This window comes from Brevibacterium sp. R8603A2, assembly GCF_023072605.1.
Lineage (GTDB): Bacteria > Actinomycetota > Actinomycetes > Actinomycetales > Brevibacteriaceae > Brevibacterium > Brevibacterium pityocampae.
Genome location: NZ_JALLGN010000002.1, coordinates 171,984 through 229,223, shown reverse-complemented (window position 1 = coordinate 229,223; position 57,240 = coordinate 171,984). Strand labels below are relative to the sequence as shown.

Annotated in this window: 51 protein-coding genes and 2 tRNA genes (2 of these 53 running past the window's edge); 37 read left to right on the top strand and 16 right to left on the bottom strand. The window is 71.4% G+C overall.

The window, feature by feature from the left end; all coding sequences use genetic code 11:
- From gatA to MTQ12_RS03385, 3 genes are all read left to right on the top strand, one after another.
- Positions 1–650, top strand: partial view of an Asp-tRNA(Asn)/Glu-tRNA(Gln) amidotransferase subunit GatA gene (gatA, locus tag MTQ12_RS03395; protein ID WP_247423921.1) — the 3' portion only. 946 nt of this gene lie to the left of the window's left edge; the window shows 650 of its 1,596 coding nt (coding positions 947–1,596); the start codon falls outside the window, past its left edge; it ends in the stop codon at positions 648–650.
- Positions 651–658: 8 nt separating this feature from the next.
- Entirely contained in the window at positions 659–2,140 is a 1,482-nt protein-coding gene (gatB, locus tag MTQ12_RS03390; protein ID WP_247423919.1) for an Asp-tRNA(Asn)/Glu-tRNA(Gln) amidotransferase subunit GatB, read from the top strand.
- A gap of 330 nt (positions 2,141–2,470) precedes the next feature.
- The gene (locus tag MTQ12_RS03385; RefSeq protein ID WP_247423916.1) at positions 2,471–3,778 is read left to right on the top strand and encodes a hypothetical protein; all 1,308 of its coding nucleotides are present in this window, start codon (positions 2,471–2,473) and stop codon (positions 3,776–3,778) included.
- Between the two features lie 100 nt (positions 3,779–3,878).
- Here the strand turns inward: MTQ12_RS03385 and def are convergent, their stop codons facing one another.
- Positions 3,879–4,454 carry a peptide deformylase gene (gene def, locus MTQ12_RS03380; protein WP_137320228.1) on the bottom strand — a complete coding sequence of 192 codons (576 nt, stop codon included), beginning with the start codon at positions 4,452–4,454 and terminating at the stop codon, positions 3,879–3,881.
- 260 nt (positions 4,455–4,714) lie between these two features.
- On the opposite strand from def, the gene cysK reads away from it, so the two are divergent.
- The 7 genes from cysK (at position 4,715) to MTQ12_RS03345 (ending at position 10,651) form a co-directional block, all read left to right on the top strand.
- Positions 4,715–5,644 (top strand): cysteine synthase A, encoded by a 930-nt coding sequence (cysK, locus tag MTQ12_RS03375; RefSeq protein WP_137320227.1) that lies wholly within the window; start codon positions 4,715–4,717, stop codon positions 5,642–5,644.
- A gap of 23 nt (positions 5,645–5,667) precedes the next feature.
- The gene (gene cysE, locus MTQ12_RS03370; protein WP_247423993.1) at positions 5,668–6,297 is read left to right on the top strand and encodes a serine O-acetyltransferase; all 630 of its coding nucleotides are present in this window, start codon (positions 5,668–5,670) and stop codon (positions 6,295–6,297) included.
- 26 nt (positions 6,298–6,323) lie between these two features.
- The gene (locus MTQ12_RS03365; protein WP_247423915.1) at positions 6,324–7,166 is read left to right on the top strand and encodes a class I SAM-dependent methyltransferase; all 843 of its coding nucleotides are present in this window, start codon (positions 6,324–6,326) and stop codon (positions 7,164–7,166) included.
- Between the two features lie 160 nt (positions 7,167–7,326).
- Positions 7,327–8,532 carry an LLM class flavin-dependent oxidoreductase gene (locus MTQ12_RS03360; RefSeq protein ID WP_247423912.1) on the top strand — a complete coding sequence of 402 codons (1,206 nt, stop codon included), beginning with the start codon at positions 7,327–7,329 and terminating at the stop codon, positions 8,530–8,532.
- Entirely contained in the window at positions 8,529–9,149 is a 621-nt protein-coding gene (locus tag MTQ12_RS03355; RefSeq protein WP_247423910.1) for a CE1759 family FMN reductase, read from the top strand. The genes MTQ12_RS03360 and MTQ12_RS03355 overlap by 4 nt, the downstream gene beginning before the upstream one ends.
- Positions 9,142–9,663: a MarR family transcriptional regulator gene (locus tag MTQ12_RS03350; RefSeq protein ID WP_247423908.1), complete on the top strand. Its 522-nt coding sequence runs from the start codon at positions 9,142–9,144 to the stop codon at positions 9,661–9,663. The genes MTQ12_RS03355 and MTQ12_RS03350 overlap by 8 nt, the downstream gene beginning before the upstream one ends.
- A 34-nt stretch (positions 9,664–9,697) precedes the next feature.
- Positions 9,698–10,651 (top strand): 2-hydroxyacid dehydrogenase, encoded by a 954-nt coding sequence (locus MTQ12_RS03345; RefSeq protein WP_247423906.1) that lies wholly within the window; start codon positions 9,698–9,700, stop codon positions 10,649–10,651.
- Positions 10,652–10,753: 102 nt separating this feature from the next.
- Here MTQ12_RS03345 and MTQ12_RS03340 read toward each other — a convergent pair whose 3' ends face one another.
- Both MTQ12_RS03340 and MTQ12_RS03335 read right to left on the bottom strand, forming a co-directional pair.
- Positions 10,754–11,803, bottom strand: coding sequence for a hemolysin family protein (locus MTQ12_RS03340; RefSeq protein ID WP_247423904.1), 1,050 nt, complete (start codon positions 11,801–11,803; stop codon positions 10,754–10,756).
- Positions 11,800–13,278 (bottom strand): hemolysin family protein, encoded by a 1,479-nt coding sequence (locus tag MTQ12_RS03335; RefSeq protein ID WP_247423901.1) that lies wholly within the window; start codon positions 13,276–13,278, stop codon positions 11,800–11,802. The genes MTQ12_RS03340 and MTQ12_RS03335 overlap by 4 nt, the downstream gene beginning before the upstream one ends.
- Positions 13,279–13,438: 160 nt before the next feature.
- On the opposite strand from MTQ12_RS03335, the gene ilvD reads away from it, so the two are divergent.
- Together ilvD and MTQ12_RS03325 are read left to right on the top strand one after the other, a co-directional pair.
- Complete coding sequence (gene ilvD / locus MTQ12_RS03330; RefSeq protein WP_137320218.1) at positions 13,439–15,157, top strand: dihydroxy-acid dehydratase; 1,719 nt, start codon at positions 13,439–13,441, stop codon at positions 15,155–15,157.
- 64 nt (positions 15,158–15,221) lie between these two features.
- On the top strand, positions 15,222–16,319 hold the full coding sequence (locus MTQ12_RS03325; protein WP_247423899.1) for a C39 family peptidase: 1,098 nt from the start codon (positions 15,222–15,224) through the stop codon (positions 16,317–16,319).
- Between the two features lie 20 nt (positions 16,320–16,339).
- Here the strand turns inward: MTQ12_RS03325 and MTQ12_RS03320 are convergent, their stop codons facing one another.
- A complete protein-coding gene (locus MTQ12_RS03320; protein ID WP_247423897.1) occupies positions 16,340–16,894 on the bottom strand; it encodes a hypothetical protein in 555 nt (184 codons plus the stop codon).
- Entirely contained in the window at positions 16,891–17,115 is a 225-nt protein-coding gene (locus MTQ12_RS03315) for a helix-turn-helix transcriptional regulator (RefSeq protein ID WP_137320214.1), read from the bottom strand. The genes MTQ12_RS03320 and MTQ12_RS03315 overlap by 4 nt, the downstream gene beginning before the upstream one ends.
- Before the next feature lie 339 nt (positions 17,116–17,454).
- Here MTQ12_RS03315 and MTQ12_RS03310 point away from each other — a divergent pair, with 339 nt between their 5' ends.
- On the top strand, positions 17,455–18,654 hold the full coding sequence (locus tag MTQ12_RS03310; RefSeq protein ID WP_247423895.1) for an alpha/beta fold hydrolase: 1,200 nt from the start codon (positions 17,455–17,457) through the stop codon (positions 18,652–18,654).
- A gap of 63 nt (positions 18,655–18,717) precedes the next feature.
- Here the strand turns inward: MTQ12_RS03310 and MTQ12_RS03305 are convergent, their stop codons facing one another.
- Positions 18,718–20,535: an ABC transporter ATP-binding protein gene (locus MTQ12_RS03305; RefSeq protein ID WP_247423893.1), complete on the bottom strand. Its 1,818-nt coding sequence runs from the start codon at positions 20,533–20,535 to the stop codon at positions 18,718–18,720.
- Entirely contained in the window at positions 20,532–22,280 is a 1,749-nt protein-coding gene (locus MTQ12_RS03300) for an ABC transporter ATP-binding protein (protein ID WP_247423890.1), read from the bottom strand. The genes MTQ12_RS03305 and MTQ12_RS03300 overlap by 4 nt, the downstream gene beginning before the upstream one ends.
- A gap of 317 nt (positions 22,281–22,597) precedes the next feature.
- On the opposite strand from MTQ12_RS03300, the gene MTQ12_RS03295 reads away from it, so the two are divergent.
- The 7 genes from MTQ12_RS03295 (at position 22,598) to serA (ending at position 30,608) form a co-directional block, all read left to right on the top strand.
- On the top strand, positions 22,598–24,520 hold the full coding sequence (locus MTQ12_RS03295; protein WP_247423888.1) for an acetolactate synthase large subunit: 1,923 nt from the start codon (positions 22,598–22,600) through the stop codon (positions 24,518–24,520).
- A complete protein-coding gene (gene ilvN, locus MTQ12_RS03290; RefSeq protein ID WP_137320197.1) occupies positions 24,520–25,032 on the top strand; it encodes an acetolactate synthase small subunit in 513 nt (170 codons plus the stop codon). Before MTQ12_RS03295 ends, ilvN begins: the two co-directional genes overlap by 1 nt.
- Positions 25,033–25,125: 93 nt before the next feature.
- Positions 25,126–26,154 (top strand): ketol-acid reductoisomerase, encoded by a 1,029-nt coding sequence (ilvC, locus tag MTQ12_RS03285; protein WP_137320196.1) that lies wholly within the window; start codon positions 25,126–25,128, stop codon positions 26,152–26,154.
- Between the two features lie 208 nt (positions 26,155–26,362).
- Positions 26,363–27,208: a hypothetical protein gene (locus MTQ12_RS03280; RefSeq protein WP_137320195.1), complete on the top strand. Its 846-nt coding sequence runs from the start codon at positions 26,363–26,365 to the stop codon at positions 27,206–27,208.
- A gap of 41 nt (positions 27,209–27,249) precedes the next feature.
- Entirely contained in the window at positions 27,250–28,536 is a 1,287-nt protein-coding gene (locus MTQ12_RS03275) for a GNAT family N-acetyltransferase (RefSeq protein ID WP_137320194.1), read from the top strand.
- 65 nt (positions 28,537–28,601) lie between these two features.
- Positions 28,602–28,808, top strand: coding sequence for a hypothetical protein (locus tag MTQ12_RS03270; protein WP_175406991.1), 207 nt, complete (start codon positions 28,602–28,604; stop codon positions 28,806–28,808).
- Positions 28,809–29,015: 207 nt separating this feature from the next.
- Positions 29,016–30,608 carry a phosphoglycerate dehydrogenase gene (gene serA / locus MTQ12_RS03265; RefSeq protein WP_247423886.1) on the top strand — a complete coding sequence of 531 codons (1,593 nt, stop codon included), beginning with the start codon at positions 29,016–29,018 and terminating at the stop codon, positions 30,606–30,608.
- A gap of 48 nt (positions 30,609–30,656) precedes the next feature.
- On the opposite strand, the gene MTQ12_RS03260 is transcribed toward serA, so the two are convergent.
- On the bottom strand, positions 30,657–31,634 hold the full coding sequence (locus tag MTQ12_RS03260) for a CoA ester lyase (protein WP_137320191.1): 978 nt from the start codon (positions 31,632–31,634) through the stop codon (positions 30,657–30,659).
- A 156-nt stretch (positions 31,635–31,790) separates the two neighbouring features.
- Between MTQ12_RS03260 and MTQ12_RS03255 the strand changes: the two genes are divergently transcribed.
- The 5 genes from MTQ12_RS03255 to thyX all read left to right on the top strand — a co-directional run bounded on the left by MTQ12_RS03255 (position 31,791) and on the right by thyX (position 37,924).
- Positions 31,791–32,831 carry a 3-isopropylmalate dehydrogenase gene (locus MTQ12_RS03255; protein ID WP_137320190.1) on the top strand — a complete coding sequence of 347 codons (1,041 nt, stop codon included), beginning with the start codon at positions 31,791–31,793 and terminating at the stop codon, positions 32,829–32,831.
- Positions 32,832–33,050: 219 nt separating this feature from the next.
- On the top strand, positions 33,051–34,142 hold the full coding sequence (locus tag MTQ12_RS03250) for a branched-chain amino acid aminotransferase (RefSeq protein WP_137320189.1): 1,092 nt from the start codon (positions 33,051–33,053) through the stop codon (positions 34,140–34,142).
- 183 nt (positions 34,143–34,325) lie between these two features.
- On the top strand, positions 34,326–35,801 hold the full coding sequence (locus MTQ12_RS03245) for an MFS transporter (protein WP_137320188.1): 1,476 nt from the start codon (positions 34,326–34,328) through the stop codon (positions 35,799–35,801).
- Between the two features lie 45 nt (positions 35,802–35,846).
- Positions 35,847–36,920 carry a biotin/lipoate A/B protein ligase family protein gene (locus MTQ12_RS03240; protein WP_247423884.1) on the top strand — a complete coding sequence of 358 codons (1,074 nt, stop codon included), beginning with the start codon at positions 35,847–35,849 and terminating at the stop codon, positions 36,918–36,920.
- A gap of 218 nt (positions 36,921–37,138) precedes the next feature.
- Positions 37,139–37,924 carry an FAD-dependent thymidylate synthase gene (gene thyX / locus MTQ12_RS03235; protein WP_137320186.1) on the top strand — a complete coding sequence of 262 codons (786 nt, stop codon included), beginning with the start codon at positions 37,139–37,141 and terminating at the stop codon, positions 37,922–37,924.
- 105 nt (positions 37,925–38,029) lie between these two features.
- On the opposite strand, the gene MTQ12_RS03230 is transcribed toward thyX, so the two are convergent.
- Positions 38,030–38,182: a hypothetical protein gene (locus tag MTQ12_RS03230; RefSeq protein WP_247423882.1), complete on the bottom strand. Its 153-nt coding sequence runs from the start codon at positions 38,180–38,182 to the stop codon at positions 38,030–38,032.
- 9 nt (positions 38,183–38,191) lie between these two features.
- Between MTQ12_RS03230 and MTQ12_RS03225 the strand changes: the two genes are divergently transcribed.
- Positions 38,192–38,710 carry a hypothetical protein gene (locus MTQ12_RS03225; protein WP_247423880.1) on the top strand — a complete coding sequence of 173 codons (519 nt, stop codon included), beginning with the start codon at positions 38,192–38,194 and terminating at the stop codon, positions 38,708–38,710.
- 72 nt (positions 38,711–38,782) lie between these two features.
- Here the strand turns inward: MTQ12_RS03225 and MTQ12_RS03220 are convergent, their stop codons facing one another.
- The 5 genes from MTQ12_RS03220 to MTQ12_RS03200 form a co-directional block, all read right to left on the bottom strand.
- On the bottom strand, positions 38,783–39,010 hold the full coding sequence (locus MTQ12_RS03220; RefSeq protein WP_247423878.1) for a hypothetical protein: 228 nt from the start codon (positions 39,008–39,010) through the stop codon (positions 38,783–38,785).
- Between the two features lie 90 nt (positions 39,011–39,100).
- Positions 39,101–39,985: a hypothetical protein gene (locus MTQ12_RS03215; RefSeq protein WP_247423876.1), complete on the bottom strand. Its 885-nt coding sequence runs from the start codon at positions 39,983–39,985 to the stop codon at positions 39,101–39,103.
- Between the two features lie 165 nt (positions 39,986–40,150).
- Positions 40,151–41,185 (bottom strand): alcohol dehydrogenase catalytic domain-containing protein, encoded by a 1,035-nt coding sequence (locus MTQ12_RS03210; protein WP_137320183.1) that lies wholly within the window; start codon positions 41,183–41,185, stop codon positions 40,151–40,153.
- A gap of 57 nt (positions 41,186–41,242) precedes the next feature.
- The gene (locus MTQ12_RS03205) at positions 41,243–42,217 is read right to left on the bottom strand and encodes a 3-methyladenine DNA glycosylase (RefSeq protein ID WP_247423875.1); all 975 of its coding nucleotides are present in this window, start codon (positions 42,215–42,217) and stop codon (positions 41,243–41,245) included.
- 74 nt (positions 42,218–42,291) lie between these two features.
- Complete coding sequence (locus tag MTQ12_RS03200) at positions 42,292–45,006, bottom strand: ATP-dependent helicase C-terminal domain-containing protein (protein WP_247423873.1); 2,715 nt, start codon at positions 45,004–45,006, stop codon at positions 42,292–42,294.
- A 72-nt stretch (positions 45,007–45,078) separates the two neighbouring features.
- Between MTQ12_RS03200 and MTQ12_RS03195 the strand changes: the two genes are divergently transcribed.
- From MTQ12_RS03195 to MTQ12_RS03180, 4 genes are all read left to right on the top strand, one after another.
- On the top strand, positions 45,079–45,888 hold the full coding sequence (locus MTQ12_RS03195; RefSeq protein ID WP_137320181.1) for a fumarylacetoacetate hydrolase family protein: 810 nt from the start codon (positions 45,079–45,081) through the stop codon (positions 45,886–45,888).
- Between the two features lie 79 nt (positions 45,889–45,967).
- Positions 45,968–47,440 carry a glutamate--tRNA ligase gene (gltX, locus tag MTQ12_RS03190; protein WP_137320180.1) on the top strand — a complete coding sequence of 491 codons (1,473 nt, stop codon included), beginning with the start codon at positions 45,968–45,970 and terminating at the stop codon, positions 47,438–47,440.
- Complete coding sequence (locus MTQ12_RS03185; protein ID WP_247423871.1) at positions 47,437–48,783, top strand: alpha/beta fold hydrolase; 1,347 nt, start codon at positions 47,437–47,439, stop codon at positions 48,781–48,783. The genes gltX and MTQ12_RS03185 overlap by 4 nt, the downstream gene beginning before the upstream one ends.
- A gap of 166 nt (positions 48,784–48,949) precedes the next feature.
- Positions 48,950–50,326 (top strand): NAD-dependent succinate-semialdehyde dehydrogenase, encoded by a 1,377-nt coding sequence (locus MTQ12_RS03180; RefSeq protein ID WP_247423869.1) that lies wholly within the window; start codon positions 48,950–48,952, stop codon positions 50,324–50,326.
- Between the two features lie 112 nt (positions 50,327–50,438).
- On the opposite strand, the gene MTQ12_RS03175 is transcribed toward MTQ12_RS03180, so the two are convergent.
- Positions 50,439–51,167, bottom strand: a complete 729-nt coding sequence (locus tag MTQ12_RS03175) for an SDR family oxidoreductase (RefSeq protein ID WP_137320178.1) — start codon at positions 51,165–51,167, stop codon at positions 50,439–50,441.
- Positions 51,168–51,249: 82 nt separating this feature from the next.
- Between MTQ12_RS03175 and MTQ12_RS03170 the strand changes: the two genes are divergently transcribed.
- Together MTQ12_RS03170 and MTQ12_RS03165 are read left to right on the top strand one after the other, a co-directional pair.
- Positions 51,250–51,321, top strand: a tRNA-Gln gene (locus MTQ12_RS03170).
- A gap of 22 nt (positions 51,322–51,343) precedes the next feature.
- A tRNA-Glu gene (locus tag MTQ12_RS03165) sits at positions 51,344–51,416 on the top strand.
- Between the two features lie 189 nt (positions 51,417–51,605).
- Here MTQ12_RS03165 and MTQ12_RS03160 read toward each other — a convergent pair.
- Entirely contained in the window at positions 51,606–52,325 is a 720-nt protein-coding gene (locus tag MTQ12_RS03160) for an IclR family transcriptional regulator (RefSeq protein WP_137320177.1), read from the bottom strand.
- A 93-nt stretch (positions 52,326–52,418) separates the two neighbouring features.
- Between MTQ12_RS03160 and leuC the strand changes: the two genes are divergently transcribed.
- The 5 genes from leuC to MTQ12_RS03135 all read left to right on the top strand — a co-directional run.
- Positions 52,419–53,822: a 3-isopropylmalate dehydratase large subunit gene (gene leuC / locus MTQ12_RS03155; protein ID WP_247423867.1), complete on the top strand. Its 1,404-nt coding sequence runs from the start codon at positions 52,419–52,421 to the stop codon at positions 53,820–53,822.
- 27 nt (positions 53,823–53,849) lie between these two features.
- Positions 53,850–54,449 (top strand): 3-isopropylmalate dehydratase small subunit, encoded by a 600-nt coding sequence (leuD, locus tag MTQ12_RS03150; RefSeq protein WP_247423865.1) that lies wholly within the window; start codon positions 53,850–53,852, stop codon positions 54,447–54,449.
- Between the two features lie 63 nt (positions 54,450–54,512).
- Positions 54,513–55,832: a UDP-N-acetylglucosamine 1-carboxyvinyltransferase gene (murA, locus tag MTQ12_RS03145; protein WP_247423862.1), complete on the top strand. Its 1,320-nt coding sequence runs from the start codon at positions 54,513–54,515 to the stop codon at positions 55,830–55,832.
- Entirely contained in the window at positions 55,829–56,638 is an 810-nt protein-coding gene (locus MTQ12_RS03140) for a lysophospholipid acyltransferase family protein (RefSeq protein WP_247423860.1), read from the top strand. The genes murA and MTQ12_RS03140 overlap by 4 nt, the downstream gene beginning before the upstream one ends.
- A protein-coding gene (locus MTQ12_RS03135) for an NAD(P)H-dependent glycerol-3-phosphate dehydrogenase (RefSeq protein ID WP_137320172.1) crosses the window boundary here: on the top strand, positions 56,635–57,240 show its 5' portion. It continues 402 nt past the right edge of the window; 606 of the gene's 1,008 nt are visible here — the first part of the coding sequence; the start codon lies at positions 56,635–56,637; the stop codon falls past the right edge of the window. Before MTQ12_RS03140 ends, MTQ12_RS03135 begins: the two co-directional genes overlap by 4 nt.

Here is a 57,240-nt window from a genome sequence, read left to right as displayed (position 1 = left end):
TCCGCTCCGCTCTCGACCTCGCGGCCGCCCAGGGCGCGGAGATCGTCGAGGTCGACTGCCCGTCGCTCGGCTACGCGCTCGACGCGTACTACCTCATCATGCCCTCCGAGGTGTCCTCGAACCTCGCACGCTACGACGGCATGCGGTTCGGCCTGCGGGTCGAACCGGAGGACGGTCCCGTCACCGCGGAGACCGTCATGGCCGCCACCCGCGCCGCCGGCTTCGGCGCCGAGGTCAAGCGCCGCATCATCCTCGGCACCTACGCGCTGTCGGCCGGCTACTACGACGCCTACTACGGCTCGGCGCAGAAGGTCCGCACCCTCGTGCAGCGCGACTTCGCCGCCGCCTTCGAACAGGCCGACGTCCTGGTCTCGCCCACCGCGCCCACCACGGCGTTCGGGTTCGGCGCGGAGAAGAGCTCCGACCCGATGGCGCTCTACCTGGGCGACGTCGCCACGATCCCGGCCAACCTCGCCGGCATCCCCGGGATGTCGCTGCCCGCCGGACTGTCTGAGGGCCTGCCCGTGGGCTTCCAGCTGCTCGCCCCGGCCCATGAGGACGCGCGCCTCTATCGGATCGGCGCCGGCCTCGAATCCGCACTCGACTCCGCCCGCGGCCACTCGCTGCTCGCGCAGGCACCGGAACTGTGAGGAACACGATGAAGTACGAAGACGCAATCGCGAAATACGATCCGGTCATCGGCATCGAGGTGCACGTCGAGCTCGGCACCGCCACGAAGATGTTCGACGCCGCGCCCAACACCTTCGGCGGCGGTCCGAACACCAACGTCACCCCGGTCTCGCTCGGACTCCCCGGGGCGCTGCCGGCCGTCAACGGGAAGGCCGTGGAATATGCGGTGAAGATCGGTCTCGCACTCGGCTGCGAGATCGCCGAATCCTGCCGCTTCGCCCGGAAGCACTACTTCTACCCGGACGTGCCGAAGAACTTCCAGACATCCCAGTACGATGAGCCGATCGCCTTCGACGGCTCCGTCGAGGTCGAGCTCGCGGACGGCGAGATCGTCACCGTCCCGATCGAGCGCGCCCACATGGAGGAGGACGCCGGCAAGAACACTCACGTGGGAGGCTCGGATGGGCGCATCCACGGCGCCCAGCACTCGCTCGTCGACTACAACCGGGCCGGCGTGCCGCTCGTCGAGATCGTCACCCACCCGATCGTCGGCACCGGGGAGCGCGCTCCCGAGGTGGCCTCCGCCTACGTCCGCACGCTCCGGGACATCTTCAAGGCCCTCGACGTGTCGGAGGCGCGCATGGAGCAGGGCAACGTCCGCGCCGACATCAACGTCTCCCTGCGCACCTCGCCCGAGGCGCCGCTGGGCACCCGCACGGAGACGAAGAACGTCAACTCCTTCCGCTCGATCGAGCGCGCCGTCCGCTTCGAGATCAGCCGCCAGGCCGCGATCCTCGAAGCAGGTGGGTCGGTCCTGCAGGAGACCCGCCACTTCCACGAGGACACGGGGGAGACCTCGTCCGGGCGTGTGAAGTCCGACGCCGACGACTACCGGTACTTCCCCGAGCCCGACCTCGTTCCGGTCGAGCCCGCCCGCGCCTGGGTCGAGGAGATCCGCAGCACTCTGCCGGAGCTCCCCGCCCAGCGCCGCCGCCGGCTGCTCGGCGAATGGGGCTTCTCCGAGCTCGAGATGCGCGATGTCATCAATGCCGGCCTGCTCGACCCGATCGAGGAGACCGTCACCCTGGGCGCCTCGCCGGCCGCCGCGCGCAAGTGGTGGACCGGGGAGATTGCCCGTCTGGCCAAACAGGACGAGGTCGAGCCGGCGCAGCTCGCCACCCCGGCGCAGGTCGCCGAGCTCGCTGGCCTCGTCGAGGCCGGGAAGCTCAACGACAAGCTCGCCCGGAAGGTGCTCGCCGGCGTCGCCGCGGGCGAGGGCTCCCCGAGCGACGTCATGTCCGCGCGCGGACTCGAGATCGTCGAGGACACCGGCGCGCTCGAGGCCGCTGTGGACCAGGCGCTCGCCGACAACCCGGATGTGGTCGAGAAGATCAAGGGCGGCAAGATGCAGGCGATCGGCGCGCTCATGGGGCCGATCATGAAGGCCACCCGCGGTCAGGCCGACGCAGGCAAGGCGCGCGAGATGATCATGACGAAGATCGGCGGCTGACACCGCTGGTCGGCCGACACCGCCGATCGGCTGCCGCCCTGTCGGCGGACAGTCGGGGCCGCGGAACGGCGGTTGGTCGCGCATCGGATCGCCCGCCGGTCGCACCGCGCACACGGCTCCCGGGACGAGGTGGGGAAAACCCCCGACTTCATCCCGGGAGCCGTCTGCATCCCCGGATACACAGCGATGTGTCAGTTCCCGGTCCTACACTGGAGGCCACGATCCGGTGCCGCCGCCATGCCTGCGGGTGGTTTCCTGCCGCGCGACGCGGCCGCGCCGGACAGCAGTGGTGAGACCCGGACAGCAGTGGCGAGACGCGGAAGGTGGACGGTGAGCAGAACCTGGAAATCGCTGTGGCGCGAGGAGTGCGGTGCGACCCCGCCGGTGTACCGGATCCTCGTCCCCGACAGCGTGCCCTCGAGCGTCGTGAGCACCTGGCTGGCCCGCGGATACCGCGTCTCGGTCGGCTCCCCGGCCCCGACCTTCGCCTCCCCGGCGATGAGTCGCAATCTTATCCGCTCGAACTTCATCTACCGCACGACCGCCGGCGCCGGACTCACCGCGACCGGGCTCGCCGCGCTCCCCACCGCCGTTATCGCGCTCGCCGGTGACATCGTCGCCGCCGGGGTCGTCACCACGGGAGTGTTCGGCGCGATCACCGCGGTGACCGCGGGCTGGACCGGGCTCAAGTACCGCCGCGACCCCAAGCGCCTGTCGAAGAAGGACAAGGAGGCCGCGGCCGCCGCCCGCTGGATCACCCCCACCGACCTCGGTTGGATTCCCGGGCTCACCTCCGGCCAGGACACCGACGAGCAGCGCCTCTTCCACCTCGCTGTCACCACCGCCCGCCGGATCGCGCAGACGCGGGCGTGGACCCACCCGATCCTGCAGGACCACGTGGCCCGCGTCGACCTCGACCACGCCGTCGCCTCGATCGGCACCCGCCTGCAGGAGCTCGTCGAGCTCCGCAGCGAGCTCGAATCGGTGCGCGAACCGCAGACGAGCGCCCGCATCGACACCTACCTGACCAAGCTCGCGACCGCATTCCGCTCGATGGCCGACCGGGTGGTCGCGATGCACGAGTACTACGAGCACCTCCTCGATCTCGACCGCCAGCTCACCGTCCTCGCCCACACCGAGCAGTCCAAGGTGCTCGGCGACCGGGTGCTCGACGTGCTCTCCCGCACCGCCGACGACGAATCCGCCGACTGGCGCTTCCGCGAGCTCAACATCGAGGCCGAATCCCACGCCGACGTCATCAAGGGACTGCTGTCCGAGCTCGAGGAGACCGCCGAGGAGTTCGACGACCTCGACGACCTCGACCGCCGGCTCGCCCAGGCGCAGCAGGCCGGGGCGCAGAAGTCCGAGGCGGCCCCGGCCGGCGCCGGATCGGCGCGGGGGATCGGGTCGTCCACCGCCGAGGCGCGGGCCGCCGATCGGGACCACGCCGACCGGGACCACACCGACCGTGGCACCACCGCCGGGGTCGACGTCGGCCGGCATCACTCTGTCCAGCACACCGCCGATCGCTCCGACCGCGGCCCGGCCGCGCTCGAACCGGGTGCGGAACCGGTGTTCGATCTCAGTGCCGAGCTGCGCCGCCAGGCCGGCGACCTCCACCGGGCGCCGCGCGACTGAGGTCGGCGTCCGCGCGGCCGGCGCGGACGCCCGATCGGCCGCGGAGACCGGCTCCGGCCCGGCTGCTCGCCCCGGGTTTCGATCGGGGCTCAGCGGGTGATCAGTGCCCGAAGGGGTCCGGGTCGGTGCCCGGCATCCAGGAGATGCCCGGCTCGTCGTAGCCGCATTCCTCCTGGGCCCGCTTCCACTTCTTCGACCAGCGCTTGTCGAGCTTGTCGACGTAGAGCGTGCCCTGCAGGTGGTCGAACTCGTGCTGCATGATGCGCGCGAACCAGCCCTCGACGGTGAGGCTGATCGGCTGCCCGTCTGCGTCCTTCCCGCTCACGGTCACCCGGTGGGCGCGCTTGATCGGGAAGTCGAGACCCGGCACGGACAGGCAGCCCTCCGACTCGGTGTCCGGATCGGGCCTGACGTCCTCGATCTTTGAGGCGACGAGCACGGGATTGACGAACACGCCGCGCCGGCGCACCTCGGCGACCTCGTCGTCGGCGTCGTAGACGAAGATCTGCTGCCCGACGCCGATCTGCGGCGCGGCGAGACCGACGCCCTTCGATGCGGCGAGGGTCTCGAACATGTCGTCGATGAGGGTGTGCAGGGCGGAGTCGAACTCGGCGACGGGCTCGGCCCGGCGGTGGAGGACCGGCTCGCCGTACACGACGATGGGATGGATGGTCATGCCCAGGAGTCTAATCGAGCCGGCGTTCCCGGAGGTCGGACCGGGTGCGCGCACCCCGCGGCGGTTTGGAATAATGTCCTCACGACTGTCGTTGAACGAGACATCGTGATACCCGTGCGGCCGCTGCGGCAGCGCCGGGTACCAGCAGCTGAAGCCATTGGCTGGTGTGTGGGCGAAGAGCACGGCCCTCCCATACCCCAGGTCCGAGCTCTTCGTGCAGCGGACCCCCGTCTCCCTGTGTACGAATGGAAGGACACACTGTGAAGATCTACAACAACGTCTCCGAGCTCGTCGGCCGGACGCCGCTGGTCAAGCTGGGCCGTGCGAGCGAGCGCACCGGCGCGGAGATCGTCGGCAAGCTCGAGTTCTACAACCCGGCCAACTCGGTCAAGGACCGGATCGGCGTGGCGATGATCGACGCCGCCGAGGCCTCCGGCGAGCTCAAGCCCGGCGGCACCATCGTCGAGGCGACCTCGGGCAACACCGGTATCGCGCTGGCGATGATCGGCGCCTCGCGCGGCTACAGGGTCGTCCTCACCATGCCGGAGTCGATGTCGAAGGAGCGCCGGGCGCTGCTCCGCGCGTTCGGCGCCGAACTCCTCCTCACCCCCAAGGCCGAGGGCATGAAGGGCGCGGTCGCGAAGGCCGAGGAGATCGGCGCGCAGGACGACGCCGTCCTCGTCCGCCAGTTCTCCAACGCCGCGAACCCGCAGGTCCACCGAGAGACCACCGGTGAGGAGATCCTCGCCGACACCGACGGCCAGGTCGACGTGTTCGTCGCCGGGATCGGCACCGGCGGCACCATCACCGGTGCCGGCCGCCTCCTCAAGGAGAAGAACCCGGGCGTCCACATCGTCGCCGTCGAGCCCGAGGCATCCGCCCTGCTCAGCACCGGCGAGGCCGGCCCGCACATGATCCAGGGCATCGGCGCGAACTTCGTCCCCGACATCCTCGACACGGACGTCTACGACGAGGTCGTCGCGGTGTCGAACGACGACTCCTTCGCCAAGGCGCGGCAGGTCGCCACCGAGGAGGGCCTGCTCGTGGGCATCTCCTCGGGTGCCGCGATCACCGCAGCGGAGAAGGTCGCCGCGCGGCCGGAGTTCCAGGGCAAGCGCGTCGTCGTCATCATCCCGAGCTTCGGCGAGCGCTACCTCACCACGCCCCTGTTCGCCGAGTACATGGACTGATCGAGTTGGCCCTCCTCACCCGAATCGCCGCCGGGACCGCCGTCGCGGCCGCAGCCTTCGTCGCGACCCGGCCGGCGGTGCGCGCCGCGGTGCGCGAGGACCTCGAGACCGCCCGCCGCCGCGATCCCGCGGTGCACAGCGACCTCGTCACTCTCGTCAGCTATCCGGGACTGCACGCGATCTGGGCGCACCGCGGGCTGCACAAGCTGTGGCAGCGCCCGTCCGGGAAGGTGCCCGCACGGCTGCTGTCCCAGATCGTGCGGACGCTCACCGGGGTGGAGATCCACCCGGGGGCGACGATCGGCCGCCGCTTCTTCATCGATCACGCCAACGGCATCGTCGTCGGTGAGACCGCGGAGATCGGCGACGACGTCATGCTCTACCAGCAGGTCACCCTCGGCGGCACCTCGATGGAGCAGGAGAAGCGCCACCCCACGATCGGCAACGACGTGCTCATCGGCGCCGGCGCCAAGGTCATCGGCCCGGTGACGGTGGGGGACGGCGCCTCGGTCGGGGCGAACGCGGTCGTCGTCAAGGACGTGCCGCCGGACTCGATCGCGGTCGGCGTGCCCGCGACGATCAAGCGCCCCGCCGGGGTGGCTCACCCGCACGGCGGGGAGTACGAGCTCGTCGACCCCGCGATCTGGATCTGAGGGATCCGCCGAGCACGGGGCGCGCGATGAGCCGCAACTGGTTCGAGGCCGGAGCCGAGGGATACTCTCGGTTCCGGCCTTCGTACCCTCCCGCCCTCGCCGCCCACCTCGCTGAGGCGACCCGCCGTTCCGTCGCCGCCGCAGGCGCCACGTCCGCAGGTTCCGCAGGTGCCGCGTCCGCAGGTTCCGCAGGCGCGGGGGAGCACAGTGCGGGCTCCGCCGACACCCGTGGGCTCTGCGCGCTCGACGTCGGCTGCGGGACCGGCCAGCTCACCGTCGCCCTCGCCGCGCACCTGCCGCGCGTCATCGGTGCGGACCCGAGCGCCGATCAGCTCTCCCGGGCCGCAGCCCACCCGCGCATCGACTACGTGCAGACGCCTGCCGAGCGGCTCCCGGCCGCGGACGCCTCCGTCCACCTCGTCACCGCCGCCCAGGCCGCCCACTGGTTCGACCTCCCGGCCTTCTACGCCGAGGTGCGCCGCATCGCCGCGCCCGGGGCGCTGCTCGCGCTCATCACCTACGGCGTCATCGAGACCGATCCGGACATCGCCGCCCGGGTCGACCGCTTCTACTCCGCGGAGATCGGCCCCTTCTGGCCGCCGGAGCGGCACCACGTCGACGCCGGCTACCGGACCCTGGACTTCCCCTTCGCCGAGGTGCCCCTGCCGCCGCTCGCGATCACCGGCGAGCTCACCTGCGCGGAGCTGCTCGGCTACGTGTCGACGTGGTCAGCGGTGCGCGCCGCGCACGAGGCCGGCCGCGAGGCGCTCCTCCGCGACTTCGCCGCAGACCTGCGTGCGCTCTGGGGCGACCCGGCACGCACCCGCACCGTGCGCTGGCCGATCAGCGGCCGCCTCGGGACCGTCTGAATTCCTCCACCTCTCCTGCGCGTCCGGCCCCTCCCAACGGCGTGCCCTCCCAGCGCGGCTGCGCCGACCGTCCGCACCTCTCACCGCACCGGGAGTACCTGCACCGGGGGTATGTTAAAGTTTTAACCAAGTAGTTGAGCCTTCAATGAGAAGAGGCATCATGGAGATCGGAATCTTCACGATCGGCGACGTCACCACCGATCCGACCACCGGCACCACCCCGACCGAGCACGAGCGCATCAAGTCCACCCTGCGGATCGCGCAGAAGGCCGAAGAGGTCGGCTTCGACGTGTTCGCCACCGGCGAGCACCACAACCCGCCCTTCGTCGCCCCCGCCGACCCGCCGGTCCTGCTCTCGCACATCGCGGCGACCACCGAGCGCCTGCGCCTGTCGACGGCGACCACTCTCATCACGACGAACGACCCGGTGCGGATCGCGGAGGACTACAGCTACCTCCAGCACCTGTCCGACGGCCGCGTGTCGCTCATGATGGGCCGCGGCAACACCGGCCCGGTCTACCCGTGGTTCGGCAAGGACATCCGCCAGGGCATCCCGCTCGCGATCGAGAACTACAACCTCCTCCACCGCCTGTGGCGGGAGAAGAACATCGACTGGGAAGGCAATCTGCGGACCCCGCTCAACGGGTTCACCGTCACCCCCTTCCCGCTCGACGAGGTGCCCCCGTTCGTGTGGCACGGCTCGATCCGCAGCCCCGAGATCGCCGAGCAGGCCGCCTACTACGGCGACGGCTTCTTCCACAACAACATCTTCTGGCCGGCCTCCCACACCGCGCGGATGGTCAAGCTCTACCGCCAGCGCTACGAGTACTACGGCCACGGCCGCGCCGACCAGGCCTTCGTGGGCCTCGGCGGGCAGGTATTCATGGCGAAGAACTCGCAGGACGCCGTCAAGCAGTTCCGCCCGTACTTCGACAACGCCCCGGTCTACGGCCACGGGCCGAGCCTCGAGGACTTCACCGCGCAGACGCCGCTCACCGTCGGCAGCCCGCAACAGGTCATCGAACGCTACCTGTCGATGCGCGACTGGGCCGGTGACTACCAGCGGCTGATGTTCCTCATCGACCACGCCGGACTGCCCACCGACACCGTGCTCGAGCAGATGGATATCTTCGGTGCCGAGGTGCTGCCCGTCCTCCGCAAGGAGATGGACGTCCTCCGCCCGGCCGATGTGCCCGACGCCCCCACCCACGAGTGGCTCGTCGAGCGCCACCGTGCCGGACTCGACCCGGTGGCCGGGGGCAGCCCGGAGTCCCGCGCCTTCCAGGACCGGGCCGCGCGCGCCGAGCGGGAGTCCGCGGAGAGCGCGTCCACCGGCGCCGCAAGCAGTGCAGGAGGTGCGCGATGACCTACCGCATCATCGCCGTCTCCGGCGGCACCGGCGACCCGTCGAACTCGACCGCGCTCGCCGAGCGCATCCTCGCCGCCGCGCGCGAACAGCTGCGGCTCGGCGGCGTGGACGCCGAGGTCGAGGTGATCGAGCTCCGCCCGCTCGCCCACGACCTCGTCGACATGACGCTCACCGGCATCGCGTCCGAGGCACTCGAGACGGCATTCGACCGGATCCGCACCTCGCACGGGCTCGTCGTCGTCACCCCGGTGTACAACGCCGCGCCGCTCGGCCTCGTGTCCCTGTTCTGGCAGCTGTTCCCCGACGCCGGCCTGCGCGGCATCCCCGTCGCGCTCGCCGCCACCGGCGGCACCTCCCGGCACTCGCTCGTCGTCGACCAGCAGCTCCGTCCGCTCATCACCTACCTCAAGGGCCTCGTCACCCCGACCTCGGTGTTCGCCGCGACCGACGACTGGGGTGCGCCGGAGGCGATGACCGGCTTCGGCACGCGCGTGCGCTCCGTGGCCGAGGAGCTCGCCGAGCTCGTCGCCGCCCAGCCGGCGGAGACCCGCAGCGTCTTCGACGACCTCGACCCGGAGGCGGTGACCCCCTTTGACCAGCTCCTCGGTGCCTGAGCCCGGCGCGCCTCCCGGCGCGCCCGCCGGCGGCGCCCCACCCGCCGGTGAGGTCCCCGGGGCGGGGCCGAGCCTGCTCGCGGAGGCCGGGGTACTCGACGCCTGGCGCAGCTACCTCGAGACCTCGCAGCGGCTCATCGGCCACCTCGACACCGAGCTCCGCTCCGCCACCGGGCTCGGGCTCAGCGACTACAACCTCCTGCTCCTTCTCGTCGAAGCGCCCGCCCGCACCCTGCGGATGAGCGTCCTCGCCGAGCGCCTCGTGTTCTCCGCCCCCCGGCTCAACTACCGGATCGGGGTGCTCGAGAAGAAGGGGTGGGTGGTCAAGAGCGCCTGCCCGCAGGACGGCCGTGCGCACCTCATCACCCTGACCGATGCCGGCTGGGACGAGTTCCGGGCCGCCGGCCGGGTGCACCGCGCCCACATCGGCGAGGTGTTCGAGGACGCTCTCGCCCCCGGCGATGCGGCGGTCCTCCTCCGGATCACCCGCGCGATCGCGGACCGGCTGCCCTGAGACCGGGCGCCGGGGCATCTGCCAGAATGAGGGCATGACGACTCTCGACATCCGCACCATCGCCTTTCCCGACGCCGAGCTGCGCGACCGCGTCGACTCCCGGATCCCCAACCACCAGCGCGCCGATCTCAAGCTCGTCGTGTGGTCCGCGGAGGACCAGGAGGCCGGGGTGAGCCGCGAATCGATCGACGCGATCGTCCTGCCCTACATCGACGCCGGACCGACCGTGGAGCTCCTCGACGAGCTCCCGGACCTCAAGCTCATCCAGCTCCAGACCACCGGCTACGACATCGTCGCCGACCGGGTCGGCACCGACGTCGCCATCGCCACGGCCTCCGGGGTGCATGCCGCGGCCACCGCGGAGATGGCGATCGCGCTCACCCTCGGCAGCCTGCGCGGCATCGACGACGCCGCCCGGGACATGGTGTCGCGGACGTGGAACCACCGTCGCCGGCGCTCGCTCGCCGACCGGCGGGTGCTCGTCGTCGGCGTCGGCGGGATCGGCGCGGAGATCTGCCGGCGCCTGGCCCCGTTCGAGGTCGAGATCACCCGGGTCGGCACCCGGGCCCGGACCGACGAGTTCGGGCAGGTGCACGCCACCGAGGAGCTGCCGAAGCTCCTCCCGCACGCCGAGGTCGTCATCCTCATCACGCCGCTGACCGAATCGACCCACCACCTCGTCGACGCGGAGTTCCTCGCCCAGCTGCCCGACAACGCCCTCGTCGTCAACGTCGCGCGCGGGCCGGTCGTCGACACCGCGGCCCTCGTCGAGGAGCTGCGCTCCGGTCGCCTCCACGCCGCCCTCGACGTCGTCGACCCCGAGCCGCTGCCGGAGAACCACCCGCTGTGGGGCACCCCGAACACGCTGCTGACGCCGCACGTCGGCGGGGACACGACGGCATTCGTGCCGCGCATCGAAGTGCTGCTCGCCGAGCAGCTGCGCCACATCCAGGCCGGCGAGACGCCCGCCAATATCATCACCGAATGACCGCCGCTTCCGGGTGACTTCCGTCCCCGGATGACCGCTGCCCCGGGTGGCGGTTACCCGGGGGCAGCGGAACGGCGGCTGAAACGACTCGGGCCGGGCGGCTCAGACCGGGCTCGTGGCGTCGCGCACCTCGCCGACGAGCTCCTCGAGCACGTCCTCGAGCGCGACCACGGCGACCTCGTCCGCGGAGCGCGGCCCGCCGTCGATGAGCGCCATGTGGGAGTTCGTCCGCTGCATGGCCACCATGACGCGGCGCAGCTTGGCGTCGCCGGGCACCGCGCCGAGCTCGCGGATCACCGTGTCCGGGAGTGCTGCGAGACGTTCCTCCGGGCCCAGGACGAGCAGATCCTTCGCGTGCACGTAGCCCACGAGCCCGCCCGATCCGTCGGTGACCGGGAACCGGGAGAACCCGGTCTCGATGCACAGCTGCTCGACCTCGGCGACCGTCGCGGTGCGCGGGATCGTGCGGACGGTGCCCGGTGCCAGGGCGACATCGGCGGCGGTGAGCTCCTCGAACTTCAGCGCGCCGGTGAGGAGTCGGATCTCCTCCTCGCCGAGCAGGCCCTCGCGGCCCGACTCCGCGACGAACTCGAGCACCTCGCCGGAGGAGAAGGACGAGGACACCTCGTCCTTCGGCTCGGCCCGGAGCACGTGCGTGACGACGAGGTTCGCCGCAGTGTTCATGAGCCAGATGAAGGGCCGGAACACGACGACGAACACCCGCAGCACCGGCCCGAGCAGGAGTGCTGCGGCGGCGGGCTTCGCGATCGCCATGTTCTTCGGCACCATCTCGCCGAGCACCATGTGGAGGAAGGTGACGATGAGCAGCGCGATGACGAGGGCGATCGGATGGACGAGCCCCCCGGGCACGCCCCAGGACTCGAGCGGACCCTCGATGAGGTGGGCGATCGCCGGTTCGCCGACCGCGCCGATGAGGAGCGAGCAGGCGGTGATGCCGAGCTGGGTGGCGGCGAGCGAGACCGAGACGTCGGTGATGCCGCGCAGCGTCCACCGGGCGGACTGGCTGCCCTCGGCGGCCTTGGGCTCGATCTGATCGCGGCGCGCGGACACCATGGCGAACTCCGCGCCGACGAAGAACGCGTTGCCGGCGAGCAGGAGGATCAGGACGAGGATCGCGACTCCGTCGCTCATGGGCGGTCTCCTTCTGCTGCGGTGGAGCCGGTGCGGTCTGCCGCACGGTCGGCCGGCTCCTCGGCTCCGGTGCGGTCATCGGATCCGCCGTCGGCGTCATCGCTGTCGTCATCGTCGTCATCGTCGCCCGGCACCGTGAGGCGGTGGACGACGACCTCGTCGACGCGCTGGCCGTCCATCGCCCCCACGGTGAGGGCGATCCTGGCCGGGGTGGGCAGGTCGTCCTCGTCGGTGACCGCGAGATCGGCGCCGTCGACCTCGATCCGGTCCCCGGCCTCGGGCATCTGGTTGAGCCGTTCGGCGATGAGCCCGCCGAGCGTGTCGGACTCCTCGCCCTCGGGCAGCCGCAGGCGCATGATCTCGCCGAGCTCGTCGGGGCGGAGCAGCCCGGACACGGCGAGCCCGCCGTCGGGGAGCCTGCGGTGCTTGTCCTCGCCGGAGTCCTGCTCGTCGTCGATCTCGCCGACGATCTCCTCGAGCAGGTCCTCGAGCGTGACGATGCCGGCCGTGCCGCCGTACTCGTCGGCGACGATCGCGATCTGGAGGCCCGGCTCGCGGAGCTGTGCGAGCAGCGGATCGAGCGTCATCGACTCGACGACGTGGGGCGCCTCGACGGCGATGTCGCGGACCGGGGTGGAGGCCCGCTCCTCGAACGGCACAGCGAGGGCGTGCTTGAAGTGGACGACGCCGACGACCTCGTCGACGGTCTCGCCGATGACGGGGAAGCGCGAGTGCCCGGTGTCGGCGACGAGGTCGAGGAGGTCCTGGGCGGACTCGTCCTCGAGGAAGGTCACCTGCGGCCGGGGCTGCATGACGTCGGCGGCGGTGCGCTGCCCGAACTCGATCGAGCGGGCGGCGAGCTCCGCCGTGGTCCGGTCGAGCGTGCCCTGCCGCCCCGACTGCGACACGACGGCGCGCAGCTCCTGGGCGGTGCGGGCGCTCGCGACCTCCTCCTCGGGAGTGAACCCGAGGAGCCGGAGGACGACGTTGGCCGCGGAGTTGAGCACCCACACGAGCCAGCCGAAGACCGTCATGAAGACCTTCTGCGGGTACACGACGAGCCGCGAGACGAGCGCGGGCTCGGCGATCGCCCAGTTCTTCGGGACGAGCTCTCCGAACACCATCTGCGAGAAGGTCGCGATGATGAAGGCCGCGGTGGTGGCGATCCCGGTCGCGGCGGCCGGCGCCAGCCCGGCCCAGCCGAGGCCCTCGGTGAGGAGGACGCCCAGGGACGGGCCGGTGAGGAACCCGACGACGAGGCTCGTCACCGTGATGCCGAGCTGCGCCCCGGACAGATTGCTCGAGGTATTCGTGAGCGAGTCGGACACCGCCTGCATCGTGCGGTCCCCGTCGGAGGCGGCGCGGCGCACCTCGGTCTTGTTGACCGTGAGATAGGCGAACTCGACCGCCACGAAGAGGGCGTTGGCGAGGATGAGGACGACGACGGCGAGGAGGACCAGCCAGGCGGCCGTCATGTGGGAATCACCATGCGGGAATCCTACCCAGCTCGCCCTGTCGTGAACGAGTCGAGCACCGGCCGACCGGGCCGGGGCGCCGGTGGCCCCGGTCAAGGTGCCGGGAGTCCATCATGTGTCGGGTGGAGACAGAACCGACCCCCGGTCCTAGACTGCGAGCATGAGCACAGAATCGGATGTCAAGCCCGGGATCGATATCAAGCCGCGCTCGCGCGACGTGACCGACGGACTGGAGAAGGCCGCCGCGCGCGGCATGCTCCGCGCCGTCGGCATGGACGACGGCGACTGGGTCAAGCCGCAGATCGGCGTGGCCTCCTCGTGGAACGAGATCACGCCCTGCAACCTCACGCTCGAGAAGCTCGCCGCGTTCGCCAAGGAAGGCGTCCACAACGCCGGCGGCTACCCGCTCGAGTTCGGGACGATCTCCGTGTCCGACGGCATCTCCATGGGGCACGAGGGCATGCACTATTCGCTCGTGTCGCGCGAGATCATCACCGACTCGGTGGAGACCGTGATGAATGCCGAGCGCCTCGACGGCTCCGTGCTGCTCGCCGGCTGCGACAAGTCCATCCCCGGCATGCTCATGGCCGCCGCCCGCCTGGGCCTGTCCAGCGTGTTCCTCTACAACGGCTCGATCATGCCCGGCACCGCGAAGCTCTCCGACGGCACGGAGAAGGAGGTCACCCTCATCGACGCCTTCGAGGCGGTCGGCGCCTGCCGCGCCGGCAAGATGACGGAGGCCGACGTCGACGCGATCGAGCGCGCAGTGTGCCCGGGCGAGGGCGCCTGCGGCGGCATGTACACCGCGAACACCATGGCCTCGGCCGCAGAGGCGATGGGCATGTCCCTGCCCGGCTCCGCCGCCCCGCCGGCGATCCACCGCAACCGCACGCTCTACGCCCGCCGGTCCGGCGAAGCCGTGGTCGAACTCCTCAAGCAGGGCATCACCGCCCGCGACATCATCACCCGCGAGTCGCTGCTCAACGCGATCGCCGTGGTGATGGCGTTCGGCGGGTCGACGAACGCCGTCCTCCACCTCATGGCGATCGCCCACGAGGCCGAAGTCGAGCTCACCCTCGACGACTTCAACCGGGTCGGCGACCGGGTCCCGCACCTCGGCAATGTCAAGCCCTTCGGCGACTACGTCATGAATGACGTGTTCAAGATCGGCGGCGTGCCGGTGGTCATGAAGGCGCTCCTCGACGCCGGGCTGCTCAACGGCGACTGCCTCACCGTGACGGGGAAGACCGTCGCGGAGAACCTCGAGAAGATCAATCCGCCGGACCCCGACGGCAAGATCCTGCGCGCGCTCGACAACCCGATCCACGCCACCGGCGGGCTCACCGTGCTCCACGGCTCGCTCGCCCCGGAGGGCGCGGTCGTCAAGTCCGCCGGCTTCGACGCCGACGTGTTCGAGGGCACCGCGCGGGTGTTCGACCAGGAGCAGCCGGCGATGGATGCCGTGCTCGGCGGCGAGCTCAAGCCCGGCGACGTCGTCGTCATCCGCTACGAGGGTCCCAAGGGCGGACCGGGCATGCGCGAGATGCTCGCGATCACCGGTGCGATCAAGGGCGCCGGGATCGGCAAGGACGTGCTCCTCATCACCGACGGCCGGTTCTCCGGCGGCTCGACCGGCCTGTGCATCGGCCACGTCGCGCCCGAGGCCGTCGACGGCGGGCCGATCGCGCTCGTCGAGGACGGCGACCGGATCCGCGTGGACATCGCCGGTCGCTCGATCGACCTCGACGTCCCCGCCGAGGTGCTCGAGGAGCGCCGGAGGAACTGGACCGTGCCGGAGAACCACCGCCTGCACGGCACCCTGGGCAAGTACGCCAAGCTCGTCGGCTCGGCGTCGACCGGTGCGGTGACGACGGACTGAGGCGCGGACCGAGGAGACACGGACCGAGGCGCCGGCCGAGCCGCGCGCTGACGGTGCAGCGACGATGACGGTGACCCATGTGCGCGGGGAGTCCCGCGCCCTCGATGCGCAGGTGCACCGGTGGCAGGCGCCACCGGTGCACCTGCGCGTGTTCACCGAGGCGATCCCCACCTGGACCGCGCTCACCCCGCCGGGCACGTCGATCGAGATCCGCCTGCGGGTGGGCCGCAGTGCCGAGGCGGAGCCCTCGGGCGGCTCGCGCTGGTCGGACTGGGCGGTGCTCGCGCGCTGGTCGACCGATCCCGGGTTCTGCTCGACCACCGTGCCCGGGCAGGCCCTGCACGGCATCCGGGTCGATGCCGACACCGCTGTCGTCGACACCGCGGTGCTCGGCGGTGCGGCGGACCTCGTCGAGGTCGAGGCGCTCCTCCACGCAGCACCGTCGGGAGCGGTCCCCGTGCTCGAGCGCGTCTCCGTGCTCACCCGCGGCCCGGCGCCCCGGCGCCCCGAACTCGCGCAATCGGTGCCGCGCGGCGCGGACATCGAACTGCTCCTGCCGCCGGTCTCGCAGCGGCAGCAGGGGGAGCTGCCCGGCTACGGCGCCGGCGACGTGTGGTGCTCGCCGACCTCGCTCACCATGCTGCTGGACTTCCTCGACCGGGCGGACCGACGGTCGGGGCCGGCGGACCCGGGAGCGGACGATGCGGCCGCTGCTGCTCCTGCGACCTCAGCGTCGGGTCCGGAGGACGAGGGCGGCTCGCCCGCGGTCCGCACCACCCTGCGCGGGGTGTGGGACCACGCCTACGACGGGGCGGGCAACTGGGCCTTCAACACCGCATGGGCCGCCGCCCGGGGCTACGACGCCTTCCTCGATACCCTGCCGGATCTGCGCGCCGGCGAGGAGCTCCTCGCCGCCGGCGAACCCTTCATCGCCTCGGTGACCTTCGACGCCGCCGAGCTGCCGGAGGCCGGCTACGAGACCGGCGGCCATCTGCTCGTCGTCTCCGGGGTCACCGCGGGCGGCGACGTGCGCGTGCACGACCCCGCGGCTCCGACCGCCGCCGCAGTGCGGCGCATCTATCCGCGCGCCGCCTTCGAGCGCGCCTGGCTGTCCCGCGAGGGCAGCGGGGGCCTGGTCTACCGGGTCCGCCGGCGGCGCTGACGAGGTGGGACGGCGGAGGCTCAGTCCTCGTCCTCAGCGGCCTGCTCGCGCTTCCTGATCGAGCGGCTCGTGAGCTTGAACGCCACGATCACCGCGGCGATGCCGCCCGCACCGCCGACGAGGGCGCCGGCCACAGTCGCGAAGCCGTTGTCCGAGGGTCCGGGGAACCCGAGGTCGACGGGGACGAGCGGTGCCCCGGTGAGCACGTGGAACAGCATGGCCGCGACCCAGAGGACGGAGAGCACCGCCATCGAGGAGTAGGTCACCCTCCTGCGACGCCCGGTCGTCCGCTCGGTCATCGCGGGGAGGTCGACATCGTTGCGCGCGCAGTACCAGATCGCACCCCAGCCGGTCAGGCCGGCGGCGAGGACGACGAGGACCGACCACAGGCCCACGCCGATGACGGCGAGGAGGATCGCGACGGCGAACGCGGCATACGTCGCGACGACGGAGGAGAAGGTGTAGGCGCGGAGGATGACGTCGCGCTCGCGCTCGTCGCCCATCGAGGGGTCTCTCACGCCGCTGATGGAATCGGCGATCTCGGTGAAGCGGGACTGCGGGCGGGAGGTGCTCATGAGTGGTCCTTCCGGTCGAGTGGGAACAGCTCCTCGACAGTCGTGTCGAGGGCGCGGGCGATCCGCAGGGCGAGGTAGACGCTGGGCGAGTAGTCGCCGCGCTCGATCGCGATGATCGTCTGGCGGGACACCTCGACGAGTCCGGCGAGCTGCGCCTGGGTGAGCCCGGCGCGCTTCCGGCGGTCCTTGAGGGTGACCTCGCCGACGTCGAGTTCGGGCATCGGTCCTCCTTCCGGGGCGGTGCCATCGGTATGTGAAGTTCTCTTGACACTATGAGTCAAATATCCTTGACATCTCGTGTCAAGCATCTTTGACATCTTCTGTGTCGGCCCCGGCAGGTGGTCAGAGATCCACGGAATATCCGGCGGAATCATGGATCCCCGACCACCTGAGGCCCTCCTGCCGAACTTCAGGCGGCAGGGCCGGGGGCGTGAGCGGGTAGCGTTCTCCTCGGAAGCGCGATCGGCGGGCGTCGCACGCCGACAGGCGTTCGGTCGAGAGGAACCGAAGCGATCGACCGATGGGCGTCCGACCGAGAGGCGCAGAGTCGAAAGGCAGTCATGAGCTCCGAAGAGATCACCATCCCGACCTCCCGCGGCACCCGCCTGCACGGATTCCTCGACCTGCCCGACGGCGCGCCCCTGGCCTATGCGGTGTTCGCCCACTGCTTCACCTGCTCGGCGAAGTCCCCGGCGGCCTCGCGGGTGTCCCGGGCGCTCACGGACGAGGGGTTCGCCGTCCTCCGCTTCGACTTCGCAGGCCTCGGCGGTTCGGAGGGGGACTTCGCGGAGTCGACCTTCTCCTCCGATCGCGCGGATCTGCTCGAGGTCATCGCCTGGCTCGGCGCGCACCACGCCGCACCGCGGCTGCTCATCGGGCACTCGCTCGGCGGGGCCGCGGTGCTGTCCGTCGCCGCCGAGGTCGAGGGCCTCGATGCGGTCGCGACGATTGCCGCTCCCTTCGACCCCGGCCACGTCACCGGGCTGTTCGCCTCCGAGATCGAGACCATCCGGCAGGAGGGCTCGGCGGAGGTGATGATCGGCGGGCGCCCGGTCGTCATCGGCGAGGCGCTCGTCGACGACATCTGCGGCGTCGAGCAGACCCGGCGCATCGAGGCGCTGCGCACCCCGCTGCTCATCCTGCACTCGCCGACGGACGAGATCGTCGACGTCCACAACGCGCAGGCGATCTACCGCACCGCGCACCAGCCCAAGAGCTTCATCGCCCTCGACGGTGCGGACCACCTGCTCACCGGGCCCGGGCAGGGAACCTACACGGCCGGGGTCATCGCCGCATGGGCCGCACGGTACATCGATGCCCCCGAGGACGCCGAGGCGCCCCACGCCGACCTGCCGCCGGGGAGGGTGCGCGTCCACCCCGACGGCCGGACCGACTTCGGCACCGTGCTCGCGACCGCCTCCCACACCTGGCTCGCCGACGAGCCGGGCTCGGTGGACGGCGGCCGCGACGCCGGCCCCAACCCCTTCGACCTGCTGCTCTCCGCGCTCGGCGCATGCACCTCGATGACCATGGGGATGTACGCCCGACGCAAGGGCTACACAATCGGCGACACCCGCACCGACCTCACCTTCCGGCAGGTCAAGCGCGACGGCGACCTCGTCACCCGGATCGAGCGGAGCATCGTCTTCGACGCCGCGCTGAGCGCCGATCAGCGCAGCGCGCTGCTGCGGATCGCGGACCGCTGCCCCGTCCACCGGGCGCTCGAGGGGCGCTTCGAGATCTCCACCACGGAGGCCTGAGCGGCGAACAGAACCGGCAAGGGCGGCAGGGGCGGACTCCGGGATCGGGTCCAGGCCTCCCACTCAGGCCAGGGAGTCGCGCCAGGCGCGGTGGAGGGCGGCGAACCGCCCGGTGCCCGCGATGAGCGCGGCGGGCTCGCCGTCCTCGATGATCCGGCCCGCCTCCATGACGAGCACCCGGTCGGCGATCTCCACGGTGGACAGGCGGTGGGCGATGATGATCGCGGTGCGGCCGGCGAGCACGGTCTCGAGCGCGGACTGCACGAGCCGTTCGGAGGGGATGTCGAGGTGCGCCGTCGCCTCGTCGAGCACGATGACGTCGGGATCGGCGAGGAACGCCCGGGCGAAGGACACGAGCTGGCGCTGCCCGGAGCTCAGCCGGCCCCCGCGGGAGCGGACGTCGGTGGCGTAGCCGGCGGGCAGGCGGGCGACGTAGGCATCGAGGCCCACGGCCCGACCCGCCGCCTCGACCTCGGCGTCGGTGGCCTCCGGGCGGCCGATCCGGATGTTGTCCGCGATCGTGCCGCTGAGCAGGAACGACTCCTGGGTCACCATGACGATGGACCGGCGCAGCGCGGCGTCGGCGAGATCGCGCAGATCGACGCCGTCGACGGCCACGGTGCCGGCGGACGGATCGTAGAAGCGGGTGACGAGCTTGACGAGCGTGGACTTCCCGGCGCCGGTCGCCCCGACGAGCGCGACGGTCTGGCCGGCCGGGATCCTCAGGTCGAAGGTCGGGAGGATGTCCGGGCCCTCGCCGTAGGAGAACCGGACGGCGGAGAACGCGAGCTCCCGCCCTGCCGCGTCCGCGCTCCGGCGCGCGGGCAGGGCGACGGGGTGGTCCGGCTCCTCGACCGTGGGCTCGGTGTCGAGGACCGCCGCGATCTTCTCCAGGGCGGCCGATGCCGACTGGTAGAGGTTGAAGGTCTGCACGAGCTCGTCGAGCGGGCCGTAGAACCGGCGCAGGTAGAGGACGAACGCGGCGAGCACACCGATCTGCGTCCAGTCCTCGATGACGAACCACGCGCCGACGGCCATCACCGCGGCCTGCGTGACGTTGCCGATGAGCCGGGTCGAGCCGGCGAACCACGCGACCCCGCGCAGCGCCCGGACGTTGGCGTCGCGGTACTGCTCGTCCTCGCTCTCGAGCCGCTGCCGGCCGTGCGGCTGGCGGCGGAAGGCCTGCACCGCGCGGATCCCGCCCATCGTCTCGACGAAGTGGACGATGACCTTCGCGATCGAGGTGCGGGTCCGGCGGAAGGCCGCCCGCTGGGTGCGCTGGGCGGCGCGGGTGGTGAACACGAGCGGGATGAACCCGGCGAACACGACGAGCGCGAGCCGCCAGTCGAGGACGACGAGGATGACGGCGATGCACGTCATCTGCCCGAGCGCGGACAGCGCATCCATGAGGGAGTAGCCGAGGAACTGCTGCACCGACTCCATGTCCGAGGTCTGCCGGGACACGAGCCGGCCCGAGGTCGACTTCTCGTGGTAGCCGAGGTCGAGGCGCTGGGTGTGGACGAACAGGCGGGTGCGCAGGTCGAACATGATCTTCTGCGCGAGCACGCCGACGAGCCGGTTCGCCAGCCACATCCCGAGACCGCCGAGCAGGGTGACGCCGACGAATCCGCCGATCGCCCAGCCGAGCGCGGTGACGTCGCCGTCCGCGGCGCGGGGGAGACCCTCGTCGAGCGCGAGCGCGACGAACACCGGATCGAGGACCGAGGCGAGGATCGTCAGGGCGACGACGACCGCGAAGGCGATGATCCCGCCGCGGTAGGGGCGGGCGAGCGAGCCGAGGAGGCGCCGGGCGCGGCGCGCGATGTCCGGCGGCAGCTCCTCGGCCTCGGTGTCCTCGTCGGCGCGGATCGCGGGGGTCACCGGCGCACCTCCTCGGGGGCGGAGGCGCCCATAAGGTCGCGGTAGGTGCGGCTCGTGCGGAGCAGCTCCTCGTGCGTGCCGGTGGCGACGATCCGGCCGTCGTCGAGCACCGCGACCCGGTCGGCGAGCGCGGTCGTCGAGGGCCGGTGGGCGATGATCAGGGTCGTCGAGGCGTGGAGGACCTCGCGCAGGGCGCGCTGCACCCGCTCCTCGGTGTCGACGTCGACGGCGGACAGCGGATCGTCGAGGACGAGCAGCCGGGGGCGGCCGATCACCGCGCGGGCGAGCGCGAGGCGCTGGCGCTGCCCGCCGGACAGCGACAGCCCCTGCTCGCCGACCTCGGTGTCGAGGCCCGCGGGCAGGGCGCGCACGAAATCGGCGGCCCGCGCGATCTCCAGGGCCTCCCACACCTCGGCCTCGCCTGCGCCCGGCGAGCCCATGCGGACGTTGTCGGCCACGGTGGCGGAGAACAGGATGGGCTCCTCGAAGCTCACCGAGACGAGCCGGCGGAGCTCGTTGAGGGGGAGCTCGCGGATGTCGGTGCCGTCGATCCGGATCGCCCCCGAGCTCACGTCGTAGAGGCGCGGGACGAGCGAGGCGAGCGCCGTCTTGCCGCTGCCGGTGGCACCGACGAGCGCCAGCGTCTCACCGGGGGCCACCCGCAGGCTCACCCCGCGCAGGGTGAGGAGGTCCGTGTCGGGGAAGCCGAAGGCGACGTCGTCGAACTCGAGGACGCCGGTGAATGCGCGGGACGGGGGAGCGTCATCGATGCCGCCGTCGGCGTCGGTGATGTCGAAGGCGGTGTCCATGACCTCCCAGTAGCGGGCGGCGGCGGTGACGGACATGATCGCGTCGGACAGCAGGAAGCCGAGCATCTCCACCGGGATGCGGAGCACCATGACCAGGGTGACGCCGGCGACGACGGTGCCCACCGTGGTCCAGCCGGCGAGCACGCCCCAGGAGCCCACCGCGATGACCGCGGCCATCGCGAGGCGCGGCAGGGTCATCGTGCCCGCCCACATCCACGAGTCGAGGTAGGCCTTCCGCACCTCGATGGCGCGGAGGTGGGCGGAGATCGCCTCGAACCGCTCGGTCATCCAGGGTGCACGGCCGAACGCCTTGATCACCCGGATGCCCTGGACGGACTCCTCGACCTGGGTGGAGATCACGCCCATGGTGTCCTGGGAGGCGCGGGACTCCCGCTGGTAGCGGGCGTTGAAGACGATCACGCCGGCGAGCATGGGGATCGCCATGAGCACCGCGATGAGCCCGAACGCCGGCTCCATCACCGTGAGGACGATGATGCCGGTGACGATGACGAACGGGGTGGAGACGATGAACGGGGCGCCGAACGCGAAGAACCGGCGCAGCTGGGTCATGTCGTTGATCGCGCGCGACAGCAGCTGCCCGGACTCCCAGGAGCCGTGCACGCCGATCGACAGGTACTGGAGGCGGTCGTAGATCCGGGCCCGCCAGGTGATCTCCCACTGCGAGACGACCTTCGCCGCGATCATCCGCCGTCCCCACAGGGCCACTGCCTCGACGACGCCGATGCCGAGCACCGCCGCGATCGGCAGCCACAGGGCGGACAGGTCCTGCTCCGCGATCGGCCCGTCGACGATCCGCCCCATGAGCGCGGGCACGAGCAGCGAGATCGCGTTCGCCGCGAAGGTCAGCGCGATGATCGTGAGGTAGACATGGAGCTTGCGCCGGATGTCGGGCCAGAAGCGGAGGAGGGAGCGCACGGCAGTCAAGCCTACTCCGCGGGCCCGCCGCTGTCGCCGGGCGGCGGCCGGGTGCGCGGCCTGCGGCGGCGGTGACCGGAGCGGCGCCGAGCGCGGACACGGAATCCACGATGCGAGACGGAGTGGCCGCCATTTGACATGCACCACCGGGGCGCGGGTAAGCTCAGTCACATGCAGAACCTTGTCGTCGTCATTACGCAGCGCGCGGTGAACCCGTAGAGCTGTCGCTTCGACGACGTCCCGCGCGCCCCTCCCGGAAACCGGACAGGGGCGTTTCTCATGCGGGGACCAGTTCAGTACACGATGAAGGAGTCAAGTTGGCAGCCTCAGCATCGTCCGGCGGACCGGGAGGGCCCGTGAAGCCGGGCCCCGCCCCGGCGTCCCGCCGGACAGCCAAGCCGACCGGTCCCGCCTCCGCGGGCGCCCCCGTCCCCACTGCCGCGCCCCCGGCGCACCGCCAGGACCGCTCGACCGCGGAGGTCCTCAGCGGCGCGCAGGCCGTCATCCGCAGCCTCGAGCTGCTCGGCATCGACACCGTCTTCGGGCTCCCCGGCGGCACCATCCTGCCGACCTACGACCCGCTCCTCGACTCCGAGAAGATCACGCACATCCTCGTCCGCCACGAGCAGGGCGCCGGCCACGCCGCTGAGGGCTATGCCGCGGCGACCGGGAAGCTCGGCGTGTGCTTGGCGACCTCCGGCCCGGGCGCGACGAACCTCGTCACCGCGATCGCCGACGCCCACATGGATTCGGTGCCGCTGCTCGCGATCACCGGTCAGCAGTCCTCGAAGCTGCTCGGCACGGATGCCTTCCAGGAGGCCGACATCGTCGGCATGACGATGCCGATCACCAAGCACAGCTTCCTCGTCACCCGCGCCGAGGACATCCCGCAGGCGCTGCTGAGCGCCCACCGGATCGCCACCACCGGACGGCCCGGCCCGGTGCTCGTCGACATCACCAAGGACGCGCAGCAGGCCGAGGCGCCCTTCGTCTGGCCCGAGGAGCCCTACCTGCCCGGCTACCGCCCGGTGCTCAAACCGCATGCCAAGCAGATCCGCGAGGCCGCCGCGCTCATCGCGCAGGCCCGCCGGCCCGTGCTCTACATCGGCGGCGGCGTCATCCGCTCCGGCGCGGAGGAGGAGCTGCTCGCGCTCGCCGAGGCGACGCACATCCCGGTCGCCACCACCCTCATGGCCCGCGGCGCGTTCCCCGACTCGCACCCGCAGCACCTCGGGATGCCCGGCATGCACGGCACCGTGCCGGCGGTCGCGTCCTTCCAGAAGGCCGACCTCCTCATCGCGGTGGGGGCCCGGTTCGACGACCGCGTGACCGGCGACCTCGACTCCTTCGCCCCGCGGGCGAAGGTCATCCACGCCGACATCGACCCGGCGGAGATCGGGAAGAACCGGACCGCGGACGTGCCGATCGTCGGGGACGCCGCCGAGGTCATGGCCGAGCTCCTCACCGAGCTCCGGACGCGGCACGAGGCCGTGCTCGCCGACGAGCGCACCGCCTGGTGGCGGATGCTCGACGAGTGGAAGGAGACCTTCCCGCTCGGCTACGAGGAGAACGAGGACGGGCTGTGCGACCCGCAGTACGTCATCTCCCGGATCTCCGCCCTGACCGGGCCGGAGGGCGTGTACGCCGCCGGTGTGGGGCAGCACCAGATGTGGGCCGCGCAGTTCGTGAAGTACGAGCGCCCGCGGTCCTGGCTCAACTCCGGCGGGCTCGGCACCATGGGCTACTCGGTGCCGGCGGCGATGGGCGCGAAGGTCGGCGAACCCGACCGCGTCGTGTGGGCCATCGACGGTGACGGCTGCTTCCAGATGACCAATCAGGAGCTCGCCACCTGCGTGATCAACCGGATCCCGATCAAGGTCGCCATCATCAACAACTCCTCCCTGGGCATGGTGCGCCAGTGGCAGACGCTGTTCTACGACGGCCGCTACTCGCACTCCGATCTCAACACCGGGCACAACTCGGTGCGGGTGCCCGACTTCGTCAAGCTCGCCGAGGCCTACGGCTGCGAGGGCATCCGCGTCGAGCGCAACGAGGACGTCGATGCCGCCGTGCAGCGCGCCCTCGAGATCGACGACCGGCCCGTCGTCATCGACTTCACCGTGCCGGCCGACGCCATGGTGTGGCCGATGGTCGCCGCCGGTGTGAGCAACGACGAGATCCAGTACGCACGCGACATCCGCCCGGACTTCGGCGGAGAGGAATTGGAGGAGGGCGTCTGATGAGTCGTCACACACTGTCCGTCCTGGTCGAGAACAAGCCCGGCGTGCTCGCCCGCCTCACCGGACTCATCGCGCGCCGCGGCTTCAACATCCACTCGCTCGCGGTGGGCACCACGGAGATCGAGGCGTTCTCGCGGATCACCGTGGTCGTCGACGTCGCCGACGTGCCGCTCGAGCAGGTGACCAAGCAGCTCAACAAGCTCGTCAACGTCATCAAGATCGTCGAGCTCGAACCCGAGGTGTCCGTGCGGCGCGCGCACATGATCTTCAAGGTGCGCGCCGACGCCGCGACCCGGGCGCAGATCGCGGCCGCGGTGGAGATGTTCCGCGGCCACATCATCGACGTCGCCCCCGACGCGGTGTCGATCGAGGCGACCGGCGAGCAGTCGAAGCTCGACGCGCTGCGCCTCGTGCTCGAGCCGTTCGGGATCAAGGAGATCGTGCAGTCGGGCACGGTCGCGATCGCCCGCGGTCCGAAGTCCATCACCGACAAGGCGCCCCGCGCCGGCTGAGCCGCTCCCGGAGCAGGACACGATGCGGACACCGCTGTCGGCGTCCCGCATTCCCTATCTAGTATCGAGACAACCCCAATGAAGGAGAACCCCATGGCAGAGCGCTACTACGACGATGCCGCCGACCTGTCGATCATCCAGGGCAAGAAGGTCGCCGTCATCGGCTTCGGCAGCCAGGGCCACGCCCACGCCCTGAGCCTGCGCGATTCCGGAGTCGACGTCCGGATCGGCCTGGCCGAGGGCTCGAAGAGCCGCGACAAGGCCGAGGCCCAGGGCCTGCAGGTCGGCACCCCCGCAGAGGTCGCCGAGTGGGCCGACCTCATCGTCATCCTCGCCCCCGACCAGGTGCAGGCGGAGATCTACAACGAGCAGATCAAGCAGCACCTCGGCGAGGGCGACACCCTGCTGTTCGCCCACGGCTTCAACATCCGCTTCGACTACATCCAGGCTCCCGAGGGCGTCGACGTCATCATGGTCGCCCCCAAGGGCCCCGGCCACGTCGTGCGCCGCGAGTACGTCGACGGCCGCGGCGTGCCGGTGCTCGTCGCCGTGGAGAAGGACGCCTCGGGCAAGGCCTGGGACACCGTGCTGTCCTACGCGAAGGCGATCGGCGGCCTGCGCGCCGGCGGGATCAGGACGACCTTCACCGAGGAGACGGAGACCGACCTGTTCGGCGAGCAGACCGTGCTCTGCGGCGGCGTGTCCCACCTCGTGCAGTACGGCTTCGAGACGCTGACCGAGGCCGGCTACCAGCCGGAGATCGCGTACTTCGAGGTGCTCCACGAGCTCAAGCTCATCGTCGACCTCATGGTCGAGGGCGGCATCGCCAAGCAGCGCTGGTCGATCTCCGACACCGCGGAGTACGGCGACTACGTCTCCGGCCCGCGCGTCATCGGCCCGGAGGTCAAGGAGCACATGAAGGAGGTGCTCGCCGACATCCAGAACGGGAAGTTCGCGCAGCGCTTCATGGACGACCAGAAGGCCGGCGGCACCGAGTTCAAGGAGCTCCGCGCCAAGGAGGAGACGCACCCCATCGAGGCCACCGGCCGCGAGCTGCGTCAGATGTTCTCCTGGCTCAAGGACACCGACGACGACTACACCGAGGGCACTGCCGCACGGTGACCCCGTGCGCCTGAGCTGAGCCATCGCCTCCGCGGACGCGGGCAAACCGCCGAGGGGCGGGCACCGGGATCCCGGTGCCCGCCCCTCGGCGCGTGCGAGGACACGTGTGACAACACCGGCACAGCGACTGCGTCATGGGCACAGCGACTGCGTGATCGGCACAGGGGCGGGCGCCGAGGAGCCCGCATCGCGATCTACGATCGTGGACATGGCCCATCCTCCGCACCCGCACCCGCAGCGCCTCCTCCGCCCGCTCGATGCGACGCCCGACGGTGCACGCTTCGCCGTCCCCGCCCGGATCTTCCCGTGGACGGGCTTCGGCTTCGGTCTCCTCGCGGTCGGTGCTGTGCCGGCGCTCGTCTTCTTGGCCTGGGCGCTCATGCTCGCCGGCGCCGGCAGTCGTGCGGAGGCGGAGTCGACGGCCTGGGCGGCCACCGGGCTGAGCGGGATCCTGCTCCTCTGGCTCGGTGTGCACCTCGGGCGCCTCGGCGCGCTGCGGCACCGGTTGGGGACACTCGATCAGGGGGTCGCCGTGCCCCCGCCCCAGGTCGTCGCGGAGTGCATCCGCCGCGACCGGGAGCTCCACGCCCGGGACGACCGGCTCCCGCCCATCCGCTTCCTCAGCCGGATCCAGATGATCGGCACCGTCATCGGCTCATGGATCCTCGACATCTGGGCCGCACTCACGCCCCCGTTCTCCGGCGGCGGGACAGGGGTGTCGCGCGAGGACATCGATGCCGGTCCCCGGCGCGCCTTCACCACCACGATGCAGCTCGCGAGCTTCTGGTCCGTGATCGGGATCGGACTGATGATCATCGCGGCTGCGGCGGAGAGCGGCCTGGCCGCGGTGCCTGGCGCCCAGTGGTGCGCGCTCGCCGGCTGGATCCTGCTGTTCGCCGCGCTGTGGGTCAAGGCCGGTCTCATGCGCGGACTCGACCGGGGCCTGGCCAACCGCCTCGGGCGGATCAGCCGGCTCGGCGCGCGGCCCGAGGATGCCGAGCGCTGGATGCACGGGCCCGGCGGCGGGCAGCAGGTGCATTACCGCCGCGTGTGAACCGCATCACCCCTGACCTGCTATCGGATAGTGTGGACCCCGTGACTGAGTATCGATTCGAGACATTCTCCCCAGCCCTGACCGACGGCGCCCCCGACCGGCGGACCGATCACTACATGCAGGCGGTGATCGCCGGATTCCACGGGAAGCGCCCCACGGACGAGCGTCTCGTCCACCGGGTCGAGAACGCGATCACCGACGGGCGGAAGCTCACCGCCGTCTACGCCGACCGGGCACCATCCCACGCGCTGAGCGCGGAGATCCCGGTCGCGACCTTCGCCCACTTCGAGAAGCGGATGAACGTCGGCGGCGGTCGTCTCGTGCCTGCGCACCTCATCACGTGGATCACCGTGCGCCCCACCCACCGGCGGCGCGGCCTGCTCCGCTCGCTCATGACCTCCGACCTCACGCAGGCGAAGGCCGACGGCTACCCGTTCGCCGCCCTCACCGCGACCGAGGGCGGAATCTACACCCGGTTCGGGTTCGGCACCGCGACCTGGTTCACCGAGGTCGAGGTCGACACCTCGCCCGGCTTCGCACTCGCCTCCGAGGCCGACCGCCGGGTGGAGATGTGCCCGGCGTCCGCGCTCGAGGAGCTCGCCCCGGCGATCTACGCCCGTTTCCTCCAGGCCTCGCCCGGCGCGATGGAGCGCCAGCAGCTCTACACCGACGTCGCGGCCGGTTCCGTGGACCCCCGCACCGACGACGAGGACCGCTCCGTGCGCGCTGCGCTCCACTACGACGAGTCCGGCGAGCCCGACGGCTACGTGAGCTACCGGTTCCACGGCGAGACGTACTACACCGGCACCGTCGAGCTGCTCGACTTCGTCGCGGTCTCCGACGCCGCCTACTCCGCGCTGTGGGCGTTCCTCGGCGCTGTCGACCTCGTGAACACCGTGAAGTTCGGATACGCCGCCCAGAACTCCCCGCTGCCGTGGCTGCTGACCGACCCGCGCCGGGCCAAGACCGTCGGCCAGCACGACGGCGTGTGGCTGCGCATGCTCGACGTCGTCGCCGCGCTCGAGGCCCGCCCGTGGGAGGTCCCCGGCGAGCTCGTCATCAAGGTGATCGACCCCATGCACCTGGCCGAGGGCACCTACCGGGTCACCGCCGACGGCACCGATGCCGAGGTCGAGCGCGTGAGCGCCTCGGTCCCCGTCGACCTCGAGCTCGGGGTGTCCGAGCTCGGCTCGATCTACCTCGGCGGCGCGGACCCGGTGATCCTCGCCCGCGCGGGGCGGATCGTCCAGCACACCGAGGGTGCGGCCCTGCGCGCGCGTTCGATGTTCGCCCTCGAGCGCGCCCCGTACTCGCCCAACGACTTCTGAGGAGCGGGGTGCACAGGTCCATGGACGACGGCGGGAGACGCGAACTGCGGCGGCCTCTCCTCGCCATGGCGGTCATCCAATCCGTCAGCTCGATCGGAGCGTTGATCGTCGTCCTGCTCTTCTTCCCGGCTGAACCGGGTTGGCCCGGGGTCGTGCGCTGGGCCTTCGTGGTGGCCTTCGTCATGTTCCTGCTCCACGCCCTGATCTTCCTGCTGCCGAAGGCGCTGCGCGAGCGGCCGCGGGAACCGCGTCCGGGAGACCGGTCCGGGTGACCGGCCCGGTCCCGGCCGCTGCGTCGACGGCGGGCCCGCTGTTCACGATGTGACCCCCTTGTGAAAGGCTTCACAAGGGGTCGATACGATGGTGTCGATCCCGTCATCGGGCGGATGCCCAGCAGCCGCCGCCCCGTGCCGTGTGCCCGTGCCACGGCCCGACATCCACCGTCGCCGCACCCGTGCGCGCATCCGTAGGAGGAACCCGTGAGCAAGCCCGCGGTGCTCATCGCCGAGAACCTGTCGCCCGCCACCATCGAGGCGCTCGGCCCCGACTTCGAGATCCGGAGGTGCAACGGCGCAGACCGTGCGGAGCTGCTCTCCGCGATCGCCGACGTCGACGCGATCCTCATCCGCTCGGCCACGCAGGTCGACGCGGAGGCCATCGCCGCGGCGCAGGACCTCAAGGTCGTCGCCCGCGCCGGCGTCGGCCTCGACAACGTCGACGTGCCGGCGGCGACGAAGGCCGGCGTCATGGTCGTCAACGCGCCGACCTCGAACATCATCTCCGCCGCCGAGCTCACGATGACCCACCTGCTCGCCGCCGCGCGGTACTTCGGCGCCGGCAACTCCTCGCTCAAGGCCGGGGAGTGGAACCGCTCGAAGCTCACCGGTGTCGAGCTCTACGAGAAGACGCTCGGCATCGTCGGCCTCGGTCGGATCGGCGGGCTCGTCGCCGAGCGCGCCAAGTCCTTCGGGATGAAGATCGTCGGCTACGACCCCTACATCTCCCAGTCGCGCGCCGCGCAGATGGGCGTCGAGGTCATGAGCCTCGACGAGCTCCTCGCGGCATCCGACTTCATCACCGTCCACATGCCCAAGACCCCGGAGACCGTCGGGATGATCGGCCGCGAGGCGTTCGCCAAGGTCAAGCCGGGCGTGCGGATCGTCAACGTCGCCCGCGGCGGGATCATCGACGAGGAGGCGCTCGCCGCCGCCGTCGACGCCGGCCAGGTCGGCGGCGCCGGGATCGACGTGTGGAGCCAGGAGCCGCCGGAGCACTCGCGGCTCATGGAGCAGGACGCCGTCAACGTCACCCCGCACCTCGGCGCGTCGACCGACGAGGCCCAGGAGAAGGCCGGCGTCGCCGTCGCGAGGTCCGTGCGCCTGGCGCTGTCCGGGGAGCTCGTGCCCGATGCCGTCAACGTCACCGGCGGTGCGATCCACGCCGACGTGCGCCCGGGCATCCCGCTGGCGGAGAAGCTCGGCCGCGTCGTCGCCGCCCTCGCCGAGGAGCCGATCAGCCACTTCCGGTTCGACGTGCGCGGCGAGATCGCCGACAAGGACGTCTCCGTGCTCCAGCTGTCCGCGCTCAAGGGCCTGTTCCGCGACTACGTGTCCCGGCCGGTGTCCTACGTCAACGCCCCGCTGCTCGCGGAGGAGCGCGGGATGACGCTCGAGCTCACCACCGACCCCTACGTCGAGTCCTTCCGCAACGTCACGACGATCGTCGCGACGACCGCCTCGGGGCGTCAGGTGTCGGTCTCCGGCACCGTCACGGGCCCGAAGCTCGTGCAGAAGCTCACCGGGGTCGACGGCTACGAGCTCGAGATCGCGCTCACCGACCACCTGTTGATCTTCAAGTACGAGGACCGCCCCGGTGTCATCGGGCAGCTCGGGCAGGCGCTCGGCCGCAACGAGGTCAACATCGCCGGCATGCAGGTGTCCCCGGCCGGGGACGGCGGCGAGGCGCTGTCCGTCATGTCCGTCGACTCCGCCGTGACCCCCGAGGTCGTGTCCGCCCTCGCCGGTGCCGTCGGCGCCTCGCAGTTCACCGCGGTGACGCTGACGGAGGACTGAGACCCGTCACCCGGGCAGCCGTCCCGGCCTCGACGGCCGGGGCGCGCCTCAGGCGTTCCAGAGGCCGTAGGAGTCGGCGAGGCGGGCGATCTTCTTCGCACGCGCCAGACGCGGCAGATACGAGCCGTCGGTGATCTTCTCGCCGCCCGCGGCCCGGTCGAGCATCTCCCGCGCCCATCGGCGGTCGTCCTCGCTGGGGGAGAGCTCGGTGTTGAGGATGCCGATCTGCTCGAGGTCGAGCACAAGCTTGCCGGCCATGCCCATCTTCATGGTCCAGCCGCAGTCCTCGACCACCCGGTCGGCAGGTGCACCGGCCGCCGAGGGGCCGTCGATGGCACCCGGCAGCCCGCCCACCCGGGTGGCGACGACGAGCCGCGAGCGGGCGTAGGCCAGCGCCACCGGGTCGTCGGCGACGCCGGTGTCCTTGCGGAAGTCGTTGGTGCCCAGCGCCAGGCGGAAGGTGCCGGGCGCCTCGGCGATGCGGGTGGCGTTCTCGATCCCGCGCGCGGTCTCGATGAGCGCGAGCACCGGCACCCCGGCGCCGGCCCGCATCGAGGTGTAGGTCACCTGCTCCGGGTGCTCGGTGTTCGGCAGCATGATCCCGCGCAGCCCGGGCAGCGACTTGATCGCGTCGAGGTCCGGCTCCCAGTGGTCGGTGGTCGTGCCGTTGACGCGGACCCACGCCGACATCCCGCACTCGAGGGCGTGCACCACGTGCTCGCGCGCCGCGTCCTTGCCGTCCTCGGGCACCGGGGCCTCGAGGTCGAAGATCACCGAGTCCGCGTCGGAGGCCTGCGCGGCCTCGAAGGTCTCCGGCATCGCGGCGTTGACGAGCAGCCACGAGCGGGAGAGCTTCGCCGGCAGGGCGGCGGCGCGGGCGTTGCGCACCGAGTGGGTCTGCGCCTCGGCCGTGCGGGTCGCCCGCTCGGTCGTCTGCTCCGCGGTGCCGTCCGCGGCGGCAGACGGGTCGGCAGGGCGGGAGGAATCGGCAGGGCGTGCGGGGTGTTCGGCGTTCGTCGGCTGCATGGAGATCAGTCTACGGTCGCTCGGCGCCTCGGCGCGGTGCTCTCACGAGCCGGGCACGCACCGCGCAGGGATGCGGGCGGCTGGGAACCACTTCACAGGGCATTCCAGGATCCAAGACGATCCCCCGAATGGTGAGACGACTCGTAGACTGAGCCCATGACCACTTTCAGAATCGCCGTGATGCCCGGCGACGGCATCGGCACCGAAGTCATCCCCGAGGGCCTCAAGGTCCTGCAGCGCGCGATCGACGCGAGCGGGGAGCCCGTCGAGCTCGTCACCACGACCTTCGAGGCCTCTGCGAAGCGCTGGCACGAGACCGGTGAGACGCTCACCGACGCCGAGCTCGCCGACCTCCGCACCCACGATGCGATCTACTTCGGAGCCTGCGGCGACCCGAGCGTGCCCTCGGGCGTGCTCGAGCGCGGCATCATCCTCAAGATGCGATTCGGTCTCGAGCACGCGGTGAACATGCGCCCCTCGAAGTTCTTCACCGGCGCCACCTCGCCGCTGGCGGACCCGGGGGAGATCGACTTCGTCGTCGTCCGCGAGGGCACCGAGGGCTCCTACACGGGCCAGGGCGGCAGCCTGCGCACCGACACCCCGCACGAGGTCGCCACCGAGGTCTCCGTCAACACCTGGTACGGCATCGAGCGCACCGTGCGCTTCGCGTTCGAGAAGGCGCAGGCGCGGCGCCAGAAGCTCACCTACGTCCACAAGCACAACGTCATGGTCCACGCCGGGCACCTGTGGCGCCGCGTCGTCGAGCACGTCGCCCCGGAGTTCCCCGACGTCGCGGTGAACTACGAGCACACGGACGCCTGCACGATCTACATGGTGACCGACCCCGGCCGCTACGACGTCATCGTCACCGACAACCTGTTCGGCGACATCCTCACCGACCTCGCCGCCGCGGTGACCGGCGGGATCGGGCTCGCCGCCTCGGCGAACCTCAACGTCGACGGCACCGCCCCGAGCCTGTTCGAGCCGATCCACGGCTCCGCCCCGGACATCGCCGGGCAGGGGATCGCCGACCCGACCGCGACCATCCTCTCCGCCGCGCTCATGGCCGAATCGCTCGGGCTCGACGTCGTCGCGAAGACCATCCAGACCGCGGTCGAGGCGGATCTCGCCGAGCGCGGGGACGCCGAGCGCTCGACCGCCGAGGTCGGTGACGCGATCGCCGCCCGGATCGGCTGAGCGCCGCCCGGATCGGCTGAGCACCGCCCGGCGGCCGGGTCCGCGGCACCCATTCCGGGGCGCGGCGACGGGGCCCCATACCCCGCCGATGTGACCTCCGCGCGATCTGTCCGTATCGTGGGCAGTGGACCAGCGTGTGGCGCGTGACACTTTCCGTGCGTGCACGTGCCGCGCGGCCCCATCCACCTGAACACCTGACTCGTAGAAGAGACCTTTCCCATGACCGAATTCCAGCTCCTCAAGAACGCGCAGCCGACCACGGAGAACGTGCGGGAGGCGATCAAGGCCGACCCCGGCTTCGGCAACCACTTCACCGATCACATGGCGCACGTGCGCTTCACCCGTGAGCAGGGATGGCACGCGCACACCGTCAAACCCTACGGTCCGCTCGTCCTCGACCCGGCCGCGGCGGTCTTCCACTACGGGCAGGAGATCTTCGAGGGTCTCAAGGCCTACCGGCATGCCGACGGCTCGATCTGGACCTTCCGCCCGGAGAAGAACGCCGCCCGGATCAACATCTCCGCCGAGCGCCTCGCCCTGCCGCAGATCGATGAGGACGACTTCGTGGGCTCGCTCAAGGCCCTCGTCGAGCAGGATGCCGCCTGGGTCCCCACGCCGCAGAACGACCTCGACGAGTGCAGCCTCTACCTGCGCCCGTTCATGATCGCCTCGGAGACCTTCCTCGGGGTGCGCTCGAGCCACGAGGTCGACTACTACGTCATCGCCAGCCCTGCCGGCGCCTACTTCCCGGGCGGCGTGAAGCCGGTCTCGATCTGGCTGTCCCCGAACCTCAAGCGCGCCAGCCACGGCGGCACCGGCTTCGCCAAGTGCGGCGGCAACTACGCCGCCTCGCTCGCCGCCGGCGACCAGGCCGCGGCGAACGGCTGTGCGCAGGTGCTCTTCACCGACGCCGCGGAGTCGAAGTACCTCGAGGAGCTCGGCGGCATGAACCTCATGCTCGTGACGAAGGACGGCAGGCTCCTCACCCCGAACCTCGGCGACTCGATCCTCGACGGCGTCACCCGCCGTTCGCTCATCGAGCTCGCCCCGCAGGTCGGCCTCACCCCCGAGGAGCGGCCGATCACCCTCGAGGAGTGGCGCGAGGGTGCGGCGTCCGGCGACATCCTCGAGGCCTTCGCCTGCGGCACCGCCGCCGTCATCACCCCGATCGGGCAGCTCAAGGGCGAGGACTTCACCATCGAGCAGAGCACGGAGCCCGGTGAGAAGTCGATGCAGCTGCGCGAGACGCTCCTCGGCATCCAGTACGGCCGCGTCGAGGACACGAACGGCTGGATGGTCCGCCTCGCCTGATCTGCAGGCACTCCGGACCGCTCCCGATCCGCCTCGCCGATCCCTCGGATCCCGTTCCCGCGGGCCGGGGGATCGGTGCGTCGGGAGGTCGCCGCCAACGGCGCGAGGGCCGCGTCCGCGCCGTCCCGCGCCCACCCATCGGATTATTGCGCGAATCTGCTAAAAAGAAGGTACGCTACCCCCATGCCTCAGACATCTGCCCCCGCGCGCCCGGCCGCGCTGCGCGCCGACGAAGTCGTCGCCGTCCTGCCCTGGAGATGGAACACCCAGGGTGCGATCTTCCTCATCGGCGGCCTCGGCTTCATGTTCGACGCCTGGGACGTCGCCCTCAACGGCTTCCTCATCCCGCTGCTGAGCGACCACTGGGACCTCACGCTCGGCCAGGCCGCCTGGATCGCCACCGCCAATCTCATCGGCATGGCCACCGGCGCCGTGGTGTGGGGCGGGATGTCGGACCGAATCGGCCGCAAGACCGCCTTCACGCTGACCCTCCTCGTGTTCTCCCTGTTCACCGTGCTCGGCGCCTTCGCGCCGAACATCCTGCTCTTCTGCATCTTCCGGTTCTTCGCCGGCTTCGGCCTCGGCGGCTGCATCCCCGTCGACTACGCCCTCGTCGGCGAGTTCACCCCGGCCAAGCACCGCGGCCGCGTGCTCACCGCGATGGACGGCTGGTGGCCGATCGGCGTCACCCTGTGCGCCTTCGTCTCCGCCTGGCTGCTCGACTTCGGCGACTGGCGCCTCATCATGCTCATCATGGTCCTGCCCGCCCTGCTCATCGTGCTCGTGCGGATCTTCATCCCCGAATCGCCGATGTACCTGATCTCCGCCGGGCAGTACGACAAGGCCGACGCGATCCTCCGCCGCCTCGTCGCACGCACCGGCTCCGACATCACCGAATGGCACTACGAGGGGCTCGGCCCCGCGGCTGCCGCCACGGCGAGCAGCACCTCGGCCACGGCCGGGCCGGCCCCGACGACCGACCCGACCCCCGAGGCGGGCATCGGGGTGCAGCGGCGCGGGGTCCTCGGGCGCGTGGCCGCGCTGACCGGGCAGATCGCCGAGCTGTGGCGGTACTCCGCGCGCGTGACCTTCACCGCGTGGCTCCTCTTCGTCGCGGTGCTCGTCCTCTACTACGCCGCGCTCACCTGGCTGCCGAAGATCCTCCGCGAGCAGGGGCTCGGCGACCAGGCGGCATTCATCGTCACCGGGCAGATGACGGCGATCGGGATCGCCGGCGTGGTGCTGTGCGCGCTGCTCGTCGAGCTCACCGGCCGCAAGTGGATGCTCGGCACCACCTCGGTCGTCGCGGCCGTCGCCCTTGTCGGCTTCGCGATCGCCCTCGACTCCTCCGGGGCCGAGCTCAACGGCGCGGCGAAGTTCTCCATCCTCGCCTTCGGGTTCTTCATCCAGATGGCGATCCCGGCGCTCTACACCTATGTCTCCGAGCTCTACCCCACCCGCCTGCGCGGTTCCGGGTTCGGCTGGGCCTCGGCCGCCTCGCGCGTGGCCACCGGAGTCGCCCCGGTGGTGTTCGGCAGCCTCATGTGGCCGGTCCTCGGGCTCACGTGGACCTTCGTCATCACCGGCGCGTTCGTGGTCCTCGCCGCTCTCGTCATGGCGTTCGCGACGCCCGAGACCACCGGCCAGGAACTCGAGTGACGCACCGCACACCCACGACGGCGCGGCGCCGGGTAGCGTGAGGCCATGACAGTCGAGAACCTCCACGCAGAGCACAAGGTCACCGGCGGCAAGCTCGTCGTCGCCGATGTCGAGACCGACGGCACCGCGATCACCGGCGCCACGATCTCCGGGGACTTCTTCCTCGAACCCGAGGAGGCGTTCTTCGACATCGCGCCCGCGCTCGTCGGCGCCTCCGTCCGGGCCGACTCCGCCGAACTCGTCCGCCGCCTCGACGCCGCGCTCGCCGCCCACGGCTCCGGGCTGCAGATGCACGGCTTCACCACCGCCGACATCGCCACCGTGGTGCGCCGGGCGGTGACGAAGGCGGCGAACTTCTCCGACTTCGACTGGGAGGTCATCCACGGCCCGGTGCTGCCGAGCCGCATCAACGTCGCCCTCGACGAGGTGCTGCTGACCGAGGTCGACGCCGGTCGCCGCCGCCCGACCCTGCGGTTCTGGGAGTGGGAGGACCGGGCGACGGTCATCGGCTCGTTCCAGTCCTACGTCAACGAGCTGCGGCCCGAGGGTGTGGAGAAGTACGGCGTCGACGTCATCCGCCGGATCTCCGGGGGCGGGGCGATGTTCATGGAGGGCGGCAACTGCGTCACCTACTCGATGTACGTGCCGGACTCGATCATCGCCGGTCTCGACTACGCGGAGTCCTACGCCTTCCTCGACCGCTGGGTCATCGCCGCGCTCGGCGACCTCGGCGTCAACGCCTGGTACGTGCCGATCAACGACATCACCTCGAGCGACGGCAAGATCGGCGGTGCCGCCCAGCGCCGCCTGACCTCGGGCACGCTGCTCCACCACGCGACCATGAGCTACGACATCGACGCCGACAGGATGGTCGAGGTGCTGCGGATCGGGGAGGCGAAGATCTCCGACAAGGGCGTGCGGAGCGCGAAGAAGCGCGTCGACCCGCTGCGCCGGCAGACCGGGGCGGACCGGCAGGAGATCATCGCGACGATGATCGACACCTTCACCGCCCGCTACGGCGCCGCCCGCGGGGAGGTGAGCGCCGCCGAGCTCGCCCGGGCCGAGGAGCTCGTCGAGTCGAAGTTCGGCACCGAGGCCTGGACCCATCGCGTCCCCTGAGCCCTCAATTTTCGAAGGTTCCTGAGAACGAAACCGCAAGAATGTGCACGGTATCGGCCGGTCCGCCTGGCCCCGCGAACGCCCCTGCCGCGCCTCCTGCGGCCGGGCGGATGACCGACTAGGCTGGGACCGACGGCGTGCACCGCGCGGACCGTCGTAGCGGCGAACCGACCAGCTGTGCGCTCTCCGCCGAGCACCCCACCGAGAAAGAGGACCCTGTGCGCCACGTAGAACCGACCGTCGAACTCCTGGCCCGTCCGTCGATCGACTGGGACGCGATGAAGAAGTACCTCGGCGAGGTCGGCGGCCTGTCCTGGGCCGAGCGCGTCGAAACGGCCGACAGCCCCGACGGCGAGGACCTCCTCGAGTTCGCCGGCCGTATGTGCTACCGCTCCTGGGAGCCGGGTCTCAACCCCAACGTGTCGCGCGTCCGCACGGACTCCGCCTCCTACCTGGGCAACGTCGTCGCCTCGCAGCACGGCTCCGTGCTCGAGCACGCGAACTACACCTTCGTCCTCCACAACGTGTCGCGCGTCCTCACCCACGAACTCATCCGCCACCGCGCCGGCTGCGCCTACTCGCAGGAGTCACTGCGCTACGTGCGGCTCACCGAGATCCCGTTCTGGTTCCCCGACTGGGCGCGTGAGGACGAGGAGCTCATGGAGCGCAGCCTCGCCGTGCTCGACACCCTCGAGGAGCACCAGAAGTGGATGACCGAGCACTTCGGGCTCGACGACGAGGGGACGAACTTCGCGCACAAGAAGCACATGACCTCCTTCATGCGGCGCTTCGCCCCCGAAGGGCTCGGCACCGGCATCGTCTACACGGCGAACCTGCGCTCCCTGCGCCACGTCGTCGAGATGCGCACCGCGCCGGGTGCGGAGGAGGAGATCCGCCTGGTCTTCGGCAAGGTCGCCGAGATCATGAAGGCCGAGGCGCCGGCGATCTTCGCGGACTACTCCGTGGAGGACGGCGCCTGGCTGCCCGGCACCCGCAAGGCCTGACGCCACCGCTCGACCGGCGCCGCCGTGCGGGTCGGCCCGCCCGGCCCGGGGGAGGACGGCGGGCGCAGCCCGATCCGCAATCGGAAGGTATGACATGGCACACCTCTACGATGCAGAGCTCTCGCTCGGCAAGCTCGAGGCGATCGCCGCCCGGCTGCCCGGCCAGGCGTGGTCCGGAGCGGCCACCGGGGCCGAGGTCGAACGCGTGTCGAGCTGCGGTTCGACGATCCCGCCGGCGAGGACGGGATCGAGGTCCACCTCGTCCGCGTGCCCGGCACCGAGGAGATCCTCCAGATCCCGGTGACCTATCGCGGAGCGCCCCTTGAGAACGCCGAGCCCCACCTCATCACCGAGATGAGCCATTCCGTGCTCGGCACCCGGTGGGTGTACGACGGTGCCGCCGACCCGGTGTTCCTCGGAGAGCTCGAGCGCGCGATCCGCACCGGTGGGACGAACGTGAAGGAGTTCATGTCGACCGACGAAGGCGAGGTCGAGCGGACGGACATCGCATCCGTGCAGGGCGTCAACGACCGGGACGGATCGTATGGCCTCAGTGCCGAGGCCGCCCACCCGCTGGCCGAGACGCTGAGCTTCGACCCGAACCCGAGCCCGACGACTCTCGCCGGGACGACGATGGTGCGGGCCGGTGAGGCCGATCTCGAGATCCTCCGGTTCCCGCGGGCAGCGGACTCGGAAGCGTCGTCCGGCACCGTGCTCGGTCGGCTCCTCGGCACGTGGAAGGGGCAGGACGACCCGGTGCTGCTCGCACGCCTCGTCGCTCACTGACCGCCGCCTGCGGCATGACTGAGGCCCGGGGCGGAGAGCCCCGGGCCTCAGTCATGCCGTGTCGGTCAGCGCTCAGCGGCGGGGGTCGAGCCCGCCATCGCTGCGCGGGTCGATGTAATCCGGGTGGTTCGGATCGAGCGGACGGCCCTGCTGGTCGAAGCCCTGCTGTTGGGGATCGACGGGCTGGCCCTGCTGCTCGTATCCCTGCTGGCCGTAGCCCTGCTGCTGGTCGTACCCCTGCTGCTCGTACCCGCGCCGGTCATGACCCTGCTGGTCGGAGCCCTGTCCGCGCGGGTCCACCTGCTGGTCGTGATCGCGCCGGTCATGGCCGTGGCGGTTCGGATCATGCTGGTCGCGCCCGTGCTCGTCGCGACCGAGCTGGTCGTGGCCCTAACGGTGCTCATCGGCTCCGGGTCCGCGCCGGCCGTCGACGAAGTCCTGCTGCTGCGGGCCTCCGGCGTCGAGGCGCGGATCGTTCTCACGGGGCCGGTCGCCGTGTCCGGCGATGCCCGCCCCGGCAGCACCGTCACCGGCAGCGCCAGCGGCGTGGGCGCCTCGGTCGTGATGATCGTCCCGGACACCGTCGCGGTGACCGTCGTGGTCGCGCACGCCGTCGCGGACCCCGTCGTTCACGCCGTCGCGATCGCGGATCCCGTGGTCGTCGCGGTATCCGTCGTGGTCGCGGATGCCGTCGCCGGTGCGGCCGTCGCGGTCGAGGTCGTGCCGACCGTGGTCGTCGCGCAGTCCGCGGTCGTCATGGTGGCGGTCGTCGCGGTGTCCGTCGCCGGAGTGTGCGGCGGCTGCTCCGGCGCCCGCACCTGCGGCTCCGGCGGCGGCAGCGGTTCCGGCGCCCGGGCCGCGTCCGTCGTGGCGCCCGTCACGATGACCGTCGGTGCGAGCACCGTCGTCGACATCCGGGTCGAGGCGGTCGGCCTCGGCCTGGCGCCGGCGGACCTGTTCGCGCTCGGCCCGGATCTTCTCCTGCTCGCGAGCGATCTCCTGATCCTTGCGCTCGGCGTCGACGCGGGCGCGCTCGGCCTCGATCTTGCGGTTCTCCGCCTCGAGCTCGCGCTGGCGGACATCGAGGTCGGCCTCCTTGCTCTCCTGGCGCAGCTCTGCGGCCCGCTGACGATTCTCCTCGTCGCGGCGCTGCTGCTCGATGCGCTCGCGCTCCTTCCTCTTCTTCGAGGAATTCACGGCGAACACGATGATGCCGATGATCGCGAGGAGCACGACGATGGCCACGACGATCCAGATGATCGCTTGTGCGTTCATGATCTTTCTCCTTGGGTCCAGGAACCGGTGTGTTCCCTCTCACAAGGAACGTTACCGTCAACCGGGGGTGCGGTGAAGGATTGGAGGGGTCGGATCCTGTCGTCGGTCGCGGCGCAGGCGCCGCGATTCGACCGAGCGGTCATCGCGGAACCCGCCGCGGTGGACTCAGGGTCGGATGATCGTCATCCCCGGGTGCGTCCCGGCATCCATCGCCCGCAGCGCCTCCGGGGTCTCTTCGAGGGTGATCGTGCGGGTGACGAGGTCCTGCGGGCGCAGCGCGCCGCTGCGCACGAGGTCGAGGAGGGCCGGGTAGTCCGCGGCGGCCATCCCGTGGCTGCCGAGGAACGACAGCTCGTGGGAGATGACGCGCCCGATCGCGGCTTCGGGCGGGCCGGCGAACAGCCCGATCTGCACGTGGCGGCCGAGAGGGGCGAGGCAGAGCAGGGCGGCGTTCATCGTGTCCGCCCGGCCGAGCGCCTCGAGGGTGACGGCGGGGGCGGAACCGGCGGCGCGGACGACCTCGGCGGCCACCTCGGCCGGGGTCAGGCCGGTCGAGTCGACGAGCACCTCGGCGCCGTGGCGGGAGGCGAGGGCGAGCGCCTCGGCGCTGATGTCGACGGCCACGACGCGCGCGCCGAGCGCGCGGGCGATCATGATGGCCGACAGTCCGACCCCGCCGCAGCCGAACACGGCCAGCGTCTCCCCGGCGGCCAGGCGGGCGCGGTCGTGGAGTCCGCGGAAGGAGGTCGCGAAGCGGCAGCCGAGGCTGCAGGCGGCCTCGGCGGGGATCTCGTCGTCGACGGCGACGAGGTTGAGGTCGGCGTGGCGGATGACGACCTTCTCCGCCCAGGACCCGAAGTGGGTGAAGCCGGGCTGGGTCTGGTCCGGGCACACCTGGGCGTTGCCGCTCGCGCACCATTCGCACGCTCCGCAGCCGCCGACGAACGGCGTGGTCACGCGCTGTCCGAGCGTCCACTCCCGGACGCCCGCGCCGACCTCGACGATGTGCCCGACGAGTTCGTGACCGGGGACGTGGGGGAGGGCGACGGTGTCGTCGTGGCCGGACCAGGCGTGCCAGTCGCTGCGGCACAGGCCGGTGGCCTCGACGGCGATGACGACGCCGTCGGCGGGAGCAACCGGATCCGGGAGCTCGGCGATGGTCGGGGTGGTGCGGAAGGACTCGAAGCAGACGGCGCGCATGAGGTCATCGTAGGTCCGGCGCACCGGCCCGGTCGGGGCGTCTCAGGGTGCGGCGCCTCAGACGGTGATGCCCGCGGCGGCGAGCTCGGCCAGCAGGGTGCGGCGGATGTCCTGGGCGCGATGGCTGAACGCCTCCTGCCGGCGCATGTACTCCGCCTTGCCGGCGGCCGTCTCGATCCGCACCGGCGTGTACCCCCAGGCGCGGAGGTCGTAGGGGGAGGCCTCCATGTCGAGGCGACGGATCGCGCAGGCGAGGTCGAAGGCTTCGAGCACCGTCTCCGAGGCGACGATCGGCTCGAGCTTCATCGCCCACTTGTAGAGGTCCATGCCGGCGTGGAGGCAGCCGGGCTGCTCGTTCGCCCGCATGCCGGCGCGGGTGGGCTGCAAGGTGTTGCGCGGCACGGCGGCCGGCGTGAAGAACCGGAAGGCATCGAAGTGGCTGCACCGGATGCGGTGGGATTCGACGACGGCGTCGGTGTCGGCCTGCGAGAGCCGCAGCGGGACCTGATCGTGGCGGTGCTCGCCGGGGGACTGGCGGTAGACCATCGCCCATTCGTGGAGCCCGAAGCACCCGAGCGTCGCCTCGCGTCCGAGGGTCGAGTGGAGGAGGCCTGCGATGAATCGCGCCCCGTCGCCGCGCTCGGTGCGCCACGCGGGGAGGTCGACGAACGCCACCGCACCGGCACCGGCGGGGGAGGACCGGGTCGAGGCGCCGGCGGGGGCCTCCTCGATCCGGAACCAGCGCCGGTCGAAGGCCGCCCGGTCCTCATCCGTGGCGATCTCGACCGCGCGCCGCGCGCCGGGCTGCCAGCGGGCGAGCTTGCCGGGCTTGAAGGGGTAGTAGGTGAAGAGGAAGTCCTCGACCGGGTGGGTCTCCCCGCGGGAGCGCCGGGCGAGGTGCGCCGCGGTGCGTTCGCCGACGGTCGCCTCGTGCGCGGCGCGCAGCGCATGCCAGCTCGCTGCGGTGAGCACGGGGACCTCGACGGCGGTCTCCGGGCTGCGGGCCGAGGCGGGAGCGGTGGACGCGGTCATGACCCCCATTGTCCAGCGCGCGCCGGGTCCCGGACAAACGCGGGATCGGTGCGTGACCAGGTCTCCCGGCGCCCCTACCTCCCGCTGCGCTTCGTGCCGCGGGCAGGTGGGGCGTTCCACGGATCCTGAGGCCACGGGTGCTTCGCGTAGCGGTTCCGGTTCTCCGCCCGGACGTGGGCGTAGGCACCGTCCCAGAACGAGGCGAGGTCGCTCGTCACCGCGAGCGGCCGGCCCGCCGGCGACAGCAGGTGGAGGACGACGGGCACACCGCACACCTCCGGGCCGGTCGCCCAGCCGAAGCACTCCTGGAGCTTGACCGCGAGCACCGGCGGCACGATCCCGGACGCGTCGACCACGACTCCGTCGCCCGCGTTCCCGTCGTCATGCGCCTCCGGCTCCGGGTAGTCCAGCCGTACGGCGCGCCCGCTCGGCACCGTGACGCGCTCGGGCACGAGCTCATCGAGCCGGGCCGCCTCGGGCCACGGCAGGATCTCCTGCAGCCAGCCCACCGGCGCGCGCTCGCGCAGCCGCCCGGCGAACCGGCCGAGCAGCGCCTCCCACTGCACATCCGGCCACGGTTCCCCGAGGGCGGCATGGAGGAGGCCGAGGCGCCGGCGCAATGCCGCGAACCCTGCGCTCGGAGCGAGCACTCCGGGTCCCTGCTCAGCCACCGCGGCGGCGAGGGCGAGCTCCTCGGATGCGGACGTCGGCTTCACCGGGGTCGAGGACAGCTCGATCGCGCCGAGGCGCTCGACCCGCCGGGCCCGGATGCGCCCCTCGTGGAAGCGGGCGTCCTCCGCCGTGCGCCGCATGCCGGATGCGGCGAACTCGGCGATCTCCCGGGTGATCGGCACCGCGGCCCGGATGAGCGCACGCTCACCGGCGAGTCCGACCTCGGCGACGGCGAGCCACGCGCTGCCGGTCAGCCGCGAGTCGCGGGGGAGCACCGCCCCCGTGCCCGAGGCGAAGAGGTACTCCCCCGGGGCATCGGACCGCTCCCGGGCGATCCGGTCCGGGCGGGCGAGCGCGGCGACGAGGCCGACGGCCGTGTCCGGGGACAGGATCTCGACGAGCCCGGGCGGAATGTCGACCGCGAACCCGCCGCCGGCCCCCGCAGCCGGGTCTGCACCCGTCGCGTCCTCGGCGCCTCCGGGCGGACCGCGCCGCGCCATCCGCTCGAACCGGTCGACCTCGGTGGACCAGGCGCGGTCGCGATCACGGCGCAGCGATCGGAGCAGAGCCGGCAGGTCACCGCCCGGAGCCCGCAGCTCGAGACCGAGGGCGGCGACGACCTCGGCAGCCCGGCGTGCTCCGACGATCTGCGACCCGGCGAGGAGGCCGCGGGCGAGCCGGGGATCGGCCGGGATCCGAGCGAGCCGGCGCCCCGCCGCGGTCGCTCGCCTGGAGTCGTCGAGCGCACCGAGCCCGATGAGGGTCTCCTCGGCCGCCGCCCGCGCCCGGTCCGGCAGCGGGTCGGGCAGTCGCAGCCCGTCCCCGCCCGGTGCGCCCCAGCAGGCGAGGTCGAGCATGGCGGAGGTGAGATCGGCGGTGCGGACCTCCGGCGGGGTGTCCGCCGGCAGGCCGGCCCACTCGGATTCCGCCATGCACCGGATGACCCGGCCCGGGCCCTCGCGGGCGGCGCGGCCGGCGCGCTGGGTGCCCGCGGCCTTCGACTCCCGCACGGTGACGAGCCCGCTCATCCCGCGCACGGTGTCGAGGCGCGGCTGCCGGGACAGCCCGGCGTCGACGACGGTGCGCACCCCTGGCACGGTGAGGGAGGACTCGGCGACTGCGGTCGCGACGATGACGCGCGGGCCGCGCCCGGTCTCCCCAGACCCGGCCCCACCCGGGGCGCGCTCATTCGAACGGCCCGCTGCGGCGGGGGACAGGATGCGGTCCTGCTCGCCCGGCGGGGTGCCGCCGGACAGCGCGAACACCTCGGCGCCGGCGGGGAGCGCGCTCCTGAGCAGCCCGATGACGCGGTCGATCTCGCGCAGGCCCGGGAGGAACACGAGGACGTCCCCGGAATCGGGTTCGGCGGCAGCCGCGGCGGTCTGCCGGGCGACGTGGGCGAGGAAGTCCGGGTGGATCCCGCGCGCATCGAGCGCTCGCCGGGCCGCCGGGGCCCACCGGACCTCGAGCGGGTGGATGTCCGCGCGGGCGGTGAGGACCGGGGCCGGCGCGGCGGACGCCCCGGCGTCGCCGTCCTCACCGAGCAGCTCGGCCCAGCGTCCGGCCTCGAGCGTGGCGGACATGACGACGAGGGAGAGGTCCTCGCGGAGCTCGACGAGCTCGCGGAGCATCCCGAAGGCGAGGTCGGCGTCGAGGTGCCGCTCGTGGATCTCGTCGAGCACGACCGCGGCGGTGTCGGCGAGCTCGGGATCGCCGAGCAGACGGCGCACGAGGACGCCGTAGGTGACGAACTCCACGCGCGTGCGCCGGGAGACCGATCGGTCCCCACGGACCGTGTGGCCCACCTCCTCGCCGAGGCGTGTGCCGGTGAGCGACGCCAGGCGCCGGGCGGCGGAGCGGGCGGCCACCCGCCGCGGCTGGGCGACGACGACCCGACCGGCACCCCCAGCGGAGGCGGCGGGCGCCTCGGGCCCGGTGCCGGCGGCATCTGCGAGCGCGGTGGCGAGGGCCGGCGGCACGAGCGTCGTCTTGCCGGTGCCCGGCGGGGCCTCGATCACCGCGCGCACCGGACCGGCCGCGGCGAGTTCGGCGAGCCGGGGCAGGACGGCGGCCGCCGGGAGGCCGGCGGACAGGGCATCGAGGTCGAAGAGCGGCACGGAACCATCCTCGCACCCACCGCGGACACGGCCGATCCGCCCCGTGTCCGTCCCCCTGCGTAGACTGACCCCATGCGCATCGCACGATTCATCCATGAGGACGCACCCGCCTACGGAGTCGTCGAGGGCGACCTGCCCGAGGTCGACTCCGACGGAACGCTCGACACCTCGGGCCTGCAGATCGCGGTCCTCGACTCGGACCCCTTCTTCAGCCCCGCCCAGTCGACCGGCACCCGGCTGGCCTACGACGACGTCCGGCTGCTCGCCCCGATCATCCCGCGCTCCAAGGTCATCGGCGTGGGCCGCAACTTCGCCGACCACGCCAAGGAGCTCGGCAACGAGGTGCCGGTGTCGCCGCTGACCTTCTTCAAGCCGAACACCGCCGTGGCGGGCCCCGGCGACCCGATCCGGCTGCCGGCGATCAGCGAGCACGTGTCCTACGAGGCCGAGCTCGCCGTGGTGATCTCCCGTGTCGCCAAGCGGGTCCCGGCGGAGAAGGCCTACGACCACGTGCTCGGCTACACCGCCGGCAACGACGTCACCCTGCGTGACATCCAGAAGACGGACAAGCAGTGGTCCAGGGCCAAGGGCTTCGACACCTCCGCGCCGCTCGGTCCGTGGATCGAGACCGACATGGACCCCGAAGGCGTGCGCATCCGCTCCTGGGTCGACGGCGAGCTCAAACAGGACGGGAACACGAACGACTACATCTTCGACATCCCCACCCTCATCGAGCACCTGAGCGAGACGATCACCCTGCTGCCCGGCGACGTCATCCTCACCGGCACACCTGCCGGCGTCGGGGAGATCGTCGCCGGCAACCGCGTCGACATCGCGATCGACGGCCTCGGCCTGCTCTCCAACCCCGTCATGGACGCCTGAACCCGGCGCCCCGCCCGGCACCCGCACCCACCCGGTGCGCGCCGCCCCCACCGCACCTGTCGATCGAAAAGGAACCCCATTGAGCGTCAGAGTCCGCTTCTGCCCATCGCCCACCGGCACCCCGCACGTCGGGATGGTGCGCACCGCCCTGTTCAACTGGGCCTACGCCCGGCACACCGGCGGCACCTTCGTGTTCCGCATCGAGGACACCGACGCCGCCCGCGATTCCGAGGAGAGCTTCGGCCAGGTTCTCGAGGCGATGCGCTGGCTCGGCCTCGACTGGGACGAGGGCATCGACGTCGGCGGGCCGCACGGCCCCTACCGGCAGTCGCAGCGCGGTGACATCTACGCAGACGTCATCGAGAAGCTCACCGCCGGCGGTCACCTCTACGAGTCCTTCTCCACGAACGAGGAGGTCGAGGCGCGCCATCGGGCCGCCGGGCGCGACTCCAAGCTCGGGTACGACGGCTTCGACCGCGACCTCACCGAGGAGCAGAAGGCCGCCTTCCGTGCCGAGGGCCGCGAGCCGGTGCTCCGCGTGCGGATGCCGGACGAGGACATCACCTGGACCGACCTCGTGCGCGGGGAGATCACCTTCAAGGCCGGCACCGTGCCGGACTTCGTCGTCGTGCGCGCCAACGGGCAGCCGCTCTACACCCTCGTCAACCCCGTGGACGACGCCCTCATGGGCATCACCCACGTGCTCCGCGGCGAGGACCTCCTGTCCTCCACCCCGCGCCAGCTCGTCCTGTTCGAGGCGCTCAAGGCGATCGGCATCGCGGAGCAGACGCCTGAGTACGGCCACCTGCCCTACGTCATGGGCCAGGGCAACAAGAAGCTGTCGAAGCGCGACCCGGAGTCGAACCTCTTCCTCCACCGCGACAACGGATTCATCCGCGAGGGGCTCATCAACTACCTCGCGCTGCTCGGCTGGTCGATCGGCCCGGACCGCGACGTGTTCTCCGTCGAGGAGTTCGTCTCCGCCTTCGACATCCACGACGTCAACCCGAACCCCGCGCGCTTCGACGTCAAGAAGGCCACCGCGATCAACGCCGACCACATCCGGCTCCTCGACGAGGCCGACTTCACCGCGCGCCTCATCCCCTACCTGCAGGACGCCGGCGTGCTCTCCGGCGAGCCGGACGCACGCGAACGCGAGATCCTCGCCGCCGCGGCCCCGCTCGTCCAGACCCGCATGAATCTGCTCGGCGAGGCCCCGGACCTGCTGCGGTTCCTCTTCGTGTCCGACGCCGAGCTCGAACTCACCGAGGACGGGCTCAAAACGCTCAAGGACACCGCGCCGCAGGTGCTCGCCGCGTCCCTCGAGGTGCTCGAGCCGCTCGACGACTGGACGACCGCGGCGATCCAGGACGCGCTCACCGCGAAGCTCGTCGACGAGCTCGGGATCAAGCCCCGGCTGGCGTTCGGGCCGCTGCGCGTCGCCGTGTCCGGTCGCCGCGTGTCCCCGCCGCTGTTCGAGTCGATGGAGATCCTCGGCAAGGACTCCTCGCTCACCCGCCTGCGGGCGCTCGCCGCGCACCTCGCGCAGTGACCCAGGCGGCAGGCGGCGGCGCGCCGGACGGGCATCGGATCCGCACCGCGCGGCTGCCGGGCCTCGAGCTCGAGGAGCACACGGTCAGTGTGCCCCACGACCACGCCGGTTCCACCCCGGGCACGCTCGAGGTGTTCGCCCGGGTTGTCGGCCGGCCCGGCTCCGCCGAGCCCGGGGCGCAGAAGCCCTATCTCCTCTACCTCCAGGGCGGTCCCGGGGCCGAGGCGTTCCGTCCCACCCGCACCGACCCGGCCTGGCTGCCGCGTGCACTCGAGGACTACCGCGTCGTCCTCCTCGACCAGCGCGGCACCGGGCGCTCGACCCCGGTCGGGATCGTCGACGGGCGGGTCACCGGCGTGCCCGCGGAGCTCGCCGCGCCGCCGCAGACCGACCGCGCGGCCCAGGCGCTCGCCGACCACCTCGCCCACTACCGGGCCGATGCGATCGTCGAGGATGCGGAGATCCTGCGCCGTGCGCTCGGCGCCCCGCAGTGGAGCGTGCTCGGCCAGTCCTTCGGCGGGTTCTGCACGCTGCGCTACCTGTCCGCCCACCCGGACGGCGTCGCCGAGGCGTTCTTCACCGGCGGACTGCCCGCCGTCGGCGCCCCGGGCGCACCGCAGCCCGCACCGGCGGACGTCTATGCTCGGACCTGGGCGACCATGAGCGCGAGATCCCAGGCCTTCACCCAGCGCTACCCGCACGCCGGCGAACGACTCGCGGCACTCGCCGCCCGCGCCGCAGGCGCCGGCATCAGCCTGCCGGACGGCACGCTCGCCGGGCCTGCCCACGTGCGCTCGCTCGGGCACCTGCTCGGCGCCTCGGGCGGGGTCGAGCGGCTCCTCGCGCTCCTCGACCACGACATCGACACCGCAGCCTTCCGCGCCGACCTGCTCGCCGCGCTCCCGTTCGGCGCTCGCAATCCCCTCTACGCCGTGCTCCACGAGAGCTGCTGGGCCAGCGGCCATCGCACCGACTGGGCAGCGGCCCGGACGATGCCCGCATCAGCCGCCGCGGAGCCCACCCTGCTCTCCGGGGAGCACATCCTGCCGGAGCACTTCACCACCGGGCCGCTGCAGGCGTGGCAGTCCACCGCGCACGCACTCGCCGCCCGGGACTGGCCGGAGCTGTGGGACCCGGCCGCACTCGCCCGCACCTCGGTCCCGGCGGCGGCCGCCGTCTACTTCGACGACGCCTACGTGCCGCGCGAGCTCTCGCTCGCCACCGCAGAGCTCGTGCCCGGGCTGCGCACCTGGGTGACGAACGAGTACGAGCACAACGGGCTGCGCGCCTCGGGCCCGGCGGTGCTCGACCGGCTCATCCGGATGGTCCGCGACGAGGTGTGAGACGCCGTGCGCGGTGGGGATGAGATTGTCACGCCGAGCACATGCGCCGTTCAGTCCCGCGTCGTACGGTGGGAGCAGAACCACTGCACGCGGCGGAGGCTCCGCCGCGGACACCGATCGGGGAGCTCCCGGAGTCGGGAGTCTCCCCAATGAAGGGGAGAATGGAATGAGCACCGGATACCGCGTGGAGAATCCCGCCACCGGCGATGTCGTCGAGACCTTCGACACCGCCACCGACGCCCAGCTCGAGGACGTGCTGAGCACCGCAGACGCCGCACAGCGGGAATGGGCGCAGCGCCCGATCGCCGAGCGCGCCCAGATCGTCAGCAAGGTCGCCGCACTGTTCGACGAGCGCAAGGACGAGCTCGGCCGGATCATCGGCGAAGAGATGGGCAAGCGCCTCACCGAGGGCGTCGAGGAGGCCGAGTACTGCAACGAGATCTTCCAGTACTTCGCCGACAACGGGGAGAAGTTCTCCCAGGAGACCACCCTCGACGTCGACCGCGCCTCCGCGGTGCTCGAGCGGCTGCCCGTGGGCGTCCTGCTCGGTATCATGCCGTGGAACTTCCCGTACTACCAGGTGGCGCGCTTCGCCGCACCGAACCTCATGCTCGGCAACGCCATCCTCCTCAAGCACGCGGAGATCTGCCCGCGGTCGGCGGCTGCGATCCAACAGATCATGGACGACGCCGGGGTGCCTGCCGGTGTGTACACGAACATCTACGCCAGCCACGACCAGATCGCCGCGCTCATCGGCGACCGGAGGGTGGCCGGAGTGTCGCTCACCGGGTCCGAGCGGGCAGGCGCGGTCGTCGGTGCGCTCGCGGGCCAGCACCTCAAGAAGGCCGTGCTCGAGCTCGGCGGCTCCGACCCGTACATCGTGCTCGACACCGACGACGTCAAGGCCGCCGCGGAGACCGCGTGGGGTCTGCGGATGTACAACACCGGTCAGGCCTGCGACTCCAACAAGCGGCTGATCGTCATGGACGACATCTACGACGAGTTCGTCGCCGAGCTCGAGAAGCTCGCGCAGGCCGCGAACCCGGGCGATTTCACCGCCGAGGACGCCACGGTCTACCAGCCGCTGTCGTCCCGCGGGGCCGCTGAGCGCCTCGCCGAGCAGCTGTCCCGGGCCAAGGACTCCGGCGCGCAGATCCGCGTGGGCGGCGAGCTGTCGGACTTCGGCGCCTACGTGTCCCCGGCCGTCGTCACCGACATCCCGCGCGGCTCGGACGTGTACTACGAGGAGTTCTTCGGCCCCGTCGCCACGGTCTACAAGGTGACGAGCGACGAGGAGGCGCTCGAGCTCGCGAACGACTCGCAGTTCGGGCTCGGCGGCACCGTGTTCAGCCGTGATCCCGAGCGGGCCAAGAAGGTCGGCGCCGGCCTCGAGGTCGGTATGGCCAAGGTCAACACGACCGCGGCCGAGGGCGCCAACGTGCCCTTCGGCGGGGTCAAGCGCTCCGGGTTCGGCCGTGAGCTCGGGCCCGTGGGCATGGACGAGTTCGTCAACAAGCGCCTCTACTGGGTCGGCGAGGAGTGAGTCGACGGAGCTGAGGAGCTGCGCACGGCGCGGTCGGGGACGCCCCGGCCGCGCCGTCGGCATCCACGGGCGCGGTCATCCACCTCCCGTGCCGCTCAGCGGGCCGCGGCCGTCACAGGGCTCGGATCATCCCGCCGTCGACGGGGATGACGCTGCCGGTGACATAGGCGGCGGCGGGGGAGAGGAGGAACGCGGCGACCCGGCCGAACTCCTCGGGCGTGCCCAGGCGGCGCAGCGGGATGTGGTCTGTGGGCACCTCGGCGCTGCCCACCCGCGGGGTGCGGATGATGCCGGGGGCCACACCGACCACCCGGATGTCGCGCGGTCCGAGCTCGTCGGACAGCGTCTTGACCATCATGCCCAGGCCCGGGCGCAGGCCGTTGGAGATCGCGATGTCGGGCACCGGGGTCCACACCGATGACGACAGCACCATGCCGATCGCGGACCCGGGCCCGAGGTGCTCCCCGGCATACCGGGCCAGGCGCAGTGTGCCGAGCAGCACCGAATCGAGAGCAGCGCGCCAGTCGTCCTCCGTGGTCTCGAAGAAGCGGCCCTTCTTCGGGCCGCCGACGGAGATCATGAGTCCGCGCACGGGGGAGTCGGGGAAGGCCTCGGCCGCGGTGCGGAACAGGGTCGCGGGTGCCTCGGGCGAGGCGTTGTCGAGTGCGATTCCGTGACTTCCGTCACCGAGTTCGGCGACCGCGGCGTCGACCTTCTCCTGGTTGCGGGAGGACACGAGGACGCGCGCACCCTCGGAAATCAAGGCCTGGGCGGTCGCCAGGCCCAATCCGGAGGTGCCGCCGGTGACGATGTACGCGGAGTTCGCGAGTGAGAGATCCATGCTCTCAGTTTTGCACGGGGGTGCCGAGGTGTGTAGAGTAATCTCTCGTTGCCGATGAGATCGCAAGGCGGTCGAATCGCAGTGGGATATGGTGTAATTGGCAGCACGAGTGATTCTGGTTCACTTAGTCTAGGTTCGAGTCCTGGTATCCCAGCGCTCCGAACTCGGAGTATCAGGCCCCCGTCGTCTAGTGGCCTAGGACGCCGCCCTCTCAAGGCGGAAACGGCAGTTCGAACCTGCTCGGGGGTACACACGGAAGGCCCGGAGGATCATGAGATCCTCCGGGCCTTCGTCATCCCCGAAACATCAGAATGCGAAGGTTCCTGAGAGCCGATCCGCGATTCTTCGCAAGGTCAGCAGAACTCGGTCAGTAGGCCGTGCTGAACATGCGAAATCGTGCGGATCCGCTCTCAGGAACCTTCGGAAATTGCTCTTTCGTCAGGCGCGGTTGAGGGCGTCGGTGAGGGCCTTCGCGGCCTCGAGCACCGCCTGCGCATGGAGCCGGCCGGGCTGGCGGGTGAGGCGATCGACGGGACCGGAGATCGACACCGCGGCGACGACGAGGTTGCTCGGCCCGCGCACGGGTGCGGACACCGAGGCCACGCCCCGCTCGCGCTCGGCGATGCTCTGCGCCCAGCCGCGGCGGCGCACGCCGGACAGGATCGTCGCGGAGAACCGCGCCCCGCGCAGCCCGGTGTGGAGGCGGTCCGGCTCCTCCCATGCGAGGAGCACCTGGGCGGCGGACCCGGCGCGCATGCTCAGCGTCGCCCCGATCGGCACCGAATCGCGCAGACCGACCGGGCGCTCGGCGGCGGCGACGCACAGGCGCAGGTCGCCCTGGCGGCGGAACAGCTGGGCGCTCTCCCCGGTGCGGTCGCGGAGCTGGTTGAGCACCGGTCCGGCGGCGGCGAGCAGGCGGTCCTCGCCGGCGGCCGAGGACAGCTCGGACAGCCGGGGTCCGAGGGTGAACCGGCCCTGCATGTCACGGCCGACGAAGCGATGGAACTCGAGGGCCACCGCGAGGCGGTGGGCGGTCGGTCGGGCGAGCCCGGTGAGGGTGACGAGCTCGGCCAAGGAGGCCGGTCCCGCCTCGAGCGCGGAGAGGACGAGCGCGGTCTTGTCGATGACACCCACGCCGCTGCCGTTCTGTGTGGTCATGCGCAGTATTCTGCCGTCTCATAGATCGAGATGCAAGTCCGCCATGCAGAACGCGCGTCTAGGATCCATAGGACTCATTCGAAGGAGGCAGTCATGGGCAGGACTCTGGCCGAGAAGGTCTGGGGCGACCACGTGGTCAAGGCCGGCGCGGACGGCGCACCCGATCTCATCTACATCGATCTGCACCTCGTCCACGAGGTCACGAGCCCGCAGGCCTTCGAGGGCCTCCGGCTGGCCGGGCGCCCGGTGCGGCGTCCCGACCTCACGATCGCCACCGAGGACCACAACACCCCGACGGTCGACATCGACAAGCCGATCGCCGACCTCACCTCCCGCACCCAGATCGAGACCCTGCGGAAGAACGCGGAGGAGTTCGGCATCCGGCTCCACTCGCTCGGCGACGCCGAGCAGGGCATCGTCCACGTCGTGGGACCGCAGCTGGGCCTGACCCAGCCGGGCATGACCGTGGTGTGCGGCGACTCCCACACCTCCACCCACGGCGCGTTCGGTGCGATCGCGATGGGCATCGGCACCTCCGAGGTCGAGCACGTGCTCGCCACCCAGACGCTCAGCCTCAAGCCCTTCAGGACGATGTCGATCACCGTGAACGGGGAGCTCCCGCAAGGGTCGACCTCGAAGGACATCATCCTCGCGATCATCGCGAAGATCGGCACCGGCGGCGGCCAGGGCTACGTGCTCGAGTACCGCGGCGAGGCCATCGAGAAGCTCTCGATGGATGCCCGCATGACGATCTGCAACATGTCGATCGAGGCGGGTGCCCGCGCCGGCCTGATCGCCCCCGACCAGACGACCTTCGACTACCTCCGGGGCCGCCCCCACGCGCCGCAGGGCGCGGACTGGGACGCCGCCGTCGAGTACTGGAAGACGCTGCGCACCGACGACGACGCGCAGTTCGACGCCGAGGTGGTCCTCGAGGCCGCCGACATCGAGCCCTACGTCACCTGGGGCACCAATCCCGGCCAGGGCCTGCCGCTCAGCGGGTCCGTGCCGGACCCGGAGTCGATCGGCGACGAGAACGAGAAGTCGGCGGCGCAGAACGCGCTGACGTACATGGGTCTGGCGCCGGGCACCCCGCTGCGCGAGATCGCGGTCGACACCGTGTTCCTCGGCTCCTGCACGAACAGCCGGATCGAGGACCTGCGCGGGGCGGCCGAGGTGATCCGCGGACGAACGAAGAACCCCGAGGTCCGCATGATGGTGGTCCCCGGCTCCGCTCGGGTGCGCCTCCAGGCCGAGGCGGAGGGCCTCGACCAGGTCTTCAAGGACTTCGGCGCCGAGTGGCGGTTCGCCGGCTGCTCGATGTGCCTGGGCATGAACCCCGACCAGCTGTCGGAGGGGGAGCGCTGCGCCTCGACCTCGAACCGCAACTTCGAGGGCCGCCAGGGCAAGGGCGGACGCACGCACCTCGTCAGCCCGCTCGTCGCCGCCGCGACCGCCGTGCGCGGCACCCTGTCCTCGCCCGCCGACCTCGACTGAAGCGCCACGTACCGAAAGGGGCCACCCATGGAGAAATTCACCTCCCACACCGGCGTCGGCGTGCCGCTGCGCCGCTCGAACGTCGACACCGACCAGATCATCCCCGCCGTCTACCTCAAGCGCGTCACCCGCACCGGCTTCGAGGACGCCCTGTTCGCCCGCTGGCGCAAGCAGGACGACTTCGTCCTCAACCACGAGCCCTACCGCAACGGCTCGGTGCTCGTCGCGGGCGCGGACTTCGGCACCGGCTCCTCGCGCGAGCACGCGGTCTGGGCGCTCAAGGACTACGGCTTCGCCGCGGTCCTGTCCTCCCGCTTCGCCGACATCTTCCGCGGCAACTCCGGCAAGGGCGGACTCGTCGCCGCCCAGCTCGAGCAGGAGGACATCGAGCTCATCTGGAAGATCCTCGAGAACCAGCCCGGCGCCGAGGTGACCGTCGACCTCGAGGCCCGCACGGTCGCCTGCGACACCCTCACCGTGCCGTTCCAGATCGACGACTACACCCGCTGGCGGCTCCTCGAGGGGCTCGACGACATCGGTCTGACCCTCCAGCACGAGGCCGACATCACCGCCTTCGAGGCCGAGCGCCCCGCCTTCAAGCCCGCCACGCTCCCGGCCCGCACCTGAGCCGTGCGGCCCCGCGCGTCGGCTAGCATGCGTAGGGTCACTGCAGCACGCGCGAGGAGGAACATGCTCGAGGTCCACGGAGGCACGCCGCTGGCGGGTCGCGTCCGCGTCCGCGGGGCGAAGAACCTCGTCTCCAAGGCGATGGTCGCCTCGCTGCTCGGCGACACACCCTCGGTGCTCCGCGGCGTCCCGCGGATCCGCGATGTCGAGGTCGTCACCGGGCTGCTGGACGTCCACGGGGTGAGCGTGAGCGCCGGCCCGGACTCCGGCCTCCCCGACGGCGAGCTCACCTTCGACCCGGCCGGGGCATCCCAGGGCTCGATCGTCGACATCGACGCCCACGCCGGCGCCTCGCGCATCCCGATCCTGTTCTGCGGCCCGCTGCTCCACTGCCTCGGACAGGCCTTCATCCCCGACCTCGGCGGCTGCCGGATCGGCGACCGGCCGATCGACTTCCACCTCGACGTGCTCCGGCAGTTCGGCGCCACCGTCGACAAGACCCCCGGTGGCATCCGCCTCACCGCCGCCCAGCGGCTGCGCGGCACCAAGGTCGAGCTGCCGTACCCGTCCGTCGGCGCGACCGAGCAGGTGCTCCTCACCGCGGTGCGCGCCGAGGGCATCACCGAGCTCAAGAACGCCGCGATCGAGCCCGAGATCATGGACCTCGTCGCGGTCCTGCAGAAGATGGGCGCGATCATCTCCGTCGACACCGACCGGGTGGTCCGGATCGAGGGCGTCGAGTCGATGACCGGCTACACCCACCGCGCCCTGCCCGACCGCATCGAGGCGGCGTCCTGGGCATCGGCGGCCCTCGCCACCGGCGGCGACATCGTCGTCGAGGGCGCGCACCAGCAGGACATGATCACCTTCCTCAACGTGTTCCGCAAGATCGGCGGCGCCTTCGAGGTGCTCGAGGACGGCATCCGATTCAGCCACCCCGGCGGACCGCTCAACTCGATCGTCCTCGAGACCGACGTCCACCCCGGCTTCATGACCGACTGGCAGCAGCCGCTCGTCGTCGCCCTCACCCAGGCCACCGGGCTCTCGATCATCCACGAGACCGTGTACGAGAACCGGTTCGGATTCACCGATGCGCTCGGCCGGATGGGCGCGACGATCCAGCTCTACCGCGAGTGCCTGGGCGGCACCCCGTGCCGGTTCGGCCGCCGCAACTTCCGCCACTCCGCCGTGATCTCCGGGCCCACCCCGCTGCGCGGCGCGGACATCGAGGTGCCCGACCTGCGCGGCGGGTTCTCCCACCTCATCGCCGCCCTCGCCGCCGAGGGCACCTCACGGGTGCGCGGCATCGAGCTCATCAACCGCGGCTACGAAGACTTCCTCGACAAGCTCGACGGACTGGGGGCCCGGGTGAGCGCCGGATGAGCGCCCCGGAGAGGACCGACCCTGCGACCCCGGAGCCCCGCGTGCCCAAGACCGCCAAGAAGTTCCACGCCCCGAAGTACCACGTCGAGTTCGACGACCCGGCGCTGCGGAGCCAGTACCGGTCCGCTCCCTTCATCGCCGGCCCCGTGGGCCTCCTCTACCCGCTGTTCGGGCGGATCGAGGTCCTCGGCCTCGACCGGATCCCCGAGGGTCCGGCGATCATCGTGCCCTACCACGCGAGCTACCTCGACCCGATCGCGATCGGGCTGACCCTGTGGCGCAACGGCTACCTGCCGCACTACCTCGCGAAGTCCGGGCTGTTCACCGGCATCGTGGGGGCGGTGCTCAAGCGGATCGGACAGATCCCGGTGCTCCGCGGCTCCGCCCGGGCCGGCGACTCCCTCCAGTACGCGCGCGCCGCGCTCGAGGCCGGGGAGAAGGTCGTCATCTACCCGCAGGGCACCCTGACCAAGGACCCCGAGCTGTGGCCGGAGCCCTCGAAGACCGGGGCGGCCCGGCTCGCCCTGCAGACCCGCGCCCCGGTGATCCCGCTCGCGCACTGGGGCCTGCAGAAGCCGATGCCGGTGGGTTCGAAGATCCCGAAGCCGAGCCCCGGCTCGGTGTGCACGGTGCTGTTCGGCGATCCGATCGCCTATGAGGATCTCGCCTACGACCACGACGGCATCCGCGCGCTCACCGACCGCATCACCTGCCACATCGCCGCCGGCGTGGCCCGGCTGCGCGGGGAGGAGCTGCCCGAGCGGTTCCGCGCCGCGCTCACCGAGGACCCGGAGGCCGGCCGATGAGCCGCATCGCCGTGCTCGGCGCCGGATCCTGGGGCACGACCTTCGCCGGCGTGATCGCCGACGCCGGGAACGACGTCACCCTGTGGGCGCGCCGGCCCGAGGTCGCCGAGGAGATCACCGCCCACCACACCAACCGCGCCTACCTGGGCGAGCTCGTGCTCAACGAGCGGATCACCGCGACCGCGGACCCGGCGGCAGCGCTCACCGGCGCCGAGGTCGTCGTGCTCGCGGTGCCCGCCCAGTCCCTGCGGGAGAACCTCGCCGCCTGGACCCCGCTGCTCGCACCCGATGCGATCCTCGTCAGCCTGATGAAGGGCATCGAGGTCGACACCGGGAAGCGGATGAGCGAGGTCATCGCCGATGTCTCCGGGATGCCGGGGGAGCGGATCGCGATCGTGTCCGGTCCCAACCTCGCCAAGGAGATCGCCGCCCGGCAGCCCACCGCCACCGTCGTCGCCTCGCACAGCGCGCAGACCGCGGAGCGGATCGCCGCGCTCACCGCGAACCCCTACTTCCGGCCCTACACGAACACCGACGTCACCGGCGTCGAGCTCGGCGGGGCGATCAAGAACGTCATCGCGCTCGCCGTGGGGATGTGCGAC

Excerpts from the sequence above, each read along its gene's own strand:
- gatB (WP_247423919.1), top strand. The coding sequence starts at position 659 with ATGAAGTACGAAGACGCAATCGCGAAATACGATCCGGTCATCGGCATC.
- def (WP_137320228.1), bottom strand. The coding sequence starts at position 4,454 with ATGACCATCCATCCCATCGTCGTGTACGGCGAGCCGGTCCTCCACCGC.
- MTQ12_RS03365 (WP_247423915.1), top strand. The coding sequence starts at position 6,324 with ATGAGCCGCAACTGGTTCGAGGCCGGAGCCGAGGGATACTCTCGGTTC.
- MTQ12_RS03360 (WP_247423912.1), top strand. The coding sequence starts at position 7,327 with ATGGAGATCGGAATCTTCACGATCGGCGACGTCACCACCGATCCGACC.
- MTQ12_RS03355 (WP_247423910.1), top strand. The coding sequence starts at position 8,529 with ATGACCTACCGCATCATCGCCGTCTCCGGCGGCACCGGCGACCCGTCG.
- MTQ12_RS03345 (WP_247423906.1), top strand. The coding sequence starts at position 9,698 with ATGACGACTCTCGACATCCGCACCATCGCCTTTCCCGACGCCGAGCTG.
- MTQ12_RS03340 (WP_247423904.1), bottom strand. The coding sequence starts at position 11,803 with ATGAGCGACGGAGTCGCGATCCTCGTCCTGATCCTCCTGCTCGCCGGC.
- MTQ12_RS03335 (WP_247423901.1), bottom strand. The coding sequence starts at position 13,278 with ATGACGGCCGCCTGGCTGGTCCTCCTCGCCGTCGTCGTCCTCATCCTC.
- ilvD (WP_137320218.1), top strand. The coding sequence starts at position 13,439 with ATGAGCACAGAATCGGATGTCAAGCCCGGGATCGATATCAAGCCGCGC.
- MTQ12_RS03325 (WP_247423899.1), top strand. The coding sequence starts at position 15,222 with ATGACGGTGACCCATGTGCGCGGGGAGTCCCGCGCCCTCGATGCGCAG.
- MTQ12_RS03320 (WP_247423897.1), bottom strand. The coding sequence starts at position 16,894 with ATGAGCACCTCCCGCCCGCAGTCCCGCTTCACCGAGATCGCCGATTCC.
- MTQ12_RS03315 (WP_137320214.1), bottom strand. The coding sequence starts at position 17,115 with ATGCCCGAACTCGACGTCGGCGAGGTCACCCTCAAGGACCGCCGGAAG.
- MTQ12_RS03310 (WP_247423895.1), top strand. The coding sequence starts at position 17,455 with ATGAGCTCCGAAGAGATCACCATCCCGACCTCCCGCGGCACCCGCCTG.
- ilvN (WP_137320197.1), top strand. The coding sequence starts at position 24,520 with ATGAGTCGTCACACACTGTCCGTCCTGGTCGAGAACAAGCCCGGCGTG.
- ilvC (WP_137320196.1), top strand. The coding sequence starts at position 25,126 with ATGGCAGAGCGCTACTACGACGATGCCGCCGACCTGTCGATCATCCAG.
- MTQ12_RS03280 (WP_137320195.1), top strand. The coding sequence starts at position 26,363 with ATGGCCCATCCTCCGCACCCGCACCCGCAGCGCCTCCTCCGCCCGCTC.
- MTQ12_RS03270 (WP_175406991.1), top strand. The coding sequence starts at position 28,602 with ATGGCGGTCATCCAATCCGTCAGCTCGATCGGAGCGTTGATCGTCGTC.
- MTQ12_RS03260 (WP_137320191.1), bottom strand. The coding sequence starts at position 31,634 with ATGCAGCCGACGAACGCCGAACACCCCGCACGCCCTGCCGATTCCTCC.
- MTQ12_RS03255 (WP_137320190.1), top strand. The coding sequence starts at position 31,791 with ATGACCACTTTCAGAATCGCCGTGATGCCCGGCGACGGCATCGGCACC.
- MTQ12_RS03250 (WP_137320189.1), top strand. The coding sequence starts at position 33,051 with ATGACCGAATTCCAGCTCCTCAAGAACGCGCAGCCGACCACGGAGAAC.
- MTQ12_RS03245 (WP_137320188.1), top strand. The coding sequence starts at position 34,326 with ATGCCTCAGACATCTGCCCCCGCGCGCCCGGCCGCGCTGCGCGCCGAC.
- MTQ12_RS03240 (WP_247423884.1), top strand. The coding sequence starts at position 35,847 with ATGACAGTCGAGAACCTCCACGCAGAGCACAAGGTCACCGGCGGCAAG.
- MTQ12_RS03215 (WP_247423876.1), bottom strand. The coding sequence starts at position 39,985 with ATGAACGCACAAGCGATCATCTGGATCGTCGTGGCCATCGTCGTGCTC.
- MTQ12_RS03210 (WP_137320183.1), bottom strand. The coding sequence starts at position 41,185 with ATGCGCGCCGTCTGCTTCGAGTCCTTCCGCACCACCCCGACCATCGCC.
- MTQ12_RS03205 (WP_247423875.1), bottom strand. The coding sequence starts at position 42,217 with ATGACCGCGTCCACCGCTCCCGCCTCGGCCCGCAGCCCGGAGACCGCC.
- MTQ12_RS03195 (WP_137320181.1), top strand. The coding sequence starts at position 45,079 with ATGCGCATCGCACGATTCATCCATGAGGACGCACCCGCCTACGGAGTC.
- MTQ12_RS03180 (WP_247423869.1), top strand. The coding sequence starts at position 48,950 with ATGAGCACCGGATACCGCGTGGAGAATCCCGCCACCGGCGATGTCGTC.
- MTQ12_RS03175 (WP_137320178.1), bottom strand. The coding sequence starts at position 51,167 with ATGGATCTCTCACTCGCGAACTCCGCGTACATCGTCACCGGCGGCACC.
- MTQ12_RS03160 (WP_137320177.1), bottom strand. The coding sequence starts at position 52,325 with ATGACCACACAGAACGGCAGCGGCGTGGGTGTCATCGACAAGACCGCG.
- leuC (WP_247423867.1), top strand. The coding sequence starts at position 52,419 with ATGGGCAGGACTCTGGCCGAGAAGGTCTGGGGCGACCACGTGGTCAAG.
- leuD (WP_247423865.1), top strand. The coding sequence starts at position 53,850 with ATGGAGAAATTCACCTCCCACACCGGCGTCGGCGTGCCGCTGCGCCGC.
- murA (WP_247423862.1), top strand. The coding sequence starts at position 54,513 with ATGCTCGAGGTCCACGGAGGCACGCCGCTGGCGGGTCGCGTCCGCGTC.
- MTQ12_RS03140 (WP_247423860.1), top strand. The coding sequence starts at position 55,829 with ATGAGCGCCCCGGAGAGGACCGACCCTGCGACCCCGGAGCCCCGCGTG.